Raw genomic sequence first — 52,882 nt, 5'->3', positions numbered from 1 at the left:
ACCAGGTGTGGGCACCGGCGGCGCGGCGGCCGGCAACTCGGCCGTGTACCCGGCCTTCTCCACCTCCGCCACCAACCGCTCCGGCGCGATCCCATCCGGGAACGTCACCCGCGCCTTCTCCGTCGCGTAATTGACCGTCGCCGTCACACCATCCAGCTTGTTCAGCTTGCGCTCGATCCGACTCGCGCAAGACGCGCACGTCATGCCGCCGATGGAGAGCTCGACCGCGTTCTGCCGGTCACCGGTGACCTGGGACATCACCGTTCACCTTCCTCTCGTTCAGTGGCTGTGATCGTCGCCGTGCGCGCTCGGCGACGGCTTCGGCGTCGGCTCCTGCTGCCGCTCGCCCGCGCTCAGGGTGAAGTCGGCCGTGCGGACCTTGCCGTCGTGCTGGAAGTCGAGGAACAGCCGGTAGTCGCCGGTGCTGGGCACCTCGGCGTAGAAGACGATCTCGGGGCCCGCCTTCTCGCTCTCCTCGGGATGCACGTGCAGGTACGCCAGGTCCCTGGCGCGCAGGGCCACCAGGTGACCGTAGGCGCCGAGGTAGGGCTCCAGGTCGGTGACGGGCTCGCCGTCCTTGCCGACCTTGAGAGTGAGCTTGCTGGACTGCCCCGGGGTCAGGTCGCCGTCAAGAGTGACCTCGTACCCGTCGATCGTCGCCGTGCGGCTCTCCCGCGGCAGCGCCTCGGGCCGGTAGTCGCCGGGCACGGACAGGTCGGCCCCCAGGGTCAGCCCGTCGCCGCCGGTCGGCGCGAAGTCGGCGAACACCCGGTACGCGCCCGCCTCCGGCAGGGTCAGCCTGACCGACCAGGTGCCGTCGGCCGCCATCTCGGGGTGCAGGTGCTGAAAGCTCGTCAGGTCGCGGGAGACGACGATGAGATGGAGCTTCTTGTCGTGCGCCACCTCATAGCCGGTGACCGGCTTGCCGTCGGGGCCTATCACGGTGAACGCGAGATCGGCGGGCACACCGGCCTTCATCGACGTGATCAGGTTGAGCGTGTAGCCGCCCTGCGACACCTGGAGCCCCCCGGGGGTATCGCCCTTCACCTGTTCGCCGCTGCCGGTGGACATGGCGGCGTGGTCCCCGGCCGGGGTCGCCGTCGCCATGGCTGCATGGTCCTCGGCCGGTGGCGTGCCGACCGGCCCCACCACCTTGCCCGCGCCGAACGCGCCGCCGAAGACGACGGCCAGGCCCAGGGCGTACGCGCCGAGCTTCGCCGCGGTGTTCACTGGTTCGCCACTTCGTACCCGGCCTCCTCGACCGCGGCGACGATCTTCGCCGGGTCCACGGGGCCGTCACTGTCCACGGTCAGCAGGCCGGTGGCCAGGTCCACCTCGACGCCGGTGACGCCGGCGACCTCGCCGACCTCCTCCTTGACCGAGCTGACGCAGTGGCCGCAGGTCATGCCGTTGACGGTGTAGGTGGTGGTGCTCATATCGGTCTCTCCTTCAATCCGGTGGGGGTCAGGAACGAACGAGCCGTGCGATGGCGTCGGAGGCCTCCTTGACCTTGGCCTCCGCCTCCGGGCCGCCCTTCTGCGTGGCCTCGGCGACGCAGTGGGCCAGATGCTCTTCGAGCAGCGCCAGGGAGAACGACTTGAGCGCGCTGGTCGCCGCCGACACCTGCGTCAGTATGTCGATGCAGTACTTGTCGTCCTCGACCATCCGCTGCAGACCACGGACCTGCCCCTCGATGCGGCGCAGGCGCATCGCGTGGTCCTGCTTGTTACCGGTGTATCCGGCCATGTCCACCCCTCTCCACGATCAGCCGCTCATGACAACACCATACCCCCCTATGGTATTTCGAGCAACGTGAATCCGGTTTGCCGTTTTCGTACAAGACGGTTGCCCTGATCGGTCCGTAATATGAGCGCGGCACCCCGCGACCGCGTCGTCATGGCACCATGACCCTGAGGAGAACAGCACATGCGTGATCTGGTCTACACCGGATTCATCTCACTTGACGGCGTCGTGGACTCCCCGGGCGGCGGGCCCGGCGAGGAGCACCGCAGCGGCGGCTGGGTGGTCAAGGACATCGAATTCCTGCCCGAGGCCTTCTCCCTGAAGGGCGAGGAGCTGGTGGAGACGACGGCGCTGATGTTCGGCCGCCGCAGTTACGAGGCGTTCGCGCCGATCTGGCGCGACTCCGAGGACCACGCCGCCTACAAGGAACTGCCCAAGTACGTGGTGTCGGCCACGCTGTCCGACGACGCCCTCGTCGAGGGATGGGGGCCGACGACGATCCTGCGGTCGGCCGACGACGTCGCCGGGCTGAAGAAGGGCGAGGGCGGCGCGATCTTCATCCACGGCAGCGCCGAGCTCACCCGGCGGCTGTCCGAGGCGGGCCTGATCGACCGGTACCACCTGCTCATGTTCCCGGTGTTGCTCGGAGCCGGGAAGAGCCTGTTCAGCAGGGCAGACAGGGACAAGCAGGCGCTGGCCCTCCGGGCGTCGGAGTCCTACCCCAACGGGATCGTCAAGCTGATCTACGACGTCGTGAGCTGATCCAGATCCAGGGCGAGCGCGCCGCCGGTGCGCTCGCGTAGCTGCCGCGCCGTACGCCCGACGTACCGGCGCAGCGCGCGGGCCAGGTGCGGCTGGTCGAAGTACCCGAGCCTGGTGACGACTTCGGCGGCCGGCACGCCGGCGGCCAGCAGCGCCGCGGCGCCGCGCGCGCGTTCGATCTGCCGTACGGCGCCCTGGCGCAGCCCCGTCGCCGCGCGGAAGCGGCGTTCGACCGTTCGTGCCGAGGCCGCCGGACGGCGACCTTCTCGGACGTCGGCGACGAGCGGGTCGCGGATCAGGGCCCCGTCGCGGACCAGCCGTCCGACCAGGGCCTCGGCGTCGTCCAGGCCTGGAGAACGCCGGCGTACGCCGTCCAGCCGGAAGGTCTCGCGCGTGGTGTCAGGAAGCTCGACGCCCCCGTTGACCAGGGCAGGCGTGGGGACGGCCCGCAACGACGTGCCCACCGCGAACTCGATGCCGACGAAGGTCGCGCCCTGCGGCACCGGCGCGGTGCCGGCCCCGGTCTCGGGGCCGGTGATGTTCGCGTGCGCCATGCCCTCGTGCTCCCAGAACACCAAGCCCCAGCACACCGTCGCGACGGAGGTCATCTCCGCGACGTGCTCGCTCGTGCAACTCCACACGGTGTCGATCCACGGCGAGTCGGACGAGCGCGTCTCGAACCGCAGTGCCACCACGGCAGGAGAATACCGGGCCCGTGAGACCTGCTACCGCCAGATCCAGGACAGCCGCCCTCGACAGGTCACCGTCCCCGGCCGGTCGCTCTCATCGGGGCGAGATCGAGAGCGGCGAGGGCGGCGGCGCCGCGCCCGGCGTGCTCGCCGCCGGCGAGCACGCGCGTCCGCGCGGACTGGTAGGGGCAGCCGGCGGCGTCGAACGCGTCCGCTGCGCCGAGCAGCGCCTCCCGGTCGCCGTCGAGCAGGGCTCCGGCCCGCTCCACGATGGCGCCGGCGACCGGGTTCCCGGCCACGACGGCGCGGGCCTCGGCCACGACGGCGCGGGCGTCGCGGCTTCCGGCGAGCACGGCGGCCTCGCTGCGCAGGGCGACGTACCAGTGGTGCCAGATCCAGGTGACCCACTTCCACACCTGCCGGGGCTCGGGAGCCACCCGCTCCAGTGCCTCCGCCGCCCGCCCCTGGTGCAGCAGCAGGATCGCGTCGAAGACCGCCCCGTAGCCGTGGACATGCTCCGGCGAGCTGCCGAGCTGAACCACGATCTCCTGCCATTCGCGCCTGGCGTCCTCGTCGTCGCGCAGGCCGTGGACCATCGCCACCCCGGCCGCCGCCGGGGCGAGGATGGACCGGGCGGGGCTGCCTCCCCGCCGCCACGCGTCGCGGTACCGGACGCTGCCGGCGAGCACCTCGTCCACGTCGCCCGCCAGCGCGGCGACCATCAGCAGCCGGCACGTGGCGCGGTGACCGGCCTCCGCCAGCGACGGGTGGTCGGCCAACTGCCGTGCCCATCGGCGGGCGGCCCGCAGGTCTCCCGCTCCGAGGCCTGCCTCGCTGGCCATGCCGAGCGCGTCGATCAGCTCGTGGGTGGCGGCCGGTGAGACCGGCAGGGGCGACAGGAGGGCGATCCGTTGCCGCGCCGTGGCCGCGGTGGCGAACGTGTCGCCGGCCCAGCTCTGCGCACCGGTGAGCGCGTCGAGCGCGGCCGACTCGGCGAGCGGGTCGCCGGTCCTGCGGGCCAGCTCGACCGCGCGCCCGGCATGGGCCATGGTCTCGGGGACGGTGTTGCCCGGCGGCCCCTGAACGGCGCCGAACGCGTCCGCGAGCACCGCCGCCTCAGCCAGGGCAAGCGCGGCCCGCGCGGCCGGATCGCCGCCGACCGCCTCCCGCGCCTCGGTGATCAGTGCGAGCGCGTCCTCGGTGGACGGCAGGCGCACGAACGTGGACGAGAACCGGAACGCGATGGTGGCGGCGCTCGCCAGGTCGGCGGCGGCGCCGGCGAGGTCGCCGGACGCGCGGGCGGCGTCCGCGGCGGCGCGGCGCAGGCGGTACATGTCGTCACCGGCCGTCCGGCACCCCGCCACGGCCGCGGCCTGCCGGAGCATCGACGCGGCGGCGGCCGGGCCGGCGGCGAGTGCGGCGGCCTGCTCGTAGCGCCGCTGGGACTCGTCGGGCAGGTGCCGGGTGAAGGTCAGCTCCGCCAGGCACCGGGCGAGCTCGAACGCGTCCACGCGCTGCTCCGGACGCTCGGCCGCCCATGCCAGAGCCGCGCGCAGATCGTCCGCCACCAGGTCGAACCGAGCCCGCCAGTCCGGCGCAACGTCAGACGAAGCGCGCCAGTCCGGCGCAACATCAGACGAAGCGCGCCAGTCCGGCGCAACATCAGACGAAGCGCGCCAGTCCGGCACAACGTCAGACGAAGCGCGCCGGTCCGGCGCAACGTCAGGCCGGGCGTGCCGGTCCGGTCGTGGCGCGGCCAGGGCGGCGGCCTCGGCCAGGCACCAGCGCAGGTGCCGGGACCGGGCGCCGGCCAGCTCACCGGCCTCGTCGAGCCGCTCGGTCCCGTACTGGCGGATGGTCTCCAGCGCCCGGTACTCGGTCCTGCCCATGGACGCCGTCACCGTCAGCAGGCTCTGCTCGGCGAGCCGGGCCAGCACATCGGCGACCAGCCCCTCGTCCTGCCCCGTCACCTGCGCCGCCGCGCCGGCGGTGAACGGCGCCACGAACACCGACACCCACCGCAGCAACTCCCGATCGGCCGGCTCCAGCAGGGCATGGCTCCAATCCAGCGCCGCCCGCACCGAACGATGCCGCTCATCGGCCCGTGAGCCCCCGGTGAGCATCCGCAACGGATGCGACAAGGCGGCGGTGATGCCGTCGAACCCGAGCGTGGGGTAGCGGGCGGCGGCCAGCTCGATCGCCAGCGCCATCCCGTCCAGCCGCGCACAGATCGAGACAATCTGTGCGCGCTGCGACCGATCCAGCGGCCGATCCAGTGGCCGCCCCACCGCCGCCGCCCGCTCCATGAACAACGCGACCGCGTCCGACCCGCCATCGGCGTCCAGCGACAGCGGCGGAACCACGGACACCCGCTCGAACGGCACCATCAGCCGGGCCCGGCTGGTCGCCAGGACCGTCACGCGAGGGCAGGCCGCCAGCAGCCGCTCCAGGAACAGCGCCACGCCGTCCACGACGTGCTCGCAGTTGTCCAGCACCAGCAGCACATGACGGTCGGCCAGCGCGGCCAGCACCGACGCGGTCAGGTCCCGGCCCGGCTGCTCGCCCAGGCCCAGCGCCCCGGCGACGGCCGCCGCGACCATGCCAGGGTCGGTGACCGGCACCAGATCGACGAACCACACCCCGTCGCCGAACTCGCCCGCCACCTCCGCGGCCACCGCCAGGGCCAGCCGCGTCTTGCCCACCCCGCCCGGTCCGATCGCCGTCACCTGCCGGTGCGCCCTGATCGTCCCGGCCAGCTCGGCCCGTTCGCTCACCCGTCCGACGAACGACGTCAGCGGAGCAGGCAGCACCGGCCGGGACGGGCCCGCGCCGGCCGGAACGGGCGCGAGCCTGGCCAGCGCCCGCCGGTCCGGCGCCTCCAGTTTGCGCAGCAGCGAGGAGACGTGACTCTCCACGGTCCGCACCGAGATGAACAGCCGGGCGGCGATCTCGGCGTTGCTGAGATGCGCCCCGACCAGTTCCAGTACCCCGGCCTCCCGAGGCGAGATCTCCTCTGCTGTCCCCATCGCCCCAGTTTGCCGCACTCAGGTGGTGGAGCGCCTGGCCGTAGGCCTGCCGCTCCTACAGCAGTGGCGGGACGACCACGAGGTCGTCGTCGTCGCAGACCACCTCGCACACGACGTCCACCACACCCTCGACCTTGCGAACGGCCTCGGCGAGCGCCATCACCTGGGACCTCCTCGGCACCCGCCCGCCGATCTTCACCACGCCCGCCTCCGTCCCGGCCGTGAACGTCCCGCTCGCCGGAAGCGCGGCCCGGACGTCGGCCTCCAGCTCGCCGGCGGGCCGGGTGAAGACGCGCAGGACGTCCCGCTGGTGCAGGGTGCCCACGATGCGCCCGCTGACCGGGTCGATCACGGGTAGCTGCTTGACGCGCCTGTCGTGCATGAGCCTGGCCGCGTCGCGCAGGCCGGCGCCCGGCGTGACGGTGATCGCCGGGGACGTCATGAGCTGGGACGCCGTGACGCCGGCGGCCTTCTCGTGCTCGCGCCGCTGCCTGCCGGACTCGAACATCGACACGCTGTGCCGTACCGTGTCGATCTCCTTGAGCAGCAGATCATCCTCGGAGACCACGCCCATCGGGCGGCGGTCAGCGTCGATCACGGTGACCGCGCCCACCGCGAACCGCTTCATCGCGGCCACGATGTCGGCGAACGACGCGTCCGCCGGCACCGCGATGGCGACTCGTCCCATGACGTCCTTGACTTCGATCGACATGTTCTCCCACCTCGTTTCCACGTCCCAGGCTCGCGGACGGCAGGCGGCGCGGTCAGCGGCGAAGGTCCCGACGGCCCGGGCGAAAGTCCCCGCATTCCACCGGTCGTGGGGGCCGCCGGGCCCGGTGGTGAGCGCGGCCGGCCGTCGAGCGAGGGGCGACGCGGAGGCACCCGCCAGGTGAGAAGGCGGCCCCGTCCGCCCGGCCGGGCTCGCCATCGTGACTGCCGGTCACTCCCCGGCTGCTCTGCCGTCGGACGGGACCGCCCCGGGGATGGGGGTCGTTCTTTCTCCCCGGCGGGTGCCCGCATTCATGATCGCCGTACGGGCGGCGCGCAGGTAGGGCCGAAGGTCCCCTGCCTAGCGGGACGTCCGGCCCCACCTCCGCACGAGGTCGCACAGCGGCGGCGTCAGGACGGCGGCGCCCACGGCCATGGCCCAGCCCACCGGCGGCAGCGGGGCGAGCGCGAGCAGGGCGCCCAGCGCGGGCACCAGCGTGACCAGCGCCTGCAACGCGGCCGTCCCGGCGACGGCGACCAGCACGGCCCGGCCGCGCCACCAGCCGCGCTCGAACGTCCACCGTCCGGCCCGCGCCACGTACGCCAGCGTCAGCCGGGCGAACACGAGGGTCAGCACGGCCTGGGTCCTGACCATGGTGTCGTTCCAGCCGAGCCGCCGGGCGACCTCGACGGCCGCCACCACGAGCAGGCCGACGATCAGCGAGCGCACCGCGATGCGGGTCAGCACCCGCCGTGACAGCAGGCCGTCCCTGGACGGGCTGGCCGCGAGGGGGTCGCCGGGGGCGCGGTCGACGCCGAGGGCGATGGCGGGGATGCCGTCGAGCACCAGGTTGATCCAGAGCAGGTGCACCGGCAGCAGCGGGATGACCAGGTCGGGCCAGAGGAAGAGGCCGACGAGCACGAGGAAGATCTCCGCCAGGTTCCCCGCCAGCAGGTAGCCGATCATGGAGGCGACGTTGCGGTGCAGGCGGCGTCCCTCGCGCACGCCGGTGACGATGGTGCCGAGCTCGCCGTTGGTGACGACCACGGCGGCGGCCTCGCGGGCCACGTCGGTGCCCTCCTCCCCCGCCATGGCCACCCCGACGTCGGCGTGCCGCAGGGCCGGGGCGTCGTTGACGCCGTCGCCGGTCATCGCGACGATCTCGCCGCCGTCGCGCAGGGCGTGCACGAGGTCCAGCTTGGTGGCCGGGTCGACGCGTGCCAGCACGCCCGCCTCGCGCAGCCGGGACGGGCGGTCGTCGCCGTTCAGGGTCTCGCCCGTCACCACCGGGTCCGGGTCGATGCCGACCTCCTCGGCCACGGCGCGGGCGGTGTCGGCGTGGTCGCCGGTCACCATGATGACGCGGATGCCGCCGCGTCGCGCGTCCGCCACCGCCTGCTGGGCCGACGGGCGGATCTCGTCGCTCAGCCCGACCAGGCCCACCGGCCGCAGTCCTTCGGCGTCCAGGTCGTCGGTGTCGGCCTCGGCCAGCGCCAGCACCCGCAGCCCTCTTCTGGCCAGGCCGGGGACGGCGGCGGTCAGCCGGTCGGTCTCCATTCCCGGCTCGCAGAGTGCCAGGACGACCTCGGGGGCGCCTTTCACGGTGAGCACGGGGGCAGTGGAGAGGTCTTGGCCGCCGGTGACGACGGCCATCGAGCGGGTGTCGGCGTCGAAGGGCCGGGTGGCCAGTCTCGGCTCGTCCGCTCGTACTCCGTGCTCGGCGGCGGCGTTCGCGAGGGCGACGTCCATCGCGTCGCCCAGCCCGTCGCGGGCGTCGTTGCAGCGTACGGCGGCCCGCCACAGGTCAGCGCCGCGCACGGCCACGTGGTCCTGCACGGCCAGGCGGCCGGTGGTGAGCGTGCCGGTCTTGTCGGAGGCGATCACGGTGGTGGCGCCGAGCGCCTGGATCGCCGACAGCCTGCGCACGATGACGCCGAGCCTGGCCATGCGCTGCGACCCGAGCGCCAGCGCGGTGGTGACGGCCGCCGCCATGCTCTCCGGCACCGCCGCGATGGCCAGCGCCACCCCAGCCAGCACCAGCTCGAACGGCGCGATCCCGCCCCTGGTGAAGCCGAGCGCCACCATCACCACGCCGGCGACGACGGCCAGCACGCCGACCCGTTTGGACACCTTGGCCAGCTCCACCTCCAGCGGCCCCTTCACGGGCCCCTGCAGCGCGGAGGCGATCGCGCCCATCTGGGTGCCCGCGCCGGTGGCGGTGACGATCGCGACTCCCGAGCCGCGCACCACCATGGTGCCGGAGAACAGCTCCCCGTCGCGGTCCCCCAGGGGCCCGTCGGTGTGCCCGCCGGCGCGCTTGGCCGCCGAACGCGACTCTCCCGTCAGCATCGACTCGTTGGCCGCCAGCGAGACCGCCTCCGCCACCCGGCCGTCGGCGGGCACCCGGTCGCCCGCCGCCACCTCGATGACGTCCCCCGGCACCACCTCGGCCGCCGGGATCCGCCGGACGGTGCCGCCGCGCCGGACCTTGGCCATGGGCGCGGTCAGCGTGCGCAGGGCGCGTACCGCCTGCTCGGCCTTGACCTCCTGCGTCACTCCGATGACCACGTTGACCAGCAGGATGGCCAGGATCGCGGCGCCTTCCGGCACCTCGCGCAGGACGGCGAGGGTGACCAGGCCGGCGATCAGCAGCAGGACGGACAGCGGGTCGGCGAGCTGGCGCGCCGCCCGCGCCGCCAGGGACGGCCGTCTCGCTTCGGGCAGCTCGTTGCGCCCGTGTCCGGCCAGCAGCCGGGTGGCCTCGTCGTCGGCGAGCCCGGTCAGGGCGGGCGTGGGAGCGTCCATGCCTCCAATAGATCACCCTGTACGGCGGACGCGCGGGAGCCGAAGGCCCTGACACCATGGGACCTTCGGCCCTGTCCCATGCGGTGGTGCCTCTCACACGGTCGCGACGGGGAACGACGCCGCCAGGCTCTCGCCCCACTGCCGCGCCCGTTCCACCTCTCCGGCCACCAGCGGCCCTTCCGTCCCGGACACGTAGAACCCCTGCGCCGGCGCCACGGCCCTGATCCCGAGGCGCCGCAGCCGCCTGGCGATCCCACGGGCGGCGGAGCCGGGCATGCGCGGCTTGCCGATGCGGGTGTCGAAGGCCGCCGAGAGCAGCCCGGCCGAGGAGGTGCGCAGGGTGGTGAGCCATTCGCGCACCCCGTCCCCCCTGGAGATCAGCGGCGCGGTGGCCTGCTGGGCGGCGGAGCGGCGGGTGGCGGCCCTGCTCATGGAGAAGGCGTGCGTCGGCCCGCCCACCACCAGCAGCCCGAACTCCGCCCCCACCGCCGCGGGCGCCGAGCCGGCCTCGGCGACCTCGACGCGCATGCGGGTGGCCAGCCCCTCCGCGACCGCCTCGGCGATCAGCTTGGTGTTGCCGAACATCGATTCGTACACGACCAGCGCGTCCATCACGCGTCTCCCATCGGGTTGTCATGGGGCGGGACGGGTTCGAGCGGCTCCTGACCCGCCCGGCGCCCATCTCCACTCTCGTCGCGGCGGGTCCGCGTCACCCGGGCAGGAAGTCCCGTGAAGGCGCGCCGTTGGTCCCGGGAGCGGTCAGTCGTCGCGTACCTGGGCGGCGGTGACGGCGACGGTCGTGACGATGTCGGCCACGGTCGCGCCCCGGGACAGGTCGTTGACCGGCTTGCGCAGCCCCTGCAGCACCGGCCCCACCGCGACGGCCCCCGCGCTCCGCTGCACCGCCTTGTACAGGTTGTTGCCGGTGTTCAGGTCGGGCACCACGAACACGGTGGCCCGGCCTGCCACCCGGCTGTCGGGCATCTTGGCGCGGGCCACGGTGGGGTCGACGGCGGCGTCGTACTGGATCGGCCCTTCCACCTGGAGGTCGGGGCGGCGCGAGCGGACCAGCTCGGTCGCGGCGCGGACCTTGTCGACGTCGGCGCCCGCGCCGGACACGCCCGTCGAGTACGACAGCATGGCGATGCGGGGTTCGACGCCGAACAGGGCGGCGCTGCGGGCGGAGGCGATGGCGATGTCGGCGAGCTGCTCGGCGGTCGGGTCGGGGTTGACGGCGCAGTCGCCGTAGACCAGCACCCGGTCGGCCAGGCACATGAAGAACACGCTGGAGACGAGGCCCAGCCGCAGGATCTCGAAGGCGGGCCGGATGGTGTGCGCGGTGGTGTGCGCGGCGCCCGACACCATGCCGTCGGCCATGCCGGTGTGCACCATGAGCGTGCCGAAGTAGGACACGTCGGTGACGGTGTCGCGGGCCAGCTCGACGGTCATGCCCTTGTGCGCGCGTACCTTCGCGTACGCCTGGGCGAACCGTTCGCGCAGCTCCGCGTCGAACGGGCTGAGCACCCGGGCGGCCGCCAGATCGAGGCCGAGCTGGGCGGCCCTGACCCGGATGCGTTCCTCGTCGCCGAGCAGGGTGAGCTCGGCGACGCCGCGGCGCAGCAGGGTGTCGGCGGCGCGCAGGATGCGTGGCTCCTCCCCTTCCGGCAGCACGATGTGCCTGCGGCGGGCGCGGGCCCGGTCGAGCAGCTCGTACTCGAACATGAGGGGGGTGACGACGTCGGTCTTGGCGATGTCCAGCCGTTCGAGCAGCAGCGGCCCGTCCACGTGCTCGGCGAACAGCCGTACCGCCGTGTCGATCTTCCCGCCCGCCTCGGGCGTGAAGCGGCCCTCGACCTCCGACAGCCGGGTGGCGGTGTCGAACGTGTCGTGGTCGGTGGCGATCACCGGCAGCGGGATCGTCATGCCGCGCAGCAGCCGTCCGACGGGGGCGGGCAGGTCGGTGCCGCCGGTGAGGACCACGGCCGACAGGGCGGGGAAGCCCGGCGCTGTGTGCGCCGCGATGAGGCCGGGCAGCAGCGCGGCGGCCCGGTCGGACGGGATGATGACGGCGGCGCCCTCGGTGAGGCGGTCGAGGATGCCGGGCAGCGACATGGCGCCCACCATCAGCGCGCTGGCCTCGCGGCCGAGCCCGTCGCGCTCGCCCAGGTAGAGCCGGCCGTCGCAGGCGTCGAGCAGGTCGGCCACCGCCGGGGCGCGCAGCGACGGCGTCTCCGGCAGCACGAACACCGGCGTCGGGTGCTCCAGGGTGAGCGGCCCGGCGGCGCGGGTGACCACCACGGCCAGCTCGCGGGCGTGGTGGTGGGCCAGCTCCCTGGCCGACAGCTCGACCGCCGCGCCGATCTGCGCGGCGGTCCTGCCCCTGCCGCTCACCACGTTGACCACGGGCGTGCCCAGGTCGGCCGCCAGCCGGGCGTTGAACCCGAACTCCGTCGGCGCCCCCACGTCGGTGTAGTCGGTGCCGACCACCACCATCGCGTCACACCGCCCGGCCAGGGCACGGTAGCGGGCCACGACGTCGCCGGCCGCCCGTTCCACGTCGGCGTGCACCTCGTCGTAGGTGACGCCCGCGTACGCCTCGTGGGGCAGCGCGAGCTGGAACCTGCTCCGGATGGTGTTGATCAGGGCGTCCTCCCGGCCCGCCCGCACCACGGGCCGGAACACCCCCACCGTCCCGACCTGCCGGGACAGCAGCTCCACCAGGCCCAGGGCGACGGTTCCCTTGTTGCTTCCCGCCTCACCCGCAGCGATGTACACAGCACGCGTCATGGCTTCATTCTTCTCGGCGCCCGCAGGCCCCCGTCATTCGGGCTCCAGCCGCACGGTGCCCGCCACGCCGTCGATCGTGATGAGCTGCCCGGTGGTGATCTCGCGGGTGGCGTCGCGGACGCAGATGACGGCGGGGATGCCGTACTCGCGGGCGACGGTGGGGCCGTGCGCCACCTGCGAGCCCGTTTCCGTGACGAGGCCGGCGGCCGTCATGAACAGGGGTGTCCAGCCGGGGTCGGTGGTGGGCGCGACCAGGATCTCGCCCGGTTCGATGCGCGCGCCCTGCGGGTCGCGGATGACCCGCGCCCTGCCGGTGGCCCGCCCGGCGGCGCCGGCCATCCCGGTCAGGACGCCGTCCTGCGCGGGCGGCGCGGGGGCGAGCGTCTCCACGTCGGTCCCGTCGGACAGCAGGGCGCCTGGCACGGCGGGCCTGCGCAGCTCGCGCTCGTGTTCCGCGCGCCGGGCGGCGGCCAGGCGCCGCTGGTCGGCGCCGTCGCGGACGGCCTCGCGCGCCTCGCCGAGCGTCAGGAACATGATGTCGTCGCCGCGCTCCAGCAGGCCGCGGCCGGCCAGGTCGGCGCCGACGAGCAGGAGCTGCCGCCGGGCCGCCTGGATGGCGGGCAGCCAGGCGAACTTGCCGATCTCCCGCAGCCCGGTGAGCTCCCGGGAGCGGCGCATGAAGAAGACGGCCAGCCGGCCGCGCACCGGCCGCCTGCGCCGCGCCCGCCGCGACAGCGTCACGATCATGGCCTCGGCCCTGGCCGCCGCCGCCGCGAAGCGCCGGTCGGGCGCCTGCGCCGGGTCGTCGACCCGCAGGTAGTTGGCGATCGTGGCGAACAGCGGCGCCGGGTCCTCGTCCCAGTGGGGCACGCCGACGTCGATCTCGGCCGCCGCGCGCATGCCGTACTTCTGCAGGAAGCCCGCCATGCCGACGTCGGGCAGCTCGCCCGCGAAGTAGGCGGCGGCGAGCTCCTCGGGCGGGGTGCCGAGGAACAGGTCGCGGTGCTCGCGGGCGCGCACGGACAGGCTCCACAGCTCCAGGTCCATCCGCGTGGTCACGTTGTACGGCATGCCGCCGAGCACGGTGCCGAGCTCCTCCTCGGTGGCGACGCCCTTGAGCAGCGCGGCCGGGATCGTCCCGGCGATCATTCCCGCGCTGAGCGGCCCGAGTATGCCGTGCATGTCGATGCTCATGATCGGCTTGTGGGAGTCCTCGATCACCCAGCGCAGCCGTTCCGCGGCCGTCGCGGACTCTCCCGGCGGGGTGAGCAGCCGTTTGATCTCGGCGACGCCGCGGAAGGCGCGGGCGCGGCCACGCGCGGGCGCGGCCAGGCTCGACACCACCCCGGCGACCACCACGGGCAGCAGGCGGAGCGTGCCCCTGATCGCGCTGCCGCGGTGGAACGGCAGGCCAGGCCGGGGCGCGAAGCGCGGGTCGTCGAGCATGTGGCGCACCGCGTTTTGCACGCGCGGCCCGTAGATCTCCAGGGAGGGGCCGAGCCGCCCGCGCATGCCCTTGTTGCGCAGGAAGTCGGTCACGTCGAAGTAGAGCCGCCCGCCGATCGGCACCAGCCGGGGCAGCGGGTCACGCCGGTCGACCCTGGCCCCCGCCGCCTCGAACCACAGGGCCGCACCCGCCTTCAGCAGCGAGACCCCCATCGGGGTGCACGGGCGCAGCATGCCCTGTACGTGGCCGATCTCCAGGTAGAGCCGCGTGTCGCCGGTGTCGGGCGGCTGCGGGAAGAGCGTGGTGACCGGCCGCGACTGCAGCAGCCGCAAAGTGCCGTCCGCGTCGATGGCCCATTCGACGTCCTGGGGCGAGCCGAAGTGCCGTTGCAGGCGCGTTCCGGCCGCGCGCAGCCGTTCGAGCTGCTCCGCGTCCAGGCATCCTGGCGGGTCCGCCGCGATCGGCGCGTGCTCGCCGAGAACGTAGTGGTCCGGAACGACGCTGCCCTCGACGACGGCGGTGCCCAGGCCGGGGGCGGCGTCCACGACCGTCTCCGCGCGGCAGCCGGTGATCGGGTTCGCGGTGAACAGCACGCCCGCGGCGACCGGGTCGATCATGCGTTGCACCACCACGGCCATGGCCGCGTCGGCGATGCCCGCGGCGGCGCGGTAGGCGACGGCCCGCTCGGTGAACAGGGAGTCCCAGCAGCGGCGGACCGCGCCGATCAGCTCGCCCGCGCCTTCGACGTTCAGGTAGGTGTCCTGCTGGCCGGCGAAGCTGGCCTCCGGCAGGTCCTCGGCGGTGGCGCTGGAGCGGACGGCCACCCGCCCGCCGCCGAGCCGCTGGTAGGCCTCGGCCAGCTCCCGCTCGGGAAGCTGCCCCGACCGGTACGGCTCGACCGTGACGCAGAAGCCGCCGGGCACCCGCTCGCCCGCCTTGATCATCTCTCCGAGCCCGGCGGCCTTGCCTCCCACCAGGTCGATCATGGAGGCGTCGATGCCGGACAGCGGGATCAGTTCCATCGCGCTCACTCCTCGGACGGCAGCACAACGTTCGTGCCGACCAGGCTTCCCGGCGCGCCCCGCCACCGACGCTAGCACCGCCGGGAGCCGGGCGCGCGGGCCCGTCGCAGCGGGCGCGACCCCGGTCCGCGAAAATGGCCTCATGGCCGACCGCATTCTCGTCCTGAACACGGGATCCTCCTCCATCAAGTACGAGCTCGTGGACCCGCGCACCCGCGCGCGCTCGGCCAGGGGCCTGGTCGAGCGCATCGGGCAGGAGCAGGGGCGGCTGACCCACCGCACAGGCGACGGGCCGCCCTACGTCCTCGACCGGCCCTTCCCCGGTCACGGCGAGGGGCTGGAGGCGATGATGGAGGCGTTCGCGGCGGCGGGGCCCGAGCTCGCCCCCGTCGCGGTCGGGCACCGGGTGGTGCACGGCGGCGACCGGTTCGCCGAGGCGGTGCTGATCGACGACGAGGTGATCGCCGCCATCGAGGAGCTGGCGCCGCTCGCTCCCCTGCACAACCCGGTCAACCTCACCGGCATCCGGCTGGCCCGCAAGGTGTTCCCTGGGGTGCCGCAGGTGGCGGTGTTCGACACGGCGTTCCACCGGACGCTGCCGCCCGAGGCGTACACGTACGCGGTGCCGCGCGAGTGGCGCGAGCGGGGCGTGCGGCGCTTCGGCTTCCACGGCACCTCCTGCGCCTACGTCTCCCGCCGCGCCGCCGCCCTGCTCGGCCGCGACCTCGCCGGCCTCGGCCTGATCGTGCTGCACCTGGGCAACGGCGCCAGCGCCACCGCCGTCTCCGGCGGGCGCAGCCTCGACACCTCCATGGGCATGACGCCGCTGGAGGGGCTGGTCATGGGCACCCGCTCGGGCGACGTGGACCCGGCCGTCGGCGGCTATCTCGCCCGCACGCTCGGGCTGGACGCCGAGCAGGTGGAGCACGCGCTCAGCCACGGCGGCGGCCTGCTCGCCCTCACCGGCTCCAGCGACATGCGCCAGGTGCGCGCCCGCGACGACGCCGAGGCCCGGCTGGCCCTGGACGTCTACACGCGCCGCATCCGCAAGTACGTCGGCGCCTACTACGCGCTGCTGGGCCGGGTGGACGCGATCGTGTTCACCGGCGGGGTGGGCGAGCACGACGCCGCCACCCGGGCGGAGTCGCTGGCCGGGCTGGAGCGGCTCGGCATCGCCGTGGACGCCACCCTCAACGCGGCGGCCTCGGGCGGGGAACGCGCCGTGTCGCCCGCCGGCGCCGAGGTGCCCGTGCTGGTGATCCCCACCGACGAGGAGGGCGAGATCGCCCGCCAGACCATGGAGAAGCTGCCTGCCTGACGTGCGGCGTCACGTTGCCCTCCCGGGCGCGGCTATCGTGGAGCGAAGCGGGCGAGCCGGGGGCGGCGCCGCAATAGGATGGCCTGGTGGGGGCACTGTGGCCGGTGTGCTCGTCCCGGTGATCGTCACGCCCACCTGCCTGATCCACCTGCCTGATCCATTTGTGCCAGGAGAACGCATGAGCGACCGCCTCACCGCCGCGATGATCAGCCAGGCGGCCGATCGGTTGCGGCCGGTGATCCGCCGTACCGCGCTGGAGCCCAACGAGCGGCTGTCCGGCCTGCTCGGCGGCCCGGTGCTGCTCAAGCGGGAGGACGCGCAGGTGTGCCGCTCCTACAAGGTGCGCGGCGCGTTCAACCTGATCGCCTCGCTCACCGACGGCGAGCGGCGGCGCGGCGTCGTCTGCGCGAGCGCGGGCAACCACGGGCAGGGCGTCGCGTTCGCCTGCGCGCGGCTGGGCATCAGCGGCCGCGTGTACGTGCCGTCCACCACGCCGCGCCAGAAGCGCGAGCGCATCGCGGCGCTCGGCGGCGACCGGGTGGAGATCGTGGTCGGCGGCGGCACCTACGACGAGGCGAGCGGCGCCGCGCACGCCGACAGCGAGCGCACCGGCGCGGTCTACGTGCATCCCTTCGACGACGTCAGGACCATGGCCGGGCAGGGCACCGTCGGCCTGGAGATCCTGGAGCAGGCCGGGCAGGCGCCCGGCACGGTGATCGTCCCCGTCGGCGGGGGCGGCCTGATCAGCGGCCTGGCCGTCTGGCTGCGCGAGCACTCGCCCGCCACCCGCATCATCGGCGCGGAGCCCGCGGGAGCGGCCAGCATGCGCGCCGCCCTCGGCCACGGCGGCCCCCTCGCCCTGCCCGAGCTCGACACGTTCGTCGACGGCGCCGCCGTCGGCAGGGTCGGAGACACCACGTTCCCGCTGGTCAAGGACCTGGTGGACGAGGTCGTCCCGGTCGACGAGGGCGCCGTGTGCACCGAGATGCTCGATCTCTACCAGACCGACGGCATCATCGCCGAGCCCGCCGGAGCCCTCGCGGGCGCCGCGGCCCGCGAGCTGCTGCCGCACTCCCCCGAGGGGCCGGTCGTGTGCGTGGTGTCGGGCGGCAACAACGACGTCAGCCGCTACAACGAGGTGCTGGAGCGCTCGCTCGTGCACATCGGGCTGCGGCACTACTTCCTGGTGACGTTCCCGCAGCGGCCCGGCGCGCTGCGCCACTTCCTGGACGAGGTGCTGGGCGAGGGCGAGGACATCATCGCCTTCGAGTACATCAAGAAGAACAACCGCGAGACCGGCCCCGCGCTCGTCGGCATCGAGCTGGAGCGGGCGGGCGACCTCGACGACCTGCTGTCCAGGATGAAGGGCGGGCCGCTCACGGTGGAGCGCATCCCGCCGGGTTCGCCGCTGTTCACGTTCATCCTCTGAACTTCCGCCACATCTCGGTCAGGTCCGGGCGCGACCGTCAGGTCCGCCTGTGCCGGGGCCGTCACCTTCCAGCCGGGCGCCGGCGCGCTGCCCGCTCTCGTGCACGCGAGCATGGCGAGAGCGTGAACCTGAGCGGCCTCCCACCCGACTGTGCAGGGTGACGGAAGGGACGAGATGATCGATGAGCTGCTGGTGGTCCGCGCCCAGCTGGGCGAACGGGCCGCCTGGTCCGAGCTGGTGGCCCGATGGCGCGTGCCGGTGTGGACCTACGTGCGGCGCATGCTGGACGCCGACCGCGCCGACGACGTGACCCAGGAGATCTGGCTGGCCGTGGTCCGCGGGCTGCCCAGGCTGCGGGAGCCCGGCCGGTTCGCGCCGTGGCTGTTCACGATCGCCCGCCGGTCGGTGGCCGACCGGCTGCGCGACGAGTACGCCGCCGCGAACGAGACCCTCACCGGCGACGACACGGCGGCCGAGGATCCCGTCGAGACCGTGGTGGACCGGGCCGAGCTGGTCGCCGCGCTGGCCGGGCTGCCGGTGCTGGAGCGGGAGGTGCTCGTCCTGTTCTACCTGGAGGACCTGCCCGTGGAGGAGTGCGCGCAGATCTGCCTCGTCCCTGCCGGGACGGTCAAGTCCCGGCTCAATCGGGCTCGCCGGATGTTGCGGGAGCACCTGGAGGAAAGGGGATACCGGGCATGAACGACGACGAGCCGCGCCTGTCGGCGGCGGAGCTGATCGAGCGGCTGGAGCCGGCGCTGTCCCCGTGGCGGCGGGCGCGCGCCGTGGCGGCGCTGCTGGCCGGGCTGGCGGGGACGGTGTTCGTGGCGGCGTTGTGGTGGAGCGAGCCGGGGCCGCTGCCGGGGCGCACGCAGGCCGCGTTCGCCTGCTTCACCGTGTTCTGCCTGGCCTGGACCTCGTACGGCGGCTGGCTGCTGACGCGCAGGGTGCCGCTGTTCGCCACCGACCGGGTGGTCGCCGGGTGGATCGCGCTGGTGGCGTCGCTGGTCACCGGGGTGGGGCTGGCGGGTGTCGCCGTGCAGCGCGGCGGCGGCCTGGGTGCCGCGTTGGCGACCGGGGGCGTCCTCGTGGCGGCGGCGCTGGTGCTGGTCGTGCGGGCACACACCCGCCGCGCCGCGCTCCTGCGCCGCAGGCGGGAGCTGAGCGAGCGAACGCAGACCGGGCGCGAACCGGACGGACGCGAACCGGACGGACGCGAACCGGACGGACGCGAACCAGGCGGGCGCGAACCAGGCGGGCGCGAACCAGGCGGGCGCGGACCGGGCGGGCGCGGGCCGGGCGGAGAGGGGCAGGCGTGAGCGCGCTGGAGGTGGACGGGCTGGGCAGACGGTACGGCGGGCACTGGGCGCTGCGCGAGGCCACGTTCGACCTGCCGCCCGGCGCCCGGTGCGCGCTGGTCGGGCCGAACGGGGCAGGCAAGACCACGCTGCTCAACCTGGTGACCGGGCTGCTGGCACCCACCACGGGCCGGGTCCGCGTGCTGGGCCGCCCGCTGCAGGTGTCCGGGGTGGCGTTCGTGGCGCAGGACAAGCCGCTGTACCGCCGCTGGACGGTGACGGACCTGCTGCGTTTCGGCGCCGCGACCAACCCCGCCTGGGACCGGCACGCCGCCGTCTCGTTCCTGCTCGCCCACGACATCCCCCTCGACCGTCGGGCGGACCGCCTGTCCGGCGGGCAGCGCACCCTGGTGGCGCTCGCCCTGGCCGCCGGCAAGCGGGCCGGCCTGCTGGTGCTGGACGAGCCGCTGGCCGAGCTGGACCCGCTGGCCCGCATCCAGGTGATGGACGCGGTGCGCGCCATGGACACCACCGTCCTGCTGTCGTCGCACCTCCTCGCCGACCTGGCCGGGGTGTGCGATCACCTGATCCTGCTCGGCGCGGGCCGGGTGCGGCTGCGTGGCCGCTTCGCCGACCTGCTCGCCCGTCATCCCGCCACCACGATGGAGGACCTCGTGCTCGCCCATCTGCGCGACCCGGGGCTGTCCCGATGACAGGACCGGGGACGGGGCCGCTGTGGGTGGCGTGGCGGGGGCAGCGCGCCCAGGCCGCCGCGATCGCCGCCGTCGTGACGATGTACGGCGTGGCCGCCGTGGCGGAGCGCCTGGAGCCGGGGCTGTCCGGGCTCACCCAGCAGCTCGCCGGGCTGCTTCCGGGGGCGGTCTGCCTGGTGTGGGGGGCGCCGCTGATCTCCCGCGAGTTCGAGACGGGCACGTACCGGCTGGCCTGGACCCAGAGCTGGACGCGCGGCCGGTGGCTGGCCACGGTCCTGTCCACGGCGGTGGGGGCGCGCTGGTCGCGGCGGCGGTGACGGCCGCGCTGCTGGCCTGGACGGTGCCTGCCGCCGGAGGCGATCCGATGGCCTGGCCGTACTACGAGAGCCACGGCCCGGTGCCGTTCGCCCGCGTGCTGTTCGCCCTGCTGCTGGGTGTCGCGCTCGGCGCCCTCACCCGGCACACGCGCATCGCCATGCCGCTGTCCCTCCTGCTGGTCGGCGCCGGCCAGCTCGCCGGGCGGGCGCTGCGGGGCCTGCTGGCGCTGCCTTACTGGCCGGCGCAGTGGATCGAGGCCGCCGCTCATCTCGTCCTCGCCCTGCTCCTGGCCGGGGTCGCGCTGCTGGCCATCCGGCGGCGCACCTGACGGACTGCACGCCCGGCCTTGCCCCACGATCTACCAGGAACCGGGCATGTGTGGCATGGCGGGGTGGGTGGACTTCGAGGGTGACCTGCGGGAGGAGCGCCGGACCGCGCAGGACATGACCGGCACCATGGCCTGCCGCGGCCCCGGCGACGAGGGGCTGTGGACGGCCCGGCACGCCGCCATCGGCCACCGCAGGCTCGCCGTCATCGACCTCGCCGGCGGCCGCCAGCCGATGGTGGCGGAGGAGGAGGGGCGCGAGCCCGTCGTCCTCACCTACAGCGGCGAGGTGTACGACTTCGAGGAGCTGCGGGCCGAGCTGTCGGGGCTCGGCCACCGCTTCCGCACCCGCAGCGACACCGAGGTCGTCCTGCGCGCCTACCTGGAGTGGGGCGAGGACCTGGCCGGGCACCTCAACGGCATGTACGCCTTCGCCGTCTGGGACGCCCGCGAGGAGCGGCTGCTCCTGGTGCGCGACCGCATGGGCATCAAGCCGCTGTACTACTACCCGACGCCGCACGGCGTGCTGTTCGGCTCGGAGCCGAAGGCGATCCTGGCCAACCCCGCTCGCGCGCCGCGTGCTCGACGCGGGCGGGCTGCGGGAGCTGCCGGCGTTCGTCAAGACGCCGGAGCACGGCGTCTTCTCCGGCATGCACGAGGTGCGCCCCGGCCAGGTCGTCACCGTGTCGAGGAACGGCAGCGCCGCTGCTGGCGGCTCACCTCCCACGAGCACCCCGACGACGTCGGCGGGACCGTGCGGACCGTGCGCGGCCTGCTGGACGACATCGTCGCCCGCCAGCTCATCAGCGACGTGCCCCTGTGCGCCCTGCTGTCGGGCGGCCTGGACTCCAGCATGGTGACCGCGCTGGCCGCCAAGCTGCTGCGCGAGCAGGGCCTCGGCACCTTACGCTCGTTCTCGGTGGACTTCGTCCTGCTGCGGCTGCTCATGGCCGCGGCCCGGGGGGTGACGCGGGCGCTGTCGGATCCCCGCTGCGCGTGCCGGTGACGCGCACCACGAGTCAGGCCCCGGCGCCGGCCTGGGTGAGGTGAAGCTGGGCGTACCGGCCGCCGGTCGCCAGGAGCTCGTCGTGCGTGCCCTGCTCGACGACGCGCCCCCGGTCCAGCACGACGATCCGGTCCGCCTGCCGCACCGTGGACAGCCGGTGCGCGACGACGAGCGTCGTCCGTCCCCGCATGAGCCGGGCCAGCGCGTCCTTGACGAGTTCCTCCGACTCCGAATCCAGCGCGGACGTCGCCTCGTCCAGCAGCAGGATGCGCGGATCGCGGACGAGCGCGCGGGCGATGGCGAGCCGCTGCCGCTGCCCGCCGGACAGGCGCGCGCCCCGCTCCCCCACGACCGTGTCCCAGCCCTGCGGCTGGTCCTGGACGAACGACCAGGCGTTCGCGTCGCGCAGCGCCTGAGCGATCCGCTCGTCGGGGACCTCCGGCAGCCCGTACGCGATGTTCTCCCTGATGGTGCCCTCGAACAGCACCGACTCCTGCGGGACGACCGAGACGAAGCGTCGGACGGTGCGCAGGTCGAGCTCCTGGATGTCGTCCCCGTCGAGCAGGATGCGGCCCCCGGTGGGGCGGACGAAGCCGAGCACCAGGTTGAGCAGGGTCGACTTGCCGGAGCCCGACGAGCCGACGAACGCGACGGTCGTCCCCGGCGGGATGTCGAGGTCGATGGCGTGCAGGGCGTCACCGTCCGCTCCCGGGTAGCGGTGCGAGGCCCGTTCGAGGCGGATGGCGCCGTGCACGGCGGCGACGGCGCGCTTGCCCTCGTTCTGCTCCAGGTCGGGCTCCTGGATGACCTCGGCGATCGACCGGATCGACTCCACGCCGCGCGCGGCGACCGGGATGAGCAGGAGAAGCTGGGTGAGCCCCTGGGTGAGCAGGGCGAAGTAGCTGGACAGCAGGACCACCTCGCCGGCGGTGATCGGCAGGAAGCCGGTGAGGGAGAAGATCGCGGCCAGTACGAGGCAGCCGACCCCCAGGAGCTGCATCGTCACCCAGGACAGGGACGCGACGTGCCCGTTGAGCATGTCCAGGTGCAGGCCGGCCCTGCGCACGCCGTCGGCGCCGTAGGCGACGCGCGTGACCGCGGTCTCCTCCAGGCCGTGCGCGCGGGTGACGGGGATCAGGGACGCCATCTCGCCGACGCGGGCGGCGAGCCCCTCCATCTCGCGGCGCAGCTCCTCGTTGCGGCGGCGCGACCGCCGGCCGAGCGCGGTGCGCAGCACGAGCGCGATCGGGACCGTGAGCGCGTAGACGGGCAGGAACTGCGGCACGGCGATCGCGGTCATGGAGATCGCGCCGATGAGCACCATGGTGGCCGACAGCAGCGGGTGGGTCACCTGCTGGAGCATCAGCTCGACGTTCTCGACGTCCCGCACGACCTTGTTCTGCACGATCGACGAGCTCATGCGGGTGTGGTAGCCGATCGACAGGCTCTGCAGCCGCGCGGCGAGCGCGTTGCGCAGGTCGGCGCCGATGTCGCGGACGACCGTCATGAAGTTGCGCGTGTAGAGGATGTGGTTCGGATAGTTCTGCAGCAGCAGGACGCCCGCGAGCGCGAACCACCACAGGACGGCGGTGAGCGAGCCGCGGCCGGCGACGACGTCGATGATCGCGGCCGTGATGACCGGGAGGAACCAGAGCGGGATCTCCTTGAACGCGAACGCCAGGAGCGCCGTCGCCATGCGGCCGGGCCGGCGCGCGAGCAGCCGGAGGACGGACCGGGCCGGATGGGCGCCGTCGATCAGAGCGGTGACGTGGGAGGGGGGCTTCACTGCGCGTGTCCTTTCTCGCCGTCACGGCCGGGCGGGGGCGTGCGCCGTGGCGGCCGGGGATCATGCAACCACACGGCCGCCCGCCCGCCCGCGCTGGGGCGGGTCAGATCTTTGCTCTGGTGAAGTGGAACAGGCCCGGCGTCTTCTCGGTGGTGGAGGCCAGCCGCCGGACCTGCTTGCCGGTCAGGTCGATCACCACGATGTCGAACCCCTCGCCCTTCTTCAGGAAGACCGCCAGGTGGTCGTCGTCCCACCAGCCGAGCAGCCGGGTGCCCGTGAACGGGACCGTCACCGTCTGGCCGTTCCCGTTGAGCGGGCGCACGCACAGGTCGGTGCCCGTGGCGGCGCATCGGGTGACGAAGCGGGAGCGGTCGGGCGAGATCGGGCCGTCGTCCATCTGCTCGGGGGCGTGGGCGTCGTCCAGGCTGCGGCGGTGGACGCCGTTCACGTCGTACAGCTCGATCGTGCCGTCCTCGGCCCACATGCCGATGGAGCCGCCCACCCAGAAGAAGCGCAGCAGGCCCGCGGGCGCTTCGTCGACTTCCACCACGCGGGCGGTTCCCCGCTCGACGTCGACGATCGCGAAGCCCGCTCTCGTCCACGCGCCGCCGGTCGCGCCGGGCAGGGACAGCGTCACCAGGCCGAAACGGCCGGTGAGGTCCCAGCGGGGCGCGTACGCCCAGACGCCGCGTTCGTCGGTGATGAGCACGGGGCGCTTCTTGCCGGTCGAGCGGTTGACGATCGTGACCGTCTTGGGGCCGTTGTCCGGGTTGTAGTTGTTGAGGACCAGCGCGTCGGTGCCGTCTGGGGACAGGACGTAGGGGTGGCTGTAGCTCTTGTCCCGCTTGAACGTCCGGGTGTCCGGCTGCCGGATGTAGACGCCGTTGCCGCCGTAGTAGGAGGCGAGTTTGATCGGGTCGTCGTCGTTCTCGTAGACCCGCATCTCCGTGGACGGCACGGTGAAGCTCGTCGTGGGTTTGGGGATGGTGGCGGTGGTGGAGGCCGGCTGGCGCTGCGGGGTGGAGGACGCCGGGGGGCGGGAGGTGGCGGACGGGGGGCCGAGGGCCAGGGCGAGGGCCGTGAGGGCCAGCGCGGTGGTGACCGCGGCCGCGGCGATCCCGGTCCGCAACGACGGGCGGCGGCGGGCGAGCCCCGATCTGCCGGCCGTCGCGGGAAGGGCGGTCTCAAGAGGCGGGGCGGGCCGCGCGGGTGAGGCGGACTGCGCGGGTGGGGTCGCGGCGACGGGGGACATGCCCAGCAGGCGCGCCAGCGCGTCCCCCGCGGTGGGCCGCCGGGCCGGGTCCTTGGCCAGGCAGTCCAGGACGAGCGCGCGCAGGGCCGGGTCCTCGACGCAGGCGGCGTCCGGCTCGGCGGTCAGGATGCGGCCGATCACCGCGGGCAGGTGGTCGTTGCCGAACGGGTACCGGCCGGAGGCGGCGAACACCAGCGTGCCGGCCCAGGCGAACAGGTCGGCGGGCGGCCCGGGGCTCACCTGCCCGAACTGCTCGGGCGCCATGAACGCGGGCGTGCCGATCACGCCCCCGGTCAGCGTCGAGGTGAGGTCGAGCGCCCTGGCCACGCCGAAGTCGATCACCCGGGGCCCGTCGGCGGCCAGCAGGACGTTGGACGGCTTGAAGTCGCGGTGCACGATGCCGGCCTGGTGGATGGCCGCCAGCGCGGTGACGGTGCCGATCGCCAGCCGGTGCAGGGACGCGCCCGTCCGCGGCCCCTCCGCGCGCACCACCTCGGCCAGGGTGGGGCCTTCGACGTACTCGCTCACGATGTACGGGCGGCCCTCGTGCAGCCCCGTGGCGAGGACCTGCGCGGTGCAGAACGGCGCCACCCGCCGGGCCAGCTCCACCTCGCGGACGAACCGGCGCGCCGCCTCGGCGTCCCCCGCCAGCTCGGCGCGCAGCAGTTTCACCGCCACCCTGGTGGTGTCGTCCCCGGCGGCGGGGACGGCGAGATGGACGGTGCCCTGCCCGCCCTCCCCGAGCCGGCCGATCAGCCTGTATCCGGCGATCTGCGCCGGGTCGTCCGGACGTGTCCCCCCGGCCTCCGTCATCCCACAGTCCCCCGTCTGACGTTCCCCGACATTCTGGTGACGATCACGGCCGATGTCGAGGGGCCCGCCGGAGCCCTTTTCTGCCGATTGCTTTTTCAGGCACTTCGCTCACCCAAAGTGAAGAAGTCAAGGTAAATACCCGCGCGCACTTCTGGCACTCAACGGAACCGAGTGCCGAATAAAAAAATCATAGTGCTCCGGGCGATTTATCCGGAGTGAATGGGTATGGAGACGTCCATCATTCAGTCAGAAAGGGTTCCGAGCACACCTGTTGCCTGCTCAGGCAGGCAAAATCAACGCAGGACAAATGACGCGCGGCATTCATTTCCGACGCCCGCCAATGCCTTGCGAATCGTCACCTCGTCATTTATCTGACCCAGGAGAGAAAACGGAATGACTCAAACCGCACACCGCTCGTACACCGGCCTCGAAGAAAGGACCGCGCAGACCAAGGAAGCCATCAGGCAGGTCTACGAGTTCATCTCCGAGGAGTACGACGACCGCATCCCCGGCCTCACCCCCGCCGACCGCCGTTTCATCGACACCGAGCTCGACTTCATCCTCGGCCGCGTCAGGCCAGGGGACTCCGTGCTCGACATCGGCTGCGGCACCGGCCGGCTCACCATCCCCCTGTCGAGGCTCGCCCGGGAGGTCGTCGGCCTGGACATCTGCGACGGGATGTTGTCCGTCGCGCGGCGCAAGGCGGAGGAGGAAGGGGCCAGGATCCGGTTCGAGCGGGGCGACATGTGCGACCTGCCGTACCCGGACGACAGCTTCGACGTCGTCACCAGCACGCTCGCGCTCATGCACATCCCGCCCGAGGCACGGACGACCGCGTTCTCGGAGATCGCCCGGGTGCTGCGGCCCGGCGGCCGGATGCTGACCGGGGTGAAGAACGCCGCGTTCGAGCAGCTCACCCGGGCGGACCGGTTCGCGACCGTGGACGTCACGGACGTCGAGAACAAGACCCTGGTGTTCACCGGCACCCGCGACGGCGGGGAGCGCGTGGCCCCCTGGTTCAGCTTCTCCCCCGACGAGCTGGAGTACCTGTTCTCCGACGCCGGGCTGAAGCCCACGACGCTGCGCGGGAACTGTGTGGTCGCGGCCTGGGTGGCCGACCAGATCCTGGCCGACCCCGGCATCTACTCGATCGTCGAGCAACTCGAGACGGCGTTGAACGAGACTCCCCCGTTCAGCCGGTTCGGGTACTACATCCTGGCCGAGGCGGTGAAGCCCGGCTGACAGGCGGACGGCGACGGGAAACCGGGAGGACCGCGAAGGTCCTCCCGGTTCCCGTGTGCCGGAGGCCGGGCGAAGGCGGCACGCTCGCCGCGTGCCGGAGGTCAGGCGGAGGCGGCACGGTGGCCGTGCGCCGGAGGTCGCGCGGAGGCGGCACGGTGGCCGTGCGCCGGAGGCCGGGCGGAGGCGGCACGGTCGCCGCGTGCCGGAGGTCAGGCGGAGGTGGCCTGCTGCACCGGCGGCGTGCCGGAGTCCTGCCGGAACGGCGCGCGCAGCCACGGGAAGGCCGCCGCGCTCAGCGCCGAGGCGGCCACGGCGACCACGGCGAGCAGCGCGAAGCTGCCGCCGCCCAGCACCTGGTAGGCGGCCGTGGCCGCGATCGGCCCGGCGACCCAGCCAAGGTCGGAAACCAGCCCGAACCAGCCGAACGCCCATCCCTGACGTCCTTCCCCGAGCCGCCCGATGACCGCCCGCATGTTGACGTAGACCAGTGGCTGCACGGCCATCAGCCCGATGAAGGCCGCGGTGAACACCCCGTACGAGCCGGTCACCCAGGCCAGCGCCAGCGCCGCGGCCTGCACGGCGAAGACCGCGGCGGCCAGGGGGAAGCCGCCTGACAGGCGCACGATCCGGCCGCCCACCCAGGAGAAGACGGCGAAGACGGCCAGCCCGAGGAAGAAGCTGACCGAGACCGCTTGCTCCCCCGCGCCCAGCGGCCCGGTGCCGTGCAGCGGGAACAGCGGCTCCAGCGCCGCGTAGACGGCGTTGTTGGCCAGGTCGAGCACGCCCAGGACGAGGACGAGCGGGATCAGCGGCAGACGGGACAGCCGCTCGGCGCCCTCGGCGGGCGCGGGCGTCCCGCCGCTCGCCGAGCTCCCCTCGGGACGCCCGCCGCGGCGGAAGGCCAGCGCCACCAGGACGGTGGCGAGCACCGTCAGCAGCGCGCCGCCCGCGAACGCGGACCTGAAGTCGATCACCCCGGACAGCGCGGCGATGAGGCCGGGCCCCACCGTCATCCCCGCCACCGCCGCGGTCCCGAACCAGCCCAGCGTACGGTCCGAGCCGTGCCCCGACTCGTTCCCGAGCTGCGCGGTGAGCCGGTAGAGGGCCGGCATGGCCAGCCCCTCCCCGAGGCCCCAGACGAACCGGCAGGCCACCACCTGGGCGGACGTGGTGGCCACGGCCAGCGCCGCGGTGGCCAGGGCGGTGACGGCCAGGCCAGCGATCGCGATGGTCCGGCCGCCGATCCGGTCGACGAGCCAGCCGCCGAGGGGCTGGCTGAGCGCCTTGGCCGCGGCGAACCCCGCGAACGCCACGCCGATGAGCACCGCGCTCATCTGGAACAGCGTGTTGAGAGTCGGGACGAACGGGATGAGCACGGTGTAGGCCACGTTCGCCACGCCGACGGCGGTGAGCAGCGCCACCAGCCGTAACCGCACGCCGGCCCGGCCGTTCATCCTGGCCTGCCCAGGAAGTCGCCGATGCGGCGGTGCATCTCGGCCAGGCGATCCGCGTAGTGGGCCCGGCGGCCGGGGGCGAGCGCGTACACCGGGCTCCACAGGTCGACCGGGTGGAAGCCGAGTCGCTGTTTGAACTCCAGGTTGCCGCGCCCGAAGTCGACCCACCGGCAGCCGCGGGCGGCGGCCGCCCCGATGGCCTCGTAGATCAGGAAGTAGTAGGGGAAGTGGGTCTTGAGCAGGGTGTAGTCGATGCCGGCGGCCCACAGGATCAGGCAGCCGTCGTGTTCGAAGGACAGCAGCCCGGCGGCCGGCCGCCCGTCGAGGTCCGCGCTGAGCAGCCGGGTGCCCGGCACCTCCAGCAGCGCGCGCAGCGCCGGCTCGCTGTAGAGGGGCGGGGTGCCGTGCCGCTCGGCGGGCTGGCGGGTGAGCCGGGCGAAGGCGGGCAGCACCTGCCCGGCCTCGGTGACGTCCCTGTCGTGGTAGGTCAGCCCGGCCTGCGCGCCGCGCCGGTGGTAGCGCCGCAGCCGGCCCCGGTGGGCGGTGGCCAGCCGTTCGAGGTAGGCGTCCATGCCGTCCGTCAGGCGCAGGCGGCACGTGGCGTCGAGCCGGACGAGGGCGTCCGGCGGCGGCAGCTCGCCCAGCGCCGGACCTGGCTCCAGGTTGGTGACGACCAGGGCCTCGGCGCCCCACCCCTGGGCGGTCTCCAAGGCTTCCGCCACGGTCTCGGCCGCCACGCGGGCCGCCTCGGGCGCGGGCACCTGGTTGAGCGGGCTGGAGACGGCGTACACGGTGGACAGGTACGCGACCGGCCCGTCCCACACGGGCGGCAGGCCCGCGTCGCCCTCGTACCCGCGCCACAGCGGCGAGTGCGCGACGAGCTGCAACGTGACCGGCAGCCCGCCGGCCCGCAGCCGGACGTGGGCGGCGGCCGGCTCCGCCTGGCCGGCCAGCCAGGCGTCCTGCCAGCTCTCGGTCGCGAAGACTCGCCCGCAGACCGTGCCGGGGTCGGTGACGGTGTTCACGAGGGGCCCCTCTCGTGGTGCAGGGGGCAGCGGTCGGCGAGGGGGACGTTGGTGTCCGGCAGCACGTACTGCTTCCACTCGCGCATCTCCGTGTCGCCGTAGGCGAGCTCGACCAGTTGCGGATGCGGGGGGACGTCGTCCCAGCGCCGCACCCGGTCGTAGATCCGCTGCCGGATGCGCTCACCGCCGGGGTCGTCGCGGTTGGTGCCGAAGAACACCCTTCTGGGCTGGAAGCACATGAGGAAGTGGTCGCCCATGCGCCGGCTGCGGCGCCGCCGGTAGGCGGGGATGCAGGGGAAGACGAACATGGGGTCGCCGGCGAAGCAGAACTCCCACTCGGGGTGGTCGGGGTCGCTGGGGATGCCCGCGGGCCACGGCTCGGGGTCGTGCGCGCGCAGCCAGCGCAGGGTGTCCCAGAAACGCCGCTCGTGGGCGGCGAAGTCGCGCTCTCCCCTGTCGGGGAAGAACGCGATGAGCAGGTGGCGGCGGCGCGGGTGGGCGCGCGAGAGGGCGATGAAGTCGGCCAGGGTCGGCGGCAGTGCGCCGAGGTCGTGCTCCCCGCCCACCCAGGTGTAGCGGATGTGTCCCTGGGCCTCGGCGGTGGTGCCGAAGGAGCAGGGGAACTCCGGGTCGGTGATCACGGCGCGGTAGGCCTCGTACGCCTCCGTCACCCAGCTCTGACAGGCGCCGCCCGTCAGATCCTCCTTGGTGAGCAGGCGTGACCGGTGTTCGGCAAGGGTTCGGCCCATGACAGGCGCTCCTTCTCAGACGGGCTCTTCTCAGGCGGGCTCACGGATGAGGGGGCAGGACAGGCAGCGGGGGCCGCCGCGCCCCCTGCCCAGCTCGGCCCCCGGCACGGTGACGACCTCGACCCCGTGGTCGGCGAGGAGTTCGTTGCTGCGCTCGTTGCGCTCGTAGCTGATCACGACGCCCGGGGCGAGCGTCAGGACGTTGTTGCCGTCGTCCCACTGCTCACGCTCGGCGGTCGGGGCGTCGGTGCTGAGGCTGATGAACTGAAGGTCCGGCCTGTCCAGCGTGGCGGCCAGGATGTCGCGCAGCGGCCCTTCCTGCGCCAGTTCGAGCTCCTGTCCGCGCAACCGCAGGCGGTGGCCGGTCAGGCGGCCGGCCAGGTGGCTGAAGACGAGGAACCGGTCGGCGTCGACCATGGTCAGGACGGTGTCCAGGTGCATGGTGGCGCGTTCGCGCGGCAGCGGGCAGACGACCACGTCACGCGCCGTCCCGTCCAGCAGCAGCCGTTCGGCCAGGGCCGCCACGTCCGCGAAGCCGCTGCGCTCGCTGACGCCGATCAGCACGGTCCCGTCGCCGGGCACCAGGATGTCGCCGCCTTCCACACCGTGCCGCAGGGTCCAGGCGGCCCAGCCGTCCACTTGGGAGAGGCTGTGCAGGCCCGCGTACGCCAGGGAGAGCACGCGCCGCTCCCCCTGCCGGGCGGGCTTGCGCAGGCGGGTCAGGCACAGCCGGTCGTGGATCCAGGCCGAGGAGTCGCGGACGAAGACGAGGTTGGGCAGCGGCGGGACGAGGAAGTCGGGCCCGGCGATGCGGCGCAGCCAGCCGGGGGCGTCCGGCAGCTCCCCGGGGAGCACGCCCGCGATCAGCACGTCGGCGAGATCCGCCGCCGGCAGTCTGGTCAGCCAGTCGTGCAACGCCCTGTCCGTACGGCGTTCGCCGGTCGCGGCCAGCGACTCCACCACGCACTCGCGGGCCTGCCCGGTGAGGGCGGGCACGAGCAGGTCGGTGAGGTAGACCACCTCCACGCCGTGCTCGCGCAGCCGGGCGGTGAACACGTCGTGCTCCAGCCCGGCGCCCGTCGGCCAGGGCACCTCGTCGTAGAGCAGTTCCCGGCAGTTGGCCGGCGTGAGGCGTGCCAGCTCGCGGCCGGGCCGGTGCACCAATACTTGGCGGAGTCGTCCGATCTCCGACCCCACGCGGGGCCGGTGGTGATAGCGGGCGCCGGGGGCTTGACCGGTGTCCGGCTCGGGGGGGTGCGCCCAGTGAAGGGTCATGGCAGCTCCAGATGCGCCGGCGATGCGAGATGCTTGCGTGCGTCAAGCACATATACCGTCGAAACCGGGCCACTAACGCAGAAACGGGATTGGTCAGTGTTTGTCCTGGTCGTTAAACTTGCACGGTGAGCCTGCAGCGAGCGGTCAACCTCTACGGGGCCTGCGCACTGGTGGCCGACGACGCCGTCCGCCGCGCGTGGCAGAGCGCGCTGCCCGGCAAGTCCGACTCCCTGGTGTCGGCCCTCGTCGCGCTCGCCACGTTCGGCGATCTGTTCGTCGACGAGCTGAGCAGGACGCTGTTCCTCTCCCACTCGGGCACCACCAGGCTGGTCAACCGGCTGCAGGAGGCGGGCTGGGCGACGCGGCAGGCCGGCGACGACGACGCCGACCGGCGCCGCGTCCTGGTGTCCCTCACGCCGGAGGGGCAGCAGGTGGTCGGCGACGTGCTCACCGCCCGGCAGAAGGCGCTCGCCGAGCTGCTGGAGCCCCTCAGCCCTGAGCAGCGCGAGCAGCTGTCCGGCATCCTGGAAACGATCCTGCACGTGCACGGCAGCGACGGGCGCAGCCTGCACACCACCTGCCGGATGTGCGATCACCGGGTGTGCGTGCCGTGCCCGACGCTGGAGGCGCACCGCGCGGCCACCACGCCGGGGCCGGAAGACTGACGGCGGCGGCGCACAGGCCGTACCCGGCGAAGACCACGAACGTCAGCAGCATGAACACCGCGGGTCAGGCCGGCGGCGAGCGTGCAGAGCACGCCCGTGCCGGGTGACGAGCGAGTGGTTTCAGCCGGCGGGCGGCCAGGCGTCACCCCAGTCCACGTCGCGGGCCTGGCGGTAGAGCTCGCCCTGCCGCTTGGAGACGATCACGTCGCGCAGGCCGTCGCCCTCCGTGCACAGCCGCAGGGAGACCACGCCCTTGCGCTTCTGCGGGTGCCGCAGGACGCGGGCGGCGGGGCGCGGCCAGGCGCCGGTGGCGGCGGCCACGTACGAGAACTTCTCGTCCTCGAAGCTGAGCGTGCCCGCCTTGATGCGGCGGTGCAGGGACGTGCGGGGCAGGCGGACGGAGAAGTGGCACCAGTCGCGTCCCGGCTGGATCGGGCAGGCGCCGTCGTGCGGGCACGGGGCGACGATGGTACGGCCCTGCGCGGCGAGCACCTCCCTGGCCGCGGCCACGGTGGCGTGCCCGGCCGGGGTGCCGGGCTCGATGATGATCACCATGGCGGCCCCCTCGGCCAGCCACTTGACGACGCCGGGGCGGTCGGGCTCCGGGAGCTCGCCCAGGGCGTACGACATGGTGACCAGGTCGGCGGCGGGGCGGTCGAGATTCGCGGCGACGGACGCCTGGCGCCACGTCGTGCCGCGCAGCGACTGGGGGCCGCCGCGCGCCAGGCGGCGGCCCAGGTCGATGATGTGGGCGTCGTGCTCGACCACGGCGACCTTCTCGATCGACGGCCAGATCCCGGCCGCGGCCCAGATCGCCGCGCCGGTGCCGCCGCCGGCGTCGAAGTGGCTGCGGGGCTCGAAGCCCGGGGTCAGGGCCGCCGCCTGGCGCATGGCGGTGGAAGCGGCGGCGTACGTGGCGGGCATGCGGTAGGCGGCGTAGGCGGCGATGTCGGCGCGGGAGCGCAGGTGGTTGCCGCCGGTGGAGACGCCCGCGACGCGGTAGCGCTCGGTGATCCGGGCGGCGGAGTCCGACAGCTCCTGCGGGGTGAAGGGGGTCAGGGCCTGGTCGAGGGCGGTTCTGAGGTCATCGGGAAGCATGGCTGTGTTCACCTGACGTGCGAAGTGCGATGGGAGGACGGAGCTTCGGGGAGCGCGCGAGGTGAAACTGTCCGGCGCCGGGGCGCGGACATGAAGGCACGCGAAAGGGCTCCTCGAAGGAATGGGAAACGGTCGGTTTTACGCGAGCGACCGCTTCACACGAGGAGCATTCGCCCGCCGGCGCCAACCCGACGGCGACCGGCTACAGCGTGCGGCGCCCTCGCCGTGAAGCGGTGGCACGGACCTTGGCGAGGCGCATACGAACCCCCATCGAACGCGTGACGACAACCGTGGACATTATCGGCCATGCGCCGGGGTCCGCGGTATCACCCACGCCCTCCTTCACCCACCGCCCGCCTGGCAACCGGCGGTGCGGAAGAGCCGCCAGAACGCCAGCGCCGCCTCCTGGGCCGGGCCCTCCTCCGCGACGTGGTGCGCGATCACCCCGACCAGCGCCCCCGCCAGGTACGCGGCGTGCATCCCCACCGGCACGTCGTCCCACCCGGACGGCCGCCGCCCGCCGGCGAAGCGCTGCGTGAGCTCGGCCGTCAGCCGCTCGCGCATCCGCGCCCCGAAGCGGGCGCTGCCGTGCGACCCGAGCATGCGCCGGTACAACTGCGCGTTGACCTCCACGTGCTGGAACAGCTCGACCAGCGGGCCGGGCGCCCGGTCGCGCGGCGCGTCGAGCGGGCACAGGGCGGCGGCGCCGGCGACGGCCGCGACGGCGTCCTCCATGGCGTCGGTGACCAGCGAGTCGACGTCGGGGTAGTGCAGGTAGATCGTCGCCCGGTTCACCTCGGCCCGCTTGGCCAGCGCGGACATCGTGATGGTGGCGAGCTCCTGCTGCACGGCCAGCTCCAGCATGGCCGCCTTGAGACGGGCGCGCGTGCGCTGGGCGCGCGGATCTTCCGGGTTCACGCCTCCACTATACGACAAGCATCGCATATACGACATGTGTTGACTAATCAACATCTGTCGCATACCTTGTGGGGCATGAGAGTGGAGATCTGGGCGGACGTCGTCTGCGGATGGGCTCACATCGGGAAGCGCCGGATGGAGAAGGCGCTGGCCTCCTGGTCCGGGGAGCCGGTCGAGGTGGTCTGGCGGCCGTACCAGATCGACCCTTCCGCGCCCGTGCGCGCCGTCCCCATGTCGGAGATGCTGCGGGACCCGGTGGCCGACGAGGCGCTGCGCGCCTGCGCGCCGGGGCTGTCCCCGGCCGAGAACCGGGCGCGGGTGGCCGAGGTGGCCGCCGCCGAGGGGCTCGGCGAGCAGTGGGGCTCCGGCTGGCGGGCGGGCACGCTGGAGGCGCACCGGCTGATCGCGCTGGCCTACGAGAAGGGCGGGGCCGAGTTGCAGGAGCGCGTGGTGGAGCGGATCCTGCACGCGCACTTCGTGGACGTCCAGGACATCAGCGACCTCGCCGTCCTGACCTCCATCGCCGCCGGGACCGGCCTGGCGGAGGAGGCCGGATACACTGGCGAGCCCGCGCTGGAGACCCTGCCTGGCGCGGAGCAGGTGCGTGAGCTGCTGCTCGTCGGCAAGGCCAAGGGCGTGCGCACCTCGCCGACGATCGTGGCGAACGGGCTCGCGCTGGAGGGCGCGCAGCCGCCGGAGACGTTGCGCGCGTTCCTGGAGGACGCGGCGCGGCACACGCCCCGGCAGCTGCCCGCCGAGGTGGAGCGGCTGCGGCACGCTGAGTCGCTGCTCGGCCAGCGCGACCCGCTCGGCGCGCTGACCCTGCTGCGGCCGCTGATGGCGGCGCACGGCGACGACCGGGGCGTGCGGCTGCTGGCCGCGCGGGCGTACTTCGCCTCGGCCCAGCTCAACCGGGCGCGCACGACGCTGGAGTCGCTGGTGGCCGAGTCGCCGGACGACTCCTACGCCCGCCACCTCCTGGGCCGCACCCTCCAGCGCCAGGGCCGGCCCGAGGAGGCCGCCTCCCACCTCACCCTGGCCGCCGTCATGACCCCGGACTACGCCTGATCGCGCATCCTGTGCCCGTGGCGAACACCGCCCCGCACCTCCCCCGCCGTCGCTGACGTCCCGATCATGGACGATCTCGGCATCTCGTACGAGGAAGCCGGGCCCGCGACCCCGGCGGCGGGCACTGGCGCGGGCACGGCCGATCCCCCGACGCCGAGGGCGAGGTGTGCACCCACGAGGACCTGCTCGCCCTCTTGGACGCCCTGCGCGTGGACCGCGCGGCCTGGTGGAGCAGGCCGCCGAACGCGTGCACTCCTCGGCGCCGTCCGGCCACGTGGACCCGGCCGGAGCCGCGACGCACACCCGTTTGCCCGAGGTGACCGCCCCCACGCTGGTGATCAACGGGCTGTCGGACGTGCCGGGCATCCAGGAGGTGTCGGCGCTGCCGGCGTCGGGCATCCCGGGCGCGCGCCGCCTCGACCTGCCCGAGGCCGGTCACCTCCCGCCCGTGGAACGCCCGGTGGAGGTGACCGAGGCCCTGACGACGTTCCTCCGGGCCGTCTTCCAGGGGGCAGTGAGCGGGTTCCACCCATCATCGGTGGTCTATTGAGGGAAAAGTCGGTGTGGCGCTACTGGAAGCATCAAGATCGCTACGTATAGTGATGGCCGATGGCACTCCGTGATTACAGGGGGAGATCATGAGAAAGAGCCTCACCGCCGCCGGTGGTGCGCTGCTCGCCGCGGCCGTACTGTTCGGGACGGCCGGCTCCGTGGCCGCCGACGAGGGCAAGGAGCCGGTCTGGTCCGAGCACTGGGCCAAGCACCCGCAGAACTGCGGGCTCGGCATGAACGACGACTCGACCTACCAGCACGTCACCAAGCACGGCGTCTTCGCCGGCACCCGCGACGCCGACGTCTGCAAGAAGTTCGAGTCGAAGGACTACCGGGAGCACTGGTCCGGCGACGACGATGACGATGATGACGACGACGGTGACGACGGCAACGCCATCTTCGGCTGACGAAAGCTGAGCTTTCGGCGCGCGGCTGTCCCGGTACCCGCCATTGGGCGGGGGCCGGGACAGCCGCCGTTCGCATGATCCACCCGGCTGATAGCCTTATGGCGTAAGGCATTGTCCGGCCCCCAGGAGCTGCGCGTTGGTCGTCTTCGCAGGTCAGGGTGACGCGCGACGGTCGATGGCGCTGTTGTGGCGCAGCGGCGAGGAGCCGGGCGAGGTGCGTCCAGGCCCGAAGCCGGGGCTGAGCGTGGACGTGATCGTCGAGGCCGCGATCGAGGTGGCCGACAGCGAGGGCATGGCGGCCCTGTCGATGCGCAAGGTCGGCGAACGGCTCGGCCGCACCGGCATGGCGCTCTACACGTACGTGCCGAACAAGGGCGAGCTGATCGACCTGATGTACGACCGCGTGCTGGCCGAGCTGCCCACCGCCTACGACGCGAGCGCGGGCTGGCGCCCGACCGTGGCCCGCTGGGCCGAGCACACGCTGGCCTTCTACCTGCGGCATCCGTGGGTGCTGCAGGTGTCGCAGGCCCGGCCGGTGCTGGGGCCCAACGAGTTCGCGACGCTGGAGAGCCTGGTGGCGATCCTGCGCGGGACCGGGCTGGGGCCGCGCAGGACGCGCGGGGTGGTGGCGCTGCTGCTGGACTTCGTGCGGGGCGCGGCCAGGACGGTCTCGGAGTCGCGGCTGGCGCCGTCGGCGACCGGGGTGTCCGACGAGGAGTGGTGGCGGACGCGCTCGCATTTGCTGGAGGAGGTGGCCCCGGGGGTCACCGGCCGTTATCCGATGGTGGCTTGGGTGGAGTCCGAGCCCGGCGCGGACGACGACACCTTCGCGAGCGGCCTGGACGTGCTGCTCGACGGCATCGAGGCGGCTGTGGCCAGAGGCCGCCCCGGCTCAGCCCCTGGCTGACAGGCGGGCCGCCAGTTCGGCCTCGTCGCGTACGAACCAGAGCTGTTCGCCCCGGTTCGCCTCGATCATCCAGGCGCGCACCGCGTTGCCCGTGGCGGCGTGGTGGTCGGTGTCGCCCACGATGGCCAGCCCGATGCGGTAGTTGGCGAACTTCTGGGTGATCTCGCCTGCCACTCCGGTGCTCAGCTTGAAGAAGTCGCCGGGCAGGCGCTCGATGGGGACGGCCACCCAGGTGACGTGGTGGCCCCACGCTTCCGCGATGAGGTCGAGGACGTCGGCAGTGGTGTTCAGCGGCTCGCCGGCCGCGTAGTGGTAGCCGTCAGGCATGGGTGCTCTCCAGGAAGCTCATGATCTCTCGGGTCTGCGGGGGCAGGAGGTGACCGGTCCCGGGCAGGACGCGCACGTCGGCCGTGGGGGTGGTGCGGGCCAGGCGGCGCCGGGTGGCCCGGGTGTCGAGCAGGGCGTCGCGGTCGCCGGCGATGACCAGCATGGGCATGGTGAGGCGGCGCAGGTCGTCGTCGGGGAAGACCGGGAGCCTGCCGCGGCGCGGCCGGTAGTGCCGGTGGATCAGCAACGCGAACGCCGCCAGATCGCCAGAAGAGCCGGTGGAGCCGGTGGAGTCGGTGGAGTCGAGCGCGGCTGCCTGCGGGCCGAGGATCAGGCGCATCGCGCGGCGGCGCCCCGCCTCTCCACCCAGCACGAGCAGCGGCAACGCCCGCGACAACGGCAGCACCCGCCGCCTTCCGATCCCGCTCGGGCACATCAGGGCGAGCCGTTCGACCCGCTCGGGCCACCGGGTCGCGTACGCGAGCGCCATCCAGCCGCCCAGCGACACCGCGGCGATCGAGACCCGCTCCGCACCGAGCCCGGACATCACCTCGCCGAGCCAGCCGGCGTAGGTGCCGGGCCGCAGCGGGGGCCGGGACGGCGCGCTCAGCCCGGGCTCGCCGACGATGTCCACGGCGTGCACGCGGAACCGCCGCGCCCAGGTGGCGACGTCGCCCAGCCACATGGCGCTGGTGCCGGCCGACCCGTGCAGGAGCAGCAGCGGCGGCGCCCCGGCGGGCCCGCACGTCACGGCGAACGTCTCCCCCTGCGCTGTCGGCACGCGCACCTGCTCGTACGGCACCGGCCAGCGCTCCAGAAGCTCGCGGTGGCGGCGCTCGACGGCCGCCGCGCCTTCCGGGGAGGAGTAGAGGCCGCCCATCAGTCCCTCACCAGCGCGTCGATGATCCGCAGCACCTGGGCGCTCTCCTCCAGCCCGCCCAGCACGATGATCTTGAGGTGCTCGCGTTCCTCGTCGTAGACGAACTGCACGCTCAGCCCGTGCGGCCGGCCCGCCAGCGAGCCGGTGACCATGGTGCTGACGCGGTCGAGGTCGGCCCTGGCGATGCCGTCGACCTGCACGATGCTGGACACCTCGGCGCGGCGGGGCCTGGTGGTCGCGGCGGCGGGCAGGCCGGTGAACGCCGCGAGGTCCTCCTTGGCGATGCGGTACTGCTTGCCGATCCGCACGGCGGGCAACCGCCCGTCCCGTACGTAGTTGCGCACGGTCTTGACGTGCAGACCCAGCAGATCCGCGACCTGCTCCACGGTGTATTGCTCCATAACACTCCCTATTCTGCCCCATAAAGGGAGTGATAGGGAACGTTCAGGCATGCGGTCCGACGGTGACCGGGCCGATCGTGAGGCTCGGGCGGCCCTCCAGCACCTCGCCGACCCGCCGCACCTGCTGCTGGAGCTCGTCCAGCCGGGCCGTCGTGAGGTCGCACAGCGGCTCGACCGTGACGTCGATCCGGCTGCCCGAGCGGCGCTGGTGCCACACGCCCGCCACCTCCCCGTCCACGAGCAGCACCGGGTAGTTGCCCGCCTGTCCGCCGGCGAGGGCCCGCTGGGCCGCGGCTCCGGCGTACAGCAGCTCGCGGGGGCGGCCCGCCACCACGTACGCGTCGAAGTACGGCAGCAACCGCACACCACGGGGCGGCTCGGCGGGCATGCCGGTGTCGCCCGCGAGCAACCAGCACGGCCGCCCCTCCAGCCGGACCTCCTCCAGCTCGACCTCCCGGAACGCCGCGTTCGCCCACCCGGTGGTGCCGCCCGCCCACTGCGCGAACTCGGCGGGCGTGGCGGGCCCGTACGCCCACAGGTAGTTCCTGACCAGCCAGGCGGGCCCGTCCGTCGCGGGCAGCGTGTCCGGCGCGGCGGTGTAGGTGACCTTGCGCCCGCGACCCGGCCCGAAGACGAACGCGCCCCGGTGCGCGGCCAGGTGCATGGCCTGCCGCCACCGCGGCCAGTAGCCCTGGAACGCGGGCATGACCAGGTCGCCCGCCCACGGGCCGGTGGCGGCGACGACCGCCTCGCTCAGCTCGTCCATGGTCAGCTCGGCGCCCTTGACCGCCTCGCGGACGGCCGCCACGACCTGATCGGTCTGCTCGTCCGTCATCCGCATGGACGCCGGAGCGGGCCTGACGGGCAGCGTGGACAGGGCGCTCACCCAGCGCGGCAGGTCGCGGGCGGGCAGCAGGTGCACGGTGCCGCGCGGGCCGTGCGTCTTGACCAGGCCGCGCTCCTTCCACAGAGCCTCGCGCACGTGGACGCGGGTGACGCCGTCGAGCCGCAGCCCGACGGACAGCTCGGCGGCTGCCATGACCTGGGCGTGCGCGCCGCACATGGCGGCCACCGTCCCCTCAGTGCCACCGTGCGGGCCGGCGAGCCCGGCGCGCTCCAGTCGCCTGGCGCTGACCTGCGGCCATGACAGTTCGATCACGTGTGTTGCCTCTCATCCGTTCGACGCCACCCAGGCTAGATGGCATTGCGGAAAGTCTCGTTCCGCAAGAACGAATGCCATGAAAGTGGACGACAAGTGATCTTTCAGTCGCCCCCACTAGTCTCACCGTTCATGATCCGCCTCAGCCCCGTCCTAGGGCCGCTCACCCCCCGTCAACGCTGGCGAAGGGCCCGCCTCCAGGCCTACTCCTGGACCCTGACCGGCGCGTACCGCCTCGGCGCCCTGCACCCCGCCATCTGGCGCATGGTCGCCCGCGGCTACCACCCCGCGCTCGACCGGGTGGCGGCCAGGCACGCCAGGGTGGCCTGCCAGTTCGCGGCCGTGGACGTCCCCGCCTACCGCCACTTCCTGAACGCGCACGGCGCCGGGCGGGCCCGCCGGCTGGCCGACTTCCCGGAGACGACGAAGCAGAACTACGCCGGAGCCTACGACGAGGCGAGCCGCTGCCAGGAGGGCAGGCTGTACCGGCCCGGCGTGATCGTGGACGAGTCGTCCGGTTCGAGCGGCAAGCCGTACAACTGGGTGCGCGGGCCGCGCGAGCTGAAGGGCATCTACCGCAACGCCGCCGGGTACATCGGGCTGGTCTTCCCCGGCGACCGGCTGTTCGTGATCAACGCGTACTCGATGGGCGCCTGGGCGACCGGCACCACGACCGGCGCGGCCATGGCCCGCATCGCCATGGTCAAGAACACCGGCCCCGACCTGGAGAAGATCGCCGACACGCTGGCGCACTTCGGGCCCGGCTACGACTACGTGGTGGCAGCGTACCCGCCGTTCCTCAAGCATCTGCGCGACCGCCTCGACGAGGCGGGCTTCCCGTGGCAGGAGTACCGCATCAGGGGCATGGTCGGCGGCGAGGGCATGACGGAGGCGCTGCGCGACTACCTGGAGGAGCGCTTCGAGGAGGTGCGCTCCGGTTACGGCGCGTCCGACCTGACGATCGGGATGGGCGCGGAGAGCGGCTTCAGCGTACGGCTGCGCAAGCGCCTGGCCACCGACCAGCGGCTGCGCGACGCCCTGCTCGGGCCGGGCGAGCAACGACTGCCGATGATCTTCCACTACAACCCGCTGGAGACGTTCCTGGAGGTGAACGACGACGGCGAGCTGCTGTGCACGCTCAACACCAAGAGTTGCCTGCAGCCCAAGCTGCGCTACAACGTCGGCGACGAGGCCAGGCTGCGCACGCTGGCCGACGTGCGGCGGGCGCTGGGCGACGACGACTACGCGGCCATGTGGACCGACGAGCGGATGAACCTGCCGCTGCTGTTCCTGTTCGGCCGCAAGGACTCGACGATCTCCTACATGGGGGCCAACCTCTATCCGCAGGACGTCGAGTACGGCCTCTACCAGGGCAACCCGTACGCCGCCGCGATCAACCGCTTCTGCCTGTCGCTGGAGGAGCTGCCCGGCCTGGAGTACCGGCCGGTGATCAACCTGGAGGTGCGCGGCGAGGTGGACGAGCAGGCGCTGGCCGACATCTGCCGCAAGGGCGTCGTGGCGCACCTGAGCGCCGTCTCCCGCGACTTCGCCGAGTCGCTGAAGGAGGACCCGACGGCCGCCGACCTGCGGATCAAGGTGTTCGCGCTCGGCGAGGGGCCGTTCGCGCGGCTGACGAAGATGAAGAACGTCTATCTGGTGAAGGACGCATGAGAACCCAGGATTTCAGCAGGACGCCGCCGCAGGGGCAGGCGACGGCGATGTTCGTCGGGGCGACCCGTTACCGGGGGCCGCTGTCGATCCTGACGCTCACGCTGACGTGGTTCCGGATGGTGCGCGACATGAAGCGCATGCGCGGCTACCGCTGGCACAAGATCTACTGGGAGTTCCCGTTCACGCTGGGCACCCTGGCCTTCTTCGAGGACCGCGACGCGCTGCTGCGCTTCGCCCGCAGCCGCCACCACCGCAAGCTCATGCGGTGGGTGACCGACGGCACCAGGAACGCCACCGGCGGCTACATCCGGCTCTACAACGCCGAGCCCGAGGGGTACAGCAACGGGATCTGGCGGGCCGAGGGCGGCCCGATGGCGCACATCGAGCATTTCACCCCGCTGTCCACCGAGAGGGGCGACGGCCCGGCGGTGAGGCGCGCGTGATCCCCGTCGAGACCGGCCGCGACCTGCGCGACTTCCTCACCTTCACCGACCGCCTGTACGCGGGCGAGCACCGTTTCGTGCCGCCCCTGCGCGCCACGGTGCGCGGGTGGCGCCGGCGCGGCGTGCGGCTGTTCCTGCTGCGGCGGGGCGGGCGGGTGGTCGCGCGGACGACGCTGCACACGGACGCCGCGCTGGACGCCAAGCTGGGCCGGGCCACGCAGCTGTTCGGGCTGACGGAGTTCGAGGAGGAGGCGGCCGGGGAGCTGTTCGACGCGATCTGCGCGGCCGGGCGGGCGGCCGGGAGGCAGGCGGTGTTCGGGCCGGTGTCGCTGCTGCCCAACCAGGCGGGCGGGGTGATCACCTCGGGGTTCGGGGAGCGCGGGTTCATCGACAGCGCCTGGAACAGGCCGTACTATCCGGCCGCCTACGAGGCGTACGGCTTCGGCCGCCGCTTCGAGTCCGACACCTGGATCTGCCCGGTGCCGGACAAGCCGGTGTTCGACTTCGACGACGCGCGGATCGGCGCCGAGGAGCTGCGGGTGCACCGCGGGGACCGGCGGCGGGTGCGCGAGCAGCTCCCGATCCTGCGGGAGATGCTGAACGCGAGCTTCGCGCAGCTCGGCTACTACACCGAGATCTCGGCGGAGCAGCTCGCCGAGCAGACGGACGGGCTGGCGTACCTGCTGGACGAGGCGCTGCTGCTGTACCTGACGAAGGCGGGCCGGCCGATCGCGTTCGTGCTGTGCCTGCCCGACATCTCCGCGTTCGTCGCGAGGATTCGCGGGAACCTGCACCTGCTCCACCAGCTCCGGCTGCTCGCCACCCGCTCCCGCTACCGCCGCGAGGCCGTGCTCATCATCAAGGGCACGGTCCCGGACGAGCAGGGCCACGGCTACATGCGGCTGCTCTCCCGCGAGTTGCACGAGGGGCTGCGCCGCGGCGGCTACCACACGCTGCGCAGCACGTACGTGGAGCGCGCCAACCCCGGCTCGGCCGCCCAGTACACCGCGATGGGCGGCAGGCCGCTGCACGGCTACACCTTCTACGACAAGGATCTCGCTTGAGACAGCTCCGGGCGCTGGAGCCCGACTTCTGGCGCGCGCCCAGCGCGCACAACACGCAGCCGTGGACGCTCACCTACACCGACGGTCAGGCGGCCGTCGGCTGGGACCCGGCCAGGGCGCTGCCCATCAGCGACCCGACAGGGCGTGACCTGCGGCTCAGCCTGGGGGCGTTCGTCGAGTGCTGCCTGATCGTGTGCGCGGACGCGGGCCTGTCCGTCGCCTTCCGCCCCGACCCGGGGCCGCTGCGGGCGGGCTACCTGTACGGGGCGGAGGAGCCGTACGCGACGCCGTTCACCACGGCGGACGTGCGCGCCCGTGGCGCCAACCGCGGCGAGTACCACCCGGGACGGCTGCCCGACGAGGTGGCCGGCGCGCTGGAGGGGACGCGCCGGCTGCCCTGCCGTGACCTGGCGGACCTGCTGCACTCCGCGGACCTGCACCAGTTCGGCGACCGGGAGGTGACGCGGGAGCTGCGCGCCTGGCTGCGGCTGACCAGGCGGCACCGCCGCTACTTCCTCGACGGCCTCAGCGACCGCGCCCTGGCGCTCACCGCGCTGGAGGCGCTCGGGCTGCGCGCCTCGCTCGCCCTCTACCCGGCGCTGCGCCGGCTGGGCCTGCCCCGGGCGCTGGCCGGGGCCTCGCGCGGGCTGCTCGACTACGACGGCGACGTGCTCGTGCTCGTGGGGCCGCCGGACGAGGAGTTCGAGGCGGGACGGCTGCTGATGCGGCACTGGCTGACCCTTTCCGGCCTCGGCTACACCACGCACCCGCTGAGCCAGATCATCGACTGCGAGCCGACCCGGCGCGAGCTGGCCCGGCGCCTCGGCGTGACGGACCCGCGCGCGCTGCTGCACGTGGCGCGGGTGGGACGGCCGCGCGTGCCCGCCACCCCGTCCGCCCGGCTGCGGGCCTGACCCCATGACTGTGGCGACAAGGAGAGTCAAGAAGGGGGAACGTCACCGGTGAAGGACGAGTGACCGGCCCCGACGCGTCAGGCCGGCCGCGTCCCCGTGGCCGGGAGGTGGGCTTGGACGTCGCCCTGCTGCTCCTGTCGGGCATCGTGGCCCTGTTCACCGCCATCACCGTCCACGACCTGCGGCGCGAGCGGCGCACCTGGGACGACGGCGTCCCGGCCCGCGACGGGCCGCCGCTGACTCCGTACGAGCTGGCCTGCCTGGCGGGCGGCTCGGGGCGGGTCGCGGAGCTGGCCGTCGCCCTGCTCGCCGGGAACGGCACGATCCGGCTCTCGCTCAGCGGTCACGCGCACCGGACGGTGTCGCCGCTGTCGGGTGCCCGGCATCCCGTCGAGCGGGCGGTCCTGGCGTTCGTCCGCGGGCGGCGTGGCGCGTACCTGCACGAGATCAAGCGGGAGCTGCGGCGCAGCCCCGCGATGACCGAGCTGGAGGATCTCCTGACGCGGCTCGGCATGCTCGTCCCCGACGGTCCCGGCTTCGTCACCGACCTGCTGCTGTGGCTGCGGCGGCTGCGGGCGGCCACCCTGGCGTGCGTGCTGCTGGAGGTGGTCGCGATGTTCGTGCAACGGACGTACTGGATCGCGGTGATCGGGCTGGCCGTGCTGACGTTCACCCGGGTGGGCGCGCAGTGCGAGCTGCGGTGGTGGGCCGGGGGCGGCACCACGCGGCCCACCACGGCGTGGGCGCGGCAGGAGCTCGGACGGGCGCGCGAGCGGCATCCGCGCGGGGGCGCGTCCGGGGACATGGCGGTGTCGATCGCGTTGTACGGGCTGTCGGAGCTGCGGGATCCGCTCATGCTGGCGGCGATCTACCGCCTGGAGCCGGGCCAGGGCGGCTGACCGGCTCACCCAGCGGCGGGCACGGGGGCCGATGCGGGGGCCAGTGCGTGGGCAGGTGCGTGGGCAGGCGAGAGGGCGGGCGGCGGCTCGTCGGGCATCGCGACGGGAACGCGTTCCGCGCGGGCGGCCCAGCGGCCGTCGTCGCTGCGCACGAGCCGTACCGGATGGTCGAAGCAGGCGCTGACCAGCTCGCTCGTCAGCACGTCCCCGACCGGCCCGCCCGCCAGGCACCGGCCGTCGCGCAGCAGCATGGCGTGCGTGGTGGTGGCGGGCAGCTCCTCCAGGTGGTGCGTGACCAGCACGGTGGCCAGCGCGGAGTGCCTGGCGCGCAGCGCGTCGATGCTGGCCAGCAACTGCTCGCGGGCTGCCAGGTCGAGCCCGGTCGCCGGCTCGTCGAGCAGCAGCAGCCGGGGCTGCGGCATGAGCGCGCGGGCGATGAGCGCCCGCCCGCGCTCGCCCTGCGACAGGGTGGCCCAGGTGGCCCGCGCCCGGTGGCTCATCCCGAGCATGGCGATGAGCCGGTCGGCCCGCTCGGCCTCCTGACCGGTGGGCGTCCAGCGGGGGACGGGCGCGGCGGTGTTGGTGAGCCCGGTCAGCACCACGTCGCGGACGCGCAGCGGCCCGTCGGGGGTGTGGCGGGGGTTGATGTGCCCCAGGTACGAGCGCAGCTCGCGCACGTCCACCCGGCCCATCGTCCGGCCGAGCACCTCGACCACGCCCCGGCTGGGGTGGGTGACGGCGCCGAGCAGGCTGAGCAGGGTGCTCTTGCCCGCGCCGTTCGCCCCGAGCAGCGCCCAGTGCTCGCCGGGGTTGACGGTGAGGGAGATGTCCTGGAGCAGGTGGCGTCCGTCGCGGACGAGGTCGACGCCGACGGCCCGCAGCACGGGGCCGTCGTCGGCGGGGCGCGAGACAACGGTCATGTGCCCGAATTTATCAGGTCCTCAGACATCTGATATCTACCGGGGATCGGGGCAGACCTGCTCGAACGGCTCGTCCCGCAGGTACTGCGTCCATTCCTGCTGGGTCATGGGCTCGCCGAGCTGCTCGCACACGGCGGAGAACGGATCGGCGGGACGGCGCAGCCGCCACAGCCGGGCCGTCCCGTCCTTGCCGCCCGACAGCAGGCGGGAGCTGTCGGAGGTGAAGGCGACCGAGTAGACCGGGGCGCCGTGGCCGAGGAGGGCGGTGATCGGCTTGCTGGTGACGAGGTCCCACAGCTTCACCGTGCCGTCCTTGCCCGCGCTGGCCAGGCGGGCCCCGTCGGGGCTGAAGTCCAGGCCGTACACGGGGCCGGTGTGGCCCTTGAGCGTGACGACCAGCTTGCCGGTGGCGGGGTCCCAGAGGCGGATGATGCCGTCGTGGCCGCCGCTGGCCAGCCGGGAACCGTCGGGGCTGAAGGCGACGGCGTACACGGCGCCCATGTGGCCGCGCAGCGACAGGACGGGCCTGCCGGTGCCGCCGTCGCGCAGGCTCACCCCGCCGTTGTAGTCGCCGGTGGCCAGGCGGGAGCCGTCCGGGTGGTACGCGGCGGAGAGCACGGGGCCGTTGCCGCCGGGGACGACGGCGATGGACGCGCCGCCCGCGCTCTTCCAGAGCCTGACGTCGCCGTCGTCGCCCACGGTGGCCACCCGCGAGCCGTCAGGCCGGAAGGCCGCCGCCTTGACCGGGCCGGAGTGGCCCGCCAGCTCGGTGACGGTCCTGCCGGTGCGGGCGTCCAGGATCTCGACGACGCCGGAGTGGCCGCTGACGGCCACGCGCGAACCGTCATGGTCGTAGGCGACCGCGTAGAGCCTGCCCTTGCCGTGCTCGTGCGTGACGGGCGGCCCGCCGCCGCTCCACAGCTTCGCGGTGCCGTCCCAGCCGACGGTGGCCAGGCGGGCGCCGTCAGGGCTGACGGCGACGCCGTGCACGAGCGCCTCATGCCCCTGGTACGTGGTCGCGCGCGTGGTGGTCGTGTCCCACATCCGCGCCGTCCCGTCCGCGGCGGTGGTGACCAGGCGGGTGCTGTCCGGGCTGAAGGTGAGGTCGTACACGGCGCCCTCGTGACCGGCCAGGAAGGTGATGACCTCACCGGTCTTCGCGTCGGACAACCGCACGTCGCTGTCGTCGTAGGTGCTCGCCAGCAGGGCTCCGTCGGGGCTGAAGACGACCTGCCGGAGCTGCCCGGCCTGCTCCGCCATGGTGGCGACGGCCTCGCCGTCGCGCACGTCCCACAACCGCACGGTGCGGTCACTGCCCGCGCTGGCCAGCCGTGACCCGTCGGGGCTGAACTTCATGTCGTCGATCTGCCCGGTGTGTCCCTGGAGTGCGGCGAGCAGCTTTCCCGAGGACGTCTCCCACACCTTGAGGACCCCCGGACCGGCGGTGGCCATCCGGGACCCGTCAGGGCTGAACACCGTGTAACCGGTCTTGCCGAGCTGGGCGATCAGGTCGCCGGTGGCTGCGTCCCTGAGCTGGGCGGTCTTGCCCAGCACGAGCAGGCGGGAGCCGTCGGGGGAGAATCCGAACTCCCCGGACGGCGTGAGCGTCTCGATCTCCCGTCCCGTGACGCCGTCCCGCAGGGACAGGCCGTCTCCCGCCAGCATCGCCCAGCGGGAGCCGTCCGCGTTGAACTGGTCGAAGTGAGCCTGCCAGCTCCGCCCCCTGGAGACCGTCGCGATCGGCTCGCCGGTGGCCAGGTCCCACAACTGCGCGGCCCGGGCGCTGCTGGTGACCACACGCGAGCCGTCGCGGCTGAAGGCGACCAGGACGGTGCCGTCCTCCAGCCCGGAGAGAGTGACGGACACCTTGCCGGTCGCGGTGTCCACGACTCGCACCGCGTCGGCCCCTCCGCTGACGGCCAGGAGCGAGCCGTCCGGGCTGAAGCCGGGATAGGGAGTGCCGGCGGCGCCTTCGACGGGGGCGCCGATCGGCGCGCCGGTCACCGCGTTCCAGAGCCGCGCCACCCCTGTCTGGCTCACGGTCAGCACCCTGGACGCGTCCTCGTTGATCTCCATCCGGGACGCCTCCGCGGCCAGGCCCGTGAAGACCGGGATGGCGCCGCCCGTGTGCCCGTCCCAGAACCGCAGGACGCCGTCGCCGTTGCTGGTGACGAGGCGGGAGCCGGCCTTGTCGAACCTGACGAAGGCCACGCCCTGCCGCAGGATGGCACGTTCCGGGTCGTGGAGCTGCTTGAGCAGGCTCAGCCGGGCCTCGTCCGTGGGCGCGACGTGCCAGGCCGCCGTGCTGAGCCGCCGCGACAGGTCGATGTCGGTGTCGCCGATGTTCTCGCTCTGCGCCGCGAGCTGACGCGACAGCGCCCGCGCGCGTTCCTGCGCGGCGTCCGCCGCCATGTACGTGGTCGCGCCGAAACCGGCCGCGGACATGATCAGCAGCACCACCAGGGTGATCAGGCTCAGCCGCCACCGCAGGGCGCGGCGCGTGGCGGCCCCCTGGCCGGCCCGCAGGAACTCCCGCGTGTGGTCCGTCAGCGCGGGGTACCGCCCCGGGTCGGTGCGCCACAGCGTGGCGGCCTCGTGGGCGGCCGACAGCCGGGTGCCGCGGTAGAGGAAGGCCGGATCGCGCCCGTGGCGCGTCCAGTCGGCGGCGTCCTCCCCCAGTTGCTGGTGGATGAGCAGGGTCGTCCTGTCGGTCTCGATCCAGAGCCGGAGCTGGGGCCAGGCCCGGATGAGCGCCTCGTGGGCGATCTGCGCGGTGTCGGCGTGCACGGTGAGCAGCCGGGCGCGGACGAAACGGTCGAGGACCTCGCGCGTGGTGGCGTGCTGCGGGGAGTCCGCGGCGGGCAGCAGGTCGGACAGGGGCAGGACGCGGCGGGTGTCGTCCTGGCCTTCGCCGAGCCGGACCAGGCGGGTGAGCAGCAGCCGGGCGCTCTGCCGTCCGTGCAGGTCGAGGTGGTCGTGGGTGGCGTCGGCGGTGCGGGCGATGGCCTGCCGGATGCCGCCGGTCGCGCGGTAGCCGGCCATGGTCAGCACGCTGCCCTCGCGGTGCTGCCAGGTGACCAGGAGGGCGTGCGACAGCAGGGGGAGCATGGCCGCTCCGCCCGGCCGGGGCTCGGTGTCGCCGGGGTCGTGGCCGAGGTCCTCCAGGATCAGCTCGATCAGGCCTGGCTGCAGGGTGAGCCCGGCCTGCCGCGCGGGGCCCTCGATGCTCTGGCGCAGTTGCGCGGGCGTCATCGGCCCGACGACGACGGCTCGCCCGAGCGCGGGAACGAGCTGTCCGTGCGCGGCGCAGTGGCCGAAGAAGTCGGCTCGCACGCCGATGACGACCGCGGCCCTGCCCGCCAGCTCGTGCAGGGCCTGGATGAAGACGCGGCGCGGCTCCTCGTCGGCGCAGGCGGTGAAGACCTCCTCGAACTGGTCCACGATGACGACCGCCTGCCGGTCGCCCAGCGCCTGCTCGAACAGGACGGCGAGGGCGCCGGGATCGCCTGCCAGGCGGGCGCGCAGGTCGGCCGGGTGCGTGCCGTCCAGGTCAGCGAACCGGGCGGCCAGCGTGCCCACCGGGTCGGAGCCCGGGGTCAGGACGGCGATCTCCGTGCCGGGCGAGCACCGCAGCGAGGAGACCAGCCCAGCCCGCAGCAGCGAGGACTTCCCCGATCCCGAGGGCCCGGTCACCACCAGCAGCTCGCCCGTGGCGACCTGCTGCGCCACCCGGTCGACGAGCACCCGCGTCAGCTCCGTGCGTCCGAAGAAGTAGTCGGCGTCGTCCGGCCCGAAGGCGGCCAGCCCCTGGTAGGGGCTGAACCCCGGCCGGGCGCCGCCGCCGCGCGCCGGGTTGGGCGCGAGCGGCTGCCGGTCGCCCTGGTCGGTGGCCTGGCGGCGCGGCGGCGCGAAGCCGCGCGCGGGAAGCGTGCGCGACAGGCAGCGGTAGACGTCGTCGAGGGTGAGCAGGCCGGGCGCGGCGGGGTCGCCGACGGTGAGCAGCTCCAGCAGGGCTCCGGTGAACGCGGTGTGCCGCTCCCCCGCCGGGGCCCAGGCGGCCTGGTCACGCCCGGCGGCGGTCAGCAGGTACGTGCCCTGCGGCGTGGCGTCCAGCACCTGACGTCCCGGATCGCGCCCGCCGGGCGTGGCACGGCCGGAGAAGCAGCAGTCGAGGACCACCACGACGTGCGGCGCCGCGCACCGCGCGAGCGCCTGCCGCACCGCCGCGTACGGCAGCGCCTGGTGCTGGATGATGCCCTCGCCTGGATCGACGGTCGCGTACGTGGCGAGGTACAGCTCGCCGTCGGCCCCCACCAGCCCGTGGCCGACGTAGTGGAACACCAGGGCGTCGCTCGCCTGCCCCGCGGCCTCGACCAGGGCCGCTCCCAGCTCCACCGGGTCGGCCGGATCGATCAGCGTGGTGAGGCCCGCCGGGGCCAGGCCGGCCCGCTCCACCAGGCAGCGGCCCAGGTCGGCAACGGTGTCCGCGACCGAGCCGACCGCCGGCAGGCGGGAGCCGGCGGCGTACGTGCCCGACCCCGCCACCACGACGCGGGCACCTGGAGAGTCGAGCAAGAGGTGTGGCATATCCCCGACCGCCCCTCTTTTACCTTGCGTGAGCGATTCACTACGCAAGCAATATCAGACCGAGGCGGCCTGGATGCCCCCCTTTACCCTGGAAGACCCGCGTGTCATGCACCGCAGGCGGCGCGGACGTCGGCGATCAGCCCGGCCGCCGCGTCGATGGTGCGGCCGATCTCCCCGGCCGTGCTCCCGACGCCCGCGAGCAGCGCCTGCGCCCGTTCCGCGAAGTTCTCCGGCGCTGACGGCAGCCGGCCGGCGGAGGCGACCATGCCCTTCTCGTTGATCAGCCACGCCCCGCCGGCCGCGTGCAGCGCCTGGCAGGCCACGCCGACCGCCCGGAACAGCGCCCCCGCCGCGTACGCCGGGTCGCGGCCGGCGGCGCCGTACCGGGCGATGGTGAGGGCGAAGTCGCACTCCCACAGCCCCGCGATCAGCGCCTCCCGCAGGGCGGACGGGTAGTGCGCCGCCTCCTCACGCAGGGCGGCGAGCTCGCCCGACGGGTCGGCGAGCACCTGGCAGAGCGCCACCTCCCCGGCGTAGGCGTGCGAGTAGAAGCCGAGCGGGTGACCGGCCTGGACGCCGATCTCGTAGCGGCCCGCCCGGCAGTCCTGCCAGACCCGGTGCACGCGGTCGAGGTCGCGGTAGATCCAGTCCACCCGGTGGCCGTCCACGGTGAGCCAGCCGCCGCCGTCCACCCAGGGGCCCCAGCCGCCGGGCTCCGTCACGTCGGTGTCCTGGCCGGTCACCTCCCGTGCGAGGGTCCGCAGCGCGGCGACGTCGAGCCGGTCGCGGTAGTAGAGGCCGAGGTCGATGTCGCTGTCGGGGCGGTGGGTGCCGCGGGCTCGGCTGCCGCCGAGGACGACGGCCACCACCCCGGGGACCGCGAGCAGCCGGTCGGCGATGGCGTGAAGATCGGGCTCCTGCACGGCACGAGCCTAGCGAGGCGGCGGTGATCGGCCTGAGGCGGCGGCCGCCCCTAGGATGAGGGACATGCTGACGATCAGGACGTCGCCGGCGGCGCTTTGATGGCGGTCGCCGTCGAGGGGCTGCTGCGGGAGCTGGCGCCGCAGGTGCTGGGCACGCTGGTACGCCGCTACGAGCAGTTCGACATGTGCGAGGACGCCGTGCAGGAGGCGCTGCTCGACGCGTCCGTGCAGTGGCCGAGGGACGGCGTGCCGGACAACCCGCGCGGCTGGCTGGTCACCGTGGCCGCGCGGCGGGTCGTCGACCACGTGCGCAGCGAGCACGCGCGCCGGCGGCGCGAGGAGAGCGTGGCGGTCGGCGTGGCGGCCGACGAGCTGCTGGCGCCGGCGCCGGGCGAGGAGCGGTCGGGCGATCATGACGACACGCTGACGCTGCTGTTCCTGTGCTGCCATCCGGCCCTGTCGGTGACCTCGCAGCTGGCGCTGACGCTGCGGGCGGTGGGCGGGCTGACGACGGCGCAGATCGCCGGCGCGTTCCTGGTGCCCGAGGCGACGATGGGGCAGCGCATCAGCCGGGCCAAGCAGCGGATCAAGGCCACCGGGGCGGAGTTCAGGATGCCGCCGGAGGGCGAGCGGGACGAGCGGCTGCGGGTGGTGCTGCACGTGCTGTACCTGATCTTCAACGAGGGTTACACGGCCACGTCGGGGCCGGAGCTGCACCGGGCGGAGCTGACGGGTGAGGCGATCCGGCTGACCAGGGCGGTGCTGCGGCTGCTGCCCGGCGACGGGGAGATCATGGGGCTGCTGGCGCTCATGCTGCTCACCGAGGCGCGCCGCCCCGCCCGTACGGACGCGGGCGGGCGGCTGATCCCCCTGGCCGAGCAGGACCGCGGCCTGTGGGACCGGCGGCTGGTGGCGGAGGGGGTGGAGCTGGTCACCAAGGCACTGTCCTCGACGGCGGTGGGGCCTTACCAGCTCCAGGCGGCCATCGCGGCCGTGCACGACGAGGCGCCGGCCGCCGGGGAGACGGACTGGCCACAGATCCTGGCGCTGTACGGGGTGCTGGCGGGCATCGAGGACAACCCGGTCGTCCGGCTCAACCAGGCGGTGGCCACGGCCATGGTGCACGGGCCGCGCGCGGGGCTCGGCGTGCTCGGCGAGCTGGCCGGCGACGAGCGGATGGCCGGGCATCACCGGCTGGCGGCCGTGCGGGCGCACCTGCTGGAGATGGACGGCGACGCGGAGGGGGCGGTGGCCGCGTACCGGGAGGCCGCGCGGCTGACCACGAGCCTGCCCGAGCAGCGCTACCTGGAGGAGCGGGCGGCCCGCCTGTCTTGACAATGATTTTTTTCGGTGCCATCGTTCCCCCATGGACGAAGTGGCCGTGATCGAGGACGCCGCCGCGGCCGAGGCCTCCCTCGACCCGATGCGGTCGAGGCTGCTGGCCGAGCTGGTGCAGCCGGGCTCGGCCACCTCGCTGGCGGCCAAGGTCGGGCTGGCCAGGCAGAAGGTCAACTACCATCTGCGCACGCTGGAGCGCCACGGCCTGGTGGAGCTGGTCGAGGAGCGCAAGAAGGGCAACGTCACCGAGCGCGTCATGCAGGCGACGGCGGCCTCGTTCGTCATCTCCCCCACTGCGCTGGCCGCCGTGCAGCCCGATCCCGCCAGGTCGCCCGACCGGCTGTCGGCCCGCTGGCTGCTGGCGCTGGCGGCGCAGCTCGTCCGCGACGTCGGCACGCTCATCACCGGCGCGGCGAAGGCGCAGAAGCGGGTGGCGACGTTCGCCATCGACGGCGAGGTGCGCTTCGCGTCGGCGGCCGACCGGGCGGCGTTCGCCGAGGAGCTGGCCCAGTGCGTCACCGCGCTGGTCGGGAAATATCACGACGAGTCCGCTGCGGGCGGGCGCGATCACCGGCTGATCGTCGCCGTCCACCCCTCCGTGAACGGCAAGAAGGAGCACTGAGGTGGGCCGCGACTTCGAGCTGCCGATGGAGGCCACGGTCGGCGCCACCCCCGAGGAGGTCTGGGACGCCATCTCGACGGGGCCGGGCATCGACTCCTGGTTCATGGGCCGCACCGAGGTGGCCGAGGG

At 73.5% G+C, this 52,882-nt stretch carries 49 protein-coding genes (1 of these 49 running past the window's edge); 23 read left to right on the top strand and 26 right to left on the bottom strand.

Going from position 1 to position 52,882, the window contains the following annotated elements:
- From FXF51_RS32415 to FXF51_RS32400, 4 genes are all read right to left on the bottom strand, one after another.
- A partial coding sequence (locus tag FXF51_RS32415) for a cation transporter (protein WP_148438484.1) occupies positions 1-258 on the bottom strand: 258 nt, incomplete at its 3' end.
- 21 nt (positions 259-279) lie between these two features.
- Positions 280-1,230 (bottom strand): hypothetical protein, encoded by a 951-nt coding sequence (locus tag FXF51_RS32410; protein ID WP_148438483.1) that lies wholly within the window; start codon positions 1,228-1,230, stop codon positions 280-282.
- The gene (locus tag FXF51_RS32405; protein ID WP_148438482.1) at positions 1,227-1,436 is read right to left on the bottom strand and encodes a heavy-metal-associated domain-containing protein; all 210 of its coding nucleotides are present in this window, start codon (positions 1,434-1,436) and stop codon (positions 1,227-1,229) included. Before FXF51_RS32405 ends, FXF51_RS32410 begins: the two co-directional genes overlap by 4 nt.
- Positions 1,437-1,464: 28 nt before the next feature.
- Positions 1,465-1,746, bottom strand: coding sequence for a metal-sensitive transcriptional regulator (locus FXF51_RS32400; RefSeq protein ID WP_148438481.1), 282 nt, complete (start codon positions 1,744-1,746; stop codon positions 1,465-1,467).
- 180 nt (positions 1,747-1,926) lie between these two features.
- Between FXF51_RS32400 and FXF51_RS32395 the strand changes: the two genes are divergently transcribed.
- A complete protein-coding gene (locus tag FXF51_RS32395) occupies positions 1,927-2,505 on the top strand; it encodes a dihydrofolate reductase family protein (RefSeq protein WP_148438480.1) in 579 nt (192 codons plus the stop codon).
- Here the strand turns inward: FXF51_RS32395 and FXF51_RS32390 are convergent.
- From FXF51_RS32390 to FXF51_RS32360, 7 genes are all read right to left on the bottom strand, one after another.
- A complete protein-coding gene (locus tag FXF51_RS32390) occupies positions 2,487-3,200 on the bottom strand; it encodes a helix-turn-helix domain-containing protein (protein WP_222871560.1) in 714 nt (237 codons plus the stop codon). The two genes, FXF51_RS32395 and FXF51_RS32390, sit on opposite strands and share 19 nt — an antisense overlap.
- 65 nt (positions 3,201-3,265) lie before the next feature.
- Complete coding sequence (locus tag FXF51_RS32385; RefSeq protein WP_148438479.1) at positions 3,266-6,220, bottom strand: ATP-binding protein; 2,955 nt, start codon at positions 6,218-6,220, stop codon at positions 3,266-3,268.
- 55 nt (positions 6,221-6,275) lie between these two features.
- A complete protein-coding gene (locus FXF51_RS32380) occupies positions 6,276-6,932 on the bottom strand; it encodes a CBS domain-containing protein (RefSeq protein WP_148438478.1) in 657 nt (218 codons plus the stop codon).
- 357 nt (positions 6,933-7,289) lie between these two features.
- Complete coding sequence (locus FXF51_RS32375) at positions 7,290-9,734, bottom strand: cation-translocating P-type ATPase (RefSeq protein ID WP_148438477.1); 2,445 nt, start codon at positions 9,732-9,734, stop codon at positions 7,290-7,292.
- Between the two features lie 93 nt (positions 9,735-9,827).
- Positions 9,828-10,346 carry a flavodoxin family protein gene (locus FXF51_RS32370; RefSeq protein WP_148438476.1) on the bottom strand — a complete coding sequence of 173 codons (519 nt, stop codon included), beginning with the start codon at positions 10,344-10,346 and terminating at the stop codon, positions 9,828-9,830.
- A 147-nt stretch (positions 10,347-10,493) separates the two neighbouring features.
- Positions 10,494-12,521, bottom strand: a complete 2,028-nt coding sequence (gene pta / locus FXF51_RS32365) for a phosphate acetyltransferase (RefSeq protein ID WP_148438475.1) — start codon at positions 12,519-12,521, stop codon at positions 10,494-10,496.
- A 33-nt stretch (positions 12,522-12,554) separates the two neighbouring features.
- The gene (locus FXF51_RS32360) at positions 12,555-14,990 is read right to left on the bottom strand and encodes a PEP/pyruvate-binding domain-containing protein (RefSeq protein WP_148438474.1); all 2,436 of its coding nucleotides are present in this window, start codon (positions 14,988-14,990) and stop codon (positions 12,555-12,557) included.
- 142 nt (positions 14,991-15,132) lie between these two features.
- On the opposite strand from FXF51_RS32360, the gene FXF51_RS32355 reads away from it, so the two are divergent.
- The 8 genes from FXF51_RS32355 to asnB all read left to right on the top strand — a co-directional run bounded on the left by FXF51_RS32355 (position 15,133) and on the right by asnB (position 21,394).
- Positions 15,133-16,308: an acetate/propionate family kinase gene (locus FXF51_RS32355; protein ID WP_148438473.1), complete on the top strand. Its 1,176-nt coding sequence runs from the start codon at positions 15,133-15,135 to the stop codon at positions 16,306-16,308.
- Positions 16,309-16,486: 178 nt separating this feature from the next.
- Complete coding sequence (ilvA, locus tag FXF51_RS32350) at positions 16,487-17,737, top strand: threonine ammonia-lyase IlvA (protein WP_148438472.1); 1,251 nt, start codon at positions 16,487-16,489, stop codon at positions 17,735-17,737.
- Positions 17,738-17,911: 174 nt separating this feature from the next.
- Positions 17,912-18,436, top strand: coding sequence for an RNA polymerase sigma factor (locus FXF51_RS32345; protein ID WP_148438471.1), 525 nt, complete (start codon positions 17,912-17,914; stop codon positions 18,434-18,436).
- On the top strand, positions 18,433-19,053 hold the full coding sequence (locus tag FXF51_RS32340; RefSeq protein WP_187414686.1) for a hypothetical protein: 621 nt from the start codon (positions 18,433-18,435) through the stop codon (positions 19,051-19,053). The genes FXF51_RS32345 and FXF51_RS32340 overlap by 4 nt, the downstream gene beginning before the upstream one ends.
- Complete coding sequence (locus FXF51_RS32335; protein WP_148438470.1) at positions 19,050-19,745, top strand: ABC transporter ATP-binding protein; 696 nt, start codon at positions 19,050-19,052, stop codon at positions 19,743-19,745. Before FXF51_RS32340 ends, FXF51_RS32335 begins: the two co-directional genes overlap by 4 nt.
- Entirely contained in the window at positions 19,742-20,062 is a 321-nt protein-coding gene (locus FXF51_RS32330) for a hypothetical protein (protein WP_148438469.1), read from the top strand. The genes FXF51_RS32335 and FXF51_RS32330 overlap by 4 nt, the downstream gene beginning before the upstream one ends.
- Positions 20,059-20,391, top strand: a complete 333-nt coding sequence (locus FXF51_RS32325; RefSeq protein ID WP_187414685.1) for a hypothetical protein — start codon at positions 20,059-20,061, stop codon at positions 20,389-20,391. The genes FXF51_RS32330 and FXF51_RS32325 overlap by 4 nt, the downstream gene beginning before the upstream one ends.
- Before the next feature lie 55 nt (positions 20,392-20,446).
- A complete protein-coding gene (asnB, locus tag FXF51_RS32320; protein ID WP_262379986.1) occupies positions 20,447-21,394 on the top strand; it encodes an asparagine synthase (glutamine-hydrolyzing) in 948 nt (315 codons plus the stop codon).
- Between the two features lie 13 nt (positions 21,395-21,407).
- On the opposite strand, the gene FXF51_RS32315 is transcribed toward asnB, so the two are convergent.
- The gene (locus FXF51_RS32315) at positions 21,408-23,180 is read right to left on the bottom strand and encodes an ABC transporter ATP-binding protein (protein ID WP_148438467.1); all 1,773 of its coding nucleotides are present in this window, start codon (positions 23,178-23,180) and stop codon (positions 21,408-21,410) included.
- A gap of 103 nt (positions 23,181-23,283) precedes the next feature.
- Positions 23,284-25,245 (bottom strand): serine/threonine-protein kinase, encoded by a 1,962-nt coding sequence (locus FXF51_RS32310; RefSeq protein ID WP_148438466.1) that lies wholly within the window; start codon positions 25,243-25,245, stop codon positions 23,284-23,286.
- 393 nt (positions 25,246-25,638) lie between these two features.
- On the opposite strand from FXF51_RS32310, the gene FXF51_RS32305 reads away from it, so the two are divergent.
- The gene (locus tag FXF51_RS32305; RefSeq protein WP_148438465.1) at positions 25,639-26,487 is read left to right on the top strand and encodes a class I SAM-dependent methyltransferase; all 849 of its coding nucleotides are present in this window, start codon (positions 25,639-25,641) and stop codon (positions 26,485-26,487) included.
- A gap of 209 nt (positions 26,488-26,696) precedes the next feature.
- Here the strand turns inward: FXF51_RS32305 and FXF51_RS32300 are convergent, their stop codons facing one another.
- From FXF51_RS32300 to FXF51_RS32285, 4 genes are read right to left on the bottom strand one after another with little or no spacing between them, the layout of a single operon-like run.
- Entirely contained in the window at positions 26,697-27,941 is a 1,245-nt protein-coding gene (locus FXF51_RS32300; protein ID WP_148438464.1) for an MFS transporter, read from the bottom strand.
- A complete protein-coding gene (locus FXF51_RS32295) occupies positions 27,938-28,966 on the bottom strand; it encodes a GNAT family N-acetyltransferase (protein WP_148438463.1) in 1,029 nt (342 codons plus the stop codon). The genes FXF51_RS32300 and FXF51_RS32295 overlap by 4 nt, the downstream gene beginning before the upstream one ends.
- Entirely contained in the window at positions 28,963-29,715 is a 753-nt protein-coding gene (locus FXF51_RS32290) for a YqcI/YcgG family protein (RefSeq protein ID WP_148438462.1), read from the bottom strand. The genes FXF51_RS32295 and FXF51_RS32290 overlap by 4 nt, the downstream gene beginning before the upstream one ends.
- 30 nt (positions 29,716-29,745) lie before the next feature.
- On the bottom strand, positions 29,746-30,990 hold the full coding sequence (locus FXF51_RS32285; RefSeq protein ID WP_148438461.1) for an arginine deiminase family protein: 1,245 nt from the start codon (positions 30,988-30,990) through the stop codon (positions 29,746-29,748).
- Between the two features lie 125 nt (positions 30,991-31,115).
- On the opposite strand from FXF51_RS32285, the gene FXF51_RS32280 reads away from it, so the two are divergent.
- A complete protein-coding gene (locus FXF51_RS32280; protein WP_148438460.1) occupies positions 31,116-31,655 on the top strand; it encodes a MarR family winged helix-turn-helix transcriptional regulator in 540 nt (179 codons plus the stop codon).
- A 120-nt stretch (positions 31,656-31,775) separates the two neighbouring features.
- Here FXF51_RS32280 and FXF51_RS32275 read toward each other — a convergent pair whose 3' ends face one another.
- Together FXF51_RS32275 and FXF51_RS32270 are read right to left on the bottom strand one after the other, a co-directional pair.
- Complete coding sequence (locus tag FXF51_RS32275) at positions 31,776-32,753, bottom strand: small ribosomal subunit Rsm22 family protein (protein WP_148438459.1); 978 nt, start codon at positions 32,751-32,753, stop codon at positions 31,776-31,778.
- A 342-nt stretch (positions 32,754-33,095) separates the two neighbouring features.
- Positions 33,096-33,671 (bottom strand): TetR/AcrR family transcriptional regulator, encoded by a 576-nt coding sequence (locus FXF51_RS32270; RefSeq protein WP_148438458.1) that lies wholly within the window; start codon positions 33,669-33,671, stop codon positions 33,096-33,098.
- A 75-nt stretch (positions 33,672-33,746) separates the two neighbouring features.
- On the opposite strand from FXF51_RS32270, the gene FXF51_RS32265 reads away from it, so the two are divergent.
- From FXF51_RS32265 to FXF51_RS32250, 4 genes are all read left to right on the top strand, one after another.
- Entirely contained in the window at positions 33,747-34,739 is a 993-nt protein-coding gene (locus FXF51_RS32265) for a DsbA family protein (protein ID WP_148438457.1), read from the top strand.
- Between the two features lie 226 nt (positions 34,740-34,965).
- Complete coding sequence (locus FXF51_RS32260; protein ID WP_222871559.1) at positions 34,966-35,289, top strand: alpha/beta fold hydrolase; 324 nt, start codon at positions 34,966-34,968, stop codon at positions 35,287-35,289.
- Between the two features lie 88 nt (positions 35,290-35,377).
- Positions 35,378-35,698 carry a hypothetical protein gene (locus FXF51_RS32255; RefSeq protein WP_148438456.1) on the top strand — a complete coding sequence of 107 codons (321 nt, stop codon included), beginning with the start codon at positions 35,378-35,380 and terminating at the stop codon, positions 35,696-35,698.
- A gap of 136 nt (positions 35,699-35,834) precedes the next feature.
- Positions 35,835-36,605 (top strand): TetR/AcrR family transcriptional regulator, encoded by a 771-nt coding sequence (locus tag FXF51_RS32250; protein WP_148438455.1) that lies wholly within the window; start codon positions 35,835-35,837, stop codon positions 36,603-36,605.
- On the opposite strand, the gene FXF51_RS32245 is transcribed toward FXF51_RS32250, so the two are convergent.
- Genes FXF51_RS32245 through FXF51_RS32230 form a run of 4 tightly spaced genes read right to left on the bottom strand, consistent with a single transcriptional unit; the run spans position 36,591 to position 39,372 of the window.
- Positions 36,591-36,932 (bottom strand): DUF4180 domain-containing protein, encoded by a 342-nt coding sequence (locus FXF51_RS32245; RefSeq protein ID WP_148438454.1) that lies wholly within the window; start codon positions 36,930-36,932, stop codon positions 36,591-36,593. The two genes, FXF51_RS32250 and FXF51_RS32245, sit on opposite strands and share 15 nt — an antisense overlap.
- Positions 36,925-37,812, bottom strand: a complete 888-nt coding sequence (locus tag FXF51_RS32240) for an alpha/beta fold hydrolase (RefSeq protein ID WP_148438453.1) — start codon at positions 37,810-37,812, stop codon at positions 36,925-36,927. Before FXF51_RS32240 ends, FXF51_RS32245 begins: the two co-directional genes overlap by 8 nt.
- Complete coding sequence (locus FXF51_RS32235; protein WP_148438452.1) at positions 37,812-38,213, bottom strand: helix-turn-helix domain-containing protein; 402 nt, start codon at positions 38,211-38,213, stop codon at positions 37,812-37,814. The genes FXF51_RS32240 and FXF51_RS32235 overlap by 1 nt, the downstream gene beginning before the upstream one ends.
- A gap of 43 nt (positions 38,214-38,256) precedes the next feature.
- Complete coding sequence (locus tag FXF51_RS32230; protein WP_222871558.1) at positions 38,257-39,372, bottom strand: winged helix DNA-binding domain-containing protein; 1,116 nt, start codon at positions 39,370-39,372, stop codon at positions 38,257-38,259.
- A 132-nt stretch (positions 39,373-39,504) separates the two neighbouring features.
- On the opposite strand from FXF51_RS32230, the gene FXF51_RS32225 reads away from it, so the two are divergent.
- From FXF51_RS32225 to FXF51_RS32205, 5 genes are all read left to right on the top strand, one after another.
- On the top strand, positions 39,505-41,043 hold the full coding sequence (locus FXF51_RS32225; protein WP_148438451.1) for a phenylacetate--CoA ligase family protein: 1,539 nt from the start codon (positions 39,505-39,507) through the stop codon (positions 41,041-41,043).
- Positions 41,040-41,486: a DUF4188 domain-containing protein gene (locus FXF51_RS32220; protein WP_148438450.1), complete on the top strand. Its 447-nt coding sequence runs from the start codon at positions 41,040-41,042 to the stop codon at positions 41,484-41,486. The genes FXF51_RS32225 and FXF51_RS32220 overlap by 4 nt, the downstream gene beginning before the upstream one ends.
- Positions 41,483-42,550 carry a hypothetical protein gene (locus tag FXF51_RS32215; protein ID WP_148438449.1) on the top strand — a complete coding sequence of 356 codons (1,068 nt, stop codon included), beginning with the start codon at positions 41,483-41,485 and terminating at the stop codon, positions 42,548-42,550. Before FXF51_RS32220 ends, FXF51_RS32215 begins: the two co-directional genes overlap by 4 nt.
- Entirely contained in the window at positions 42,547-43,464 is a 918-nt protein-coding gene (locus FXF51_RS32210) for a hypothetical protein (RefSeq protein WP_148438448.1), read from the top strand. Before FXF51_RS32215 ends, FXF51_RS32210 begins: the two co-directional genes overlap by 4 nt.
- 113 nt (positions 43,465-43,577) lie before the next feature.
- The gene (locus tag FXF51_RS32205) at positions 43,578-44,363 is read left to right on the top strand and encodes a TIGR04222 domain-containing membrane protein (RefSeq protein ID WP_187414684.1); all 786 of its coding nucleotides are present in this window, start codon (positions 43,578-43,580) and stop codon (positions 44,361-44,363) included.
- A 5-nt stretch (positions 44,364-44,368) separates the two neighbouring features.
- On the opposite strand, the gene FXF51_RS32200 is transcribed toward FXF51_RS32205, so the two are convergent.
- The 3 genes from FXF51_RS32200 to FXF51_RS32190 all read right to left on the bottom strand — a co-directional run bounded on the left by FXF51_RS32200 (position 44,369) and on the right by FXF51_RS32190 (position 50,793).
- Positions 44,369-45,283, bottom strand: a complete 915-nt coding sequence (locus tag FXF51_RS32200) for an ABC transporter ATP-binding protein (protein ID WP_148438446.1) — start codon at positions 45,281-45,283, stop codon at positions 44,369-44,371.
- 36 nt (positions 45,284-45,319) lie between these two features.
- Positions 45,320-49,858, bottom strand: a complete 4,539-nt coding sequence (locus tag FXF51_RS32195; protein WP_187414683.1) for a caspase, EACC1-associated type — start codon at positions 49,856-49,858, stop codon at positions 45,320-45,322.
- 116 nt (positions 49,859-49,974) lie between these two features.
- The gene (locus FXF51_RS32190; RefSeq protein ID WP_148438444.1) at positions 49,975-50,793 is read right to left on the bottom strand and encodes a nucleotidyltransferase domain-containing protein; all 819 of its coding nucleotides are present in this window, start codon (positions 50,791-50,793) and stop codon (positions 49,975-49,977) included.
- A gap of 99 nt (positions 50,794-50,892) precedes the next feature.
- Between FXF51_RS32190 and FXF51_RS32185 the strand changes: the two genes are divergently transcribed.
- The 3 genes in view from FXF51_RS32185 to FXF51_RS32175 are tightly spaced (at most 31 nt apart) and all read left to right on the top strand, a layout consistent with a single transcriptional unit that may run on beyond the window.
- Entirely contained in the window at positions 50,893-52,128 is a 1,236-nt protein-coding gene (locus FXF51_RS32185; RefSeq protein ID WP_187414682.1) for an RNA polymerase sigma factor, read from the top strand.
- A 31-nt stretch (positions 52,129-52,159) separates the two neighbouring features.
- On the top strand, positions 52,160-52,753 hold the full coding sequence (locus FXF51_RS32180; RefSeq protein WP_187414681.1) for an ArsR/SmtB family transcription factor: 594 nt from the start codon (positions 52,160-52,162) through the stop codon (positions 52,751-52,753).
- Position 52,754: 1 nt separating this feature from the next.
- Positions 52,755-52,882: the 5' portion of an SRPBCC family protein gene (locus tag FXF51_RS32175; protein WP_187414680.1), read on the top strand. It continues 586 nt past the right edge of the window; 128 of the gene's 714 nt are visible here — the first part of the coding sequence; the start codon lies at positions 52,755-52,757; its stop codon lies off the right edge, out of view.

The organism is Nonomuraea sp. PA05, assembly GCF_008086045.1.
Lineage (GTDB): Bacteria > Actinomycetota > Actinomycetes > Streptosporangiales > Streptosporangiaceae > Nonomuraea > Nonomuraea monospora.
The sequence above is the reverse complement of the archived record's forward strand: the minus strand, read 5'-3'. Positions and strand labels throughout refer to the sequence as shown.

Excerpts from the sequence above, each read along its gene's own strand:
- pta (WP_148438475.1), bottom strand. The coding sequence starts at position 12,521 with ATGACGCGTGCTGTGTACATCGCTGCGGGTGAGGCGGGAAGCAACAAG.
- FXF51_RS32370 (WP_148438476.1), bottom strand. The coding sequence starts at position 10,346 with ATGGACGCGCTGGTCGTGTACGAATCGATGTTCGGCAACACCAAGCTG.
- FXF51_RS32310 (WP_148438466.1), bottom strand. The coding sequence starts at position 25,245 with ATGACGGAGGCCGGGGGGACACGTCCGGACGACCCGGCGCAGATCGCC.
- FXF51_RS32405 (WP_148438482.1), bottom strand. The coding sequence starts at position 1,436 with ATGAGCACCACCACCTACACCGTCAACGGCATGACCTGCGGCCACTGC.
- FXF51_RS32330 (WP_148438469.1), top strand. The coding sequence starts at position 19,742 with ATGACAGGACCGGGGACGGGGCCGCTGTGGGTGGCGTGGCGGGGGCAG.
- asnB (WP_262379986.1), top strand. The coding sequence starts at position 20,447 with ATGGCGGGGTGGGTGGACTTCGAGGGTGACCTGCGGGAGGAGCGCCGG.
- FXF51_RS32300 (WP_148438464.1), bottom strand. The coding sequence starts at position 27,941 with ATGAACGGCCGGGCCGGCGTGCGGTTACGGCTGGTGGCGCTGCTCACC.
- FXF51_RS32285 (WP_148438461.1), bottom strand. The coding sequence starts at position 30,990 with ATGACCCTTCACTGGGCGCACCCCCCCGAGCCGGACACCGGTCAAGCC.
- FXF51_RS32265 (WP_148438457.1), top strand. The coding sequence starts at position 33,747 with ATGAGAGTGGAGATCTGGGCGGACGTCGTCTGCGGATGGGCTCACATC.
- FXF51_RS32380 (WP_148438478.1), bottom strand. The coding sequence starts at position 6,932 with ATGTCGATCGAAGTCAAGGACGTCATGGGACGAGTCGCCATCGCGGTG.
- FXF51_RS32305 (WP_148438465.1), top strand. The coding sequence starts at position 25,639 with ATGACTCAAACCGCACACCGCTCGTACACCGGCCTCGAAGAAAGGACC.
- ilvA (WP_148438472.1), top strand. The coding sequence starts at position 16,487 with ATGAGCGACCGCCTCACCGCCGCGATGATCAGCCAGGCGGCCGATCGG.
- FXF51_RS32355 (WP_148438473.1), top strand. The coding sequence starts at position 15,133 with ATGGCCGACCGCATTCTCGTCCTGAACACGGGATCCTCCTCCATCAAG.
- FXF51_RS32180 (WP_187414681.1), top strand. The coding sequence starts at position 52,160 with ATGGACGAAGTGGCCGTGATCGAGGACGCCGCCGCGGCCGAGGCCTCC.
- FXF51_RS32290 (WP_148438462.1), bottom strand. The coding sequence starts at position 29,715 with ATGGGCCGAACCCTTGCCGAACACCGGTCACGCCTGCTCACCAAGGAG.
- FXF51_RS32385 (WP_148438479.1), bottom strand. The coding sequence starts at position 6,220 with ATGGGGACAGCAGAGGAGATCTCGCCTCGGGAGGCCGGGGTACTGGAA.
- FXF51_RS32275 (WP_148438459.1), bottom strand. The coding sequence starts at position 32,753 with ATGCTTCCCGATGACCTCAGAACCGCCCTCGACCAGGCCCTGACCCCC.
- FXF51_RS32340 (WP_187414686.1), top strand. The coding sequence starts at position 18,433 with ATGAACGACGACGAGCCGCGCCTGTCGGCGGCGGAGCTGATCGAGCGG.
- FXF51_RS32240 (WP_148438453.1), bottom strand. The coding sequence starts at position 37,812 with ATGGGCGGCCTCTACTCCTCCCCGGAAGGCGCGGCGGCCGTCGAGCGC.
- FXF51_RS32345 (WP_148438471.1), top strand. The coding sequence starts at position 17,912 with ATGATCGATGAGCTGCTGGTGGTCCGCGCCCAGCTGGGCGAACGGGCC.
- FXF51_RS32255 (WP_148438456.1), top strand. The coding sequence starts at position 35,378 with ATGAGAAAGAGCCTCACCGCCGCCGGTGGTGCGCTGCTCGCCGCGGCC.
- FXF51_RS32395 (WP_148438480.1), top strand. The coding sequence starts at position 1,927 with ATGCGTGATCTGGTCTACACCGGATTCATCTCACTTGACGGCGTCGTG.
- FXF51_RS32225 (WP_148438451.1), top strand. The coding sequence starts at position 39,505 with ATGATCCGCCTCAGCCCCGTCCTAGGGCCGCTCACCCCCCGTCAACGC.
- FXF51_RS32185 (WP_187414682.1), top strand. The coding sequence starts at position 50,893 with ATGGCGGTCGCCGTCGAGGGGCTGCTGCGGGAGCTGGCGCCGCAGGTG.
- FXF51_RS32375 (WP_148438477.1), bottom strand. The coding sequence starts at position 9,734 with ATGGACGCTCCCACGCCCGCCCTGACCGGGCTCGCCGACGACGAGGCC.
- FXF51_RS32200 (WP_148438446.1), bottom strand. The coding sequence starts at position 45,283 with ATGACCGTTGTCTCGCGCCCCGCCGACGACGGCCCCGTGCTGCGGGCC.
- FXF51_RS32360 (WP_148438474.1), bottom strand. The coding sequence starts at position 14,990 with ATGGAACTGATCCCGCTGTCCGGCATCGACGCCTCCATGATCGACCTG.
- FXF51_RS32400 (WP_148438481.1), bottom strand. The coding sequence starts at position 1,746 with ATGGCCGGATACACCGGTAACAAGCAGGACCACGCGATGCGCCTGCGC.
- FXF51_RS32220 (WP_148438450.1), top strand. The coding sequence starts at position 41,040 with ATGAGAACCCAGGATTTCAGCAGGACGCCGCCGCAGGGGCAGGCGACG.
- FXF51_RS32235 (WP_148438452.1), bottom strand. The coding sequence starts at position 38,213 with ATGGAGCAATACACCGTGGAGCAGGTCGCGGATCTGCTGGGTCTGCAC.
- FXF51_RS32245 (WP_148438454.1), bottom strand. The coding sequence starts at position 36,932 with ATGCCTGACGGCTACCACTACGCGGCCGGCGAGCCGCTGAACACCACT.